At 66.2% G+C, this 40,659-nt stretch carries 32 protein-coding genes, 3 pseudogenes and 1 CRISPR repeat array; of the genes and pseudogenes, 20 read left to right on the top strand and 15 right to left on the bottom strand.

What is annotated here, in order from left to right; genetic code table 11:
* Nucleotides 1–29 precede the first annotated feature (29 nt).
* Entirely contained in the window at nt 30–758 is a 729-nt protein-coding gene (locus tag ACIN94_RS31385; RefSeq protein ID WP_400714146.1) for a CRISPR-associated endoribonuclease Cas6, read from the bottom strand.
* A 304-nt stretch (nt 759–1,062) separates the two neighbouring features.
* Nucleotides 1,063–1,290: a CRISPR direct-repeat array (repeat unit 30 nt; unit sequence GTCCTCATCGCCCCTACGAGGGGTCGCAAC).
* 341 nt (nt 1,291–1,631) lie between these two features.
* Here ACIN94_RS31385 and ACIN94_RS31380 point away from each other — a divergent pair.
* From ACIN94_RS31380 to ACIN94_RS31370, 3 genes are all read left to right on the top strand, one after another.
* Nucleotides 1,632–2,087 (top strand): hypothetical protein, encoded by a 456-nt coding sequence (locus ACIN94_RS31380; RefSeq protein WP_400714143.1) that lies wholly within the window; start codon nt 1,632–1,634, stop codon nt 2,085–2,087.
* Nucleotides 2,088–2,247: 160 nt separating this feature from the next.
* Entirely contained in the window at nt 2,248–2,580 is a 333-nt protein-coding gene (locus ACIN94_RS31375) for a hypothetical protein (protein WP_400714140.1), read from the top strand.
* On the top strand, nt 2,502–2,810 hold the full coding sequence (locus ACIN94_RS31370) for a transposase family protein (RefSeq protein WP_400714137.1): 309 nt from the start codon (nt 2,502–2,504) through the stop codon (nt 2,808–2,810). The genes ACIN94_RS31375 and ACIN94_RS31370 overlap by 79 nt, the downstream gene beginning before the upstream one ends.
* Nucleotides 2,811–2,909: 99 nt before the next feature.
* On the opposite strand, the gene ACIN94_RS31365 is transcribed toward ACIN94_RS31370, so the two are convergent.
* The 8 genes and pseudogenes from ACIN94_RS31365 to ACIN94_RS31330 form a co-directional block, all read right to left on the bottom strand.
* Entirely contained in the window at nt 2,910–3,695 is a 786-nt protein-coding gene (locus tag ACIN94_RS31365; protein WP_400714134.1) for a 1,6-dihydroxycyclohexa-2,4-diene-1-carboxylate dehydrogenase, read from the bottom strand.
* Between the two features lie 25 nt (nt 3,696–3,720).
* On the bottom strand, nt 3,721–5,226 hold the full coding sequence (benC, locus tag ACIN94_RS31360; protein ID WP_400714131.1) for a benzoate 1,2-dioxygenase electron transfer component BenC: 1,506 nt from the start codon (nt 5,224–5,226) through the stop codon (nt 3,721–3,723).
* Nucleotides 5,227–5,263: 37 nt separating this feature from the next.
* A complete protein-coding gene (gene benB, locus ACIN94_RS31355) occupies nt 5,264–5,755 on the bottom strand; it encodes a benzoate 1,2-dioxygenase small subunit (RefSeq protein WP_400714128.1) in 492 nt (163 codons plus the stop codon).
* 23 nt (nt 5,756–5,778) lie between these two features.
* A complete protein-coding gene (locus ACIN94_RS31350; RefSeq protein ID WP_400714125.1) occupies nt 5,779–7,131 on the bottom strand; it encodes a Rieske 2Fe-2S domain-containing protein in 1,353 nt (450 codons plus the stop codon).
* Nucleotides 7,132–7,617: 486 nt separating this feature from the next.
* Nucleotides 7,618–8,544, bottom strand: a complete 927-nt coding sequence (locus tag ACIN94_RS31345; protein WP_400714122.1) for a transposase — start codon at nt 8,542–8,544, stop codon at nt 7,618–7,620.
* 77 nt (nt 8,545–8,621) lie between these two features.
* Nucleotides 8,622–9,425 carry a transposase gene (locus ACIN94_RS31340; protein WP_400714149.1) on the bottom strand — a complete coding sequence of 268 codons (804 nt, stop codon included), beginning with the start codon at nt 9,423–9,425 and terminating at the stop codon, nt 8,622–8,624.
* A gap of 30 nt (nt 9,426–9,455) precedes the next feature.
* Nucleotides 9,456–9,593 (bottom strand): annotated as a pseudogene (locus ACIN94_RS31335) (transposase); the annotation flags it as partial.
* A gap of 224 nt (nt 9,594–9,817) precedes the next feature.
* Nucleotides 9,818–10,576 (bottom strand): IclR family transcriptional regulator, encoded by a 759-nt coding sequence (locus tag ACIN94_RS31330; protein WP_400714119.1) that lies wholly within the window; start codon nt 10,574–10,576, stop codon nt 9,818–9,820.
* A gap of 591 nt (nt 10,577–11,167) precedes the next feature.
* Between ACIN94_RS31330 and ACIN94_RS31325 the strand changes: the two genes are divergently transcribed.
* The 4 genes and pseudogenes from ACIN94_RS31325 (at nt 11,168) to ACIN94_RS31310 (ending at nt 13,018) form a co-directional block, all read left to right on the top strand.
* Nucleotides 11,168–11,392, top strand: coding sequence for a hypothetical protein (locus tag ACIN94_RS31325; protein WP_400714116.1), 225 nt, complete (start codon nt 11,168–11,170; stop codon nt 11,390–11,392).
* 15 nt (nt 11,393–11,407) lie between these two features.
* A pseudogene (locus ACIN94_RS31320) lies at nt 11,408–11,596 on the top strand (Scr1 family TA system antitoxin-like transcriptional regulator); the annotation flags it as partial.
* Between the two features lie 31 nt (nt 11,597–11,627).
* Nucleotides 11,628–11,732, top strand: a complete 105-nt coding sequence (locus ACIN94_RS31315; RefSeq protein WP_400714113.1) for a DUF397 domain-containing protein — start codon at nt 11,628–11,630, stop codon at nt 11,730–11,732.
* A gap of 386 nt (nt 11,733–12,118) precedes the next feature.
* Nucleotides 12,119–13,018, top strand: a complete 900-nt coding sequence (locus tag ACIN94_RS31310) for a hypothetical protein (RefSeq protein WP_400714110.1) — start codon at nt 12,119–12,121, stop codon at nt 13,016–13,018.
* A gap of 309 nt (nt 13,019–13,327) precedes the next feature.
* Here ACIN94_RS31310 and ACIN94_RS31305 read toward each other — a convergent pair whose 3' ends face one another.
* Both ACIN94_RS31305 and ACIN94_RS31300 read right to left on the bottom strand, forming a co-directional pair.
* Nucleotides 13,328–14,530, bottom strand: a complete 1,203-nt coding sequence (locus tag ACIN94_RS31305) for a multicopper oxidase domain-containing protein (RefSeq protein ID WP_400714107.1) — start codon at nt 14,528–14,530, stop codon at nt 13,328–13,330.
* Nucleotides 14,531–14,587: 57 nt separating this feature from the next.
* Complete coding sequence (locus ACIN94_RS31300; protein ID WP_400714104.1) at nt 14,588–15,856, bottom strand: multicopper oxidase domain-containing protein; 1,269 nt, start codon at nt 15,854–15,856, stop codon at nt 14,588–14,590.
* Nucleotides 15,857–16,353: 497 nt separating this feature from the next.
* Between ACIN94_RS31300 and ACIN94_RS31295 the strand changes: the two genes are divergently transcribed.
* From ACIN94_RS31295 to ACIN94_RS31275, 5 genes are all read left to right on the top strand, one after another.
* On the top strand, nt 16,354–20,415 hold the full coding sequence (locus ACIN94_RS31295) for a ThuA domain-containing protein (RefSeq protein WP_400714101.1): 4,062 nt from the start codon (nt 16,354–16,356) through the stop codon (nt 20,413–20,415).
* A gap of 256 nt (nt 20,416–20,671) precedes the next feature.
* Nucleotides 20,672–22,525 (top strand): OmpL47-type beta-barrel domain-containing protein, encoded by a 1,854-nt coding sequence (locus ACIN94_RS31290; RefSeq protein WP_400714098.1) that lies wholly within the window; start codon nt 20,672–20,674, stop codon nt 22,523–22,525.
* Nucleotides 22,526–22,661: 136 nt separating this feature from the next.
* On the top strand, nt 22,662–23,291 hold the full coding sequence (locus ACIN94_RS31285) for a hypothetical protein (protein ID WP_400714095.1): 630 nt from the start codon (nt 22,662–22,664) through the stop codon (nt 23,289–23,291).
* A 95-nt stretch (nt 23,292–23,386) separates the two neighbouring features.
* Nucleotides 23,387–24,415: a hypothetical protein gene (locus ACIN94_RS31280; protein ID WP_400714092.1), complete on the top strand. Its 1,029-nt coding sequence runs from the start codon at nt 23,387–23,389 to the stop codon at nt 24,413–24,415.
* A 346-nt stretch (nt 24,416–24,761) separates the two neighbouring features.
* A complete protein-coding gene (locus tag ACIN94_RS31275) occupies nt 24,762–25,334 on the top strand; it encodes a hypothetical protein (protein WP_400714090.1) in 573 nt (190 codons plus the stop codon).
* 112 nt (nt 25,335–25,446) lie between these two features.
* Here ACIN94_RS31275 and ACIN94_RS31270 read toward each other — a convergent pair whose 3' ends face one another.
* Nucleotides 25,447–25,641, bottom strand: a complete 195-nt coding sequence (locus ACIN94_RS31270) for a hypothetical protein (RefSeq protein ID WP_400714088.1) — start codon at nt 25,639–25,641, stop codon at nt 25,447–25,449.
* 280 nt (nt 25,642–25,921) lie between these two features.
* Here ACIN94_RS31270 and ACIN94_RS31265 point away from each other — a divergent pair, with 280 nt between their 5' ends.
* Nucleotides 25,922–29,875, top strand: a complete 3,954-nt coding sequence (locus ACIN94_RS31265) for a ThuA domain-containing protein (protein ID WP_400714085.1) — start codon at nt 25,922–25,924, stop codon at nt 29,873–29,875.
* Between the two features lie 142 nt (nt 29,876–30,017).
* Nucleotides 30,018–30,647, top strand: coding sequence for a hypothetical protein (locus tag ACIN94_RS31260; protein WP_400714082.1), 630 nt, complete (start codon nt 30,018–30,020; stop codon nt 30,645–30,647).
* Nucleotides 30,648–31,006: 359 nt separating this feature from the next.
* Here ACIN94_RS31260 and ACIN94_RS31255 read toward each other — a convergent pair whose 3' ends face one another.
* Nucleotides 31,007–32,182, bottom strand: a complete 1,176-nt coding sequence (locus ACIN94_RS31255; protein ID WP_400714079.1) for an ROK family protein — start codon at nt 32,180–32,182, stop codon at nt 31,007–31,009.
* A gap of 304 nt (nt 32,183–32,486) precedes the next feature.
* On the opposite strand from ACIN94_RS31255, the gene ACIN94_RS31250 reads away from it, so the two are divergent.
* From ACIN94_RS31250 to ACIN94_RS31230, 5 genes are read left to right on the top strand one after another with little or no spacing between them, the layout of a single operon-like run.
* Nucleotides 32,487–33,932: a sugar ABC transporter ATP-binding protein gene (locus ACIN94_RS31250; protein ID WP_400714076.1), complete on the top strand. Its 1,446-nt coding sequence runs from the start codon at nt 32,487–32,489 to the stop codon at nt 33,930–33,932.
* Nucleotides 33,929–34,927, top strand: a complete 999-nt coding sequence (locus ACIN94_RS31245) for an ABC transporter permease (protein ID WP_400714073.1) — start codon at nt 33,929–33,931, stop codon at nt 34,925–34,927. The genes ACIN94_RS31250 and ACIN94_RS31245 overlap by 4 nt, the downstream gene beginning before the upstream one ends.
* Entirely contained in the window at nt 34,924–35,865 is a 942-nt protein-coding gene (locus ACIN94_RS31240) for an ABC transporter permease (RefSeq protein WP_400714070.1), read from the top strand. Before ACIN94_RS31245 ends, ACIN94_RS31240 begins: the two co-directional genes overlap by 4 nt.
* Nucleotides 35,852–37,069: a substrate-binding domain-containing protein gene (locus ACIN94_RS31235; protein WP_400714067.1), complete on the top strand. Its 1,218-nt coding sequence runs from the start codon at nt 35,852–35,854 to the stop codon at nt 37,067–37,069. Before ACIN94_RS31240 ends, ACIN94_RS31235 begins: the two co-directional genes overlap by 14 nt.
* Nucleotides 37,066–37,905: a sugar phosphate isomerase/epimerase family protein gene (locus ACIN94_RS31230; RefSeq protein WP_400714064.1), complete on the top strand. Its 840-nt coding sequence runs from the start codon at nt 37,066–37,068 to the stop codon at nt 37,903–37,905. Before ACIN94_RS31235 ends, ACIN94_RS31230 begins: the two co-directional genes overlap by 4 nt.
* 397 nt (nt 37,906–38,302) lie before the next feature.
* On the opposite strand, the pseudogene ACIN94_RS31225 reads toward ACIN94_RS31230, so the two are convergent.
* Nucleotides 38,303–38,586, bottom strand: a pseudogene (locus ACIN94_RS31225) (glycine betaine ABC transporter substrate-binding protein); the annotation flags it as partial.
* A 340-nt stretch (nt 38,587–38,926) separates the two neighbouring features.
* Here ACIN94_RS31225 and ACIN94_RS31220 point away from each other — a divergent pair.
* Nucleotides 38,927–39,772, top strand: coding sequence for a class I SAM-dependent methyltransferase (locus ACIN94_RS31220; RefSeq protein ID WP_400714061.1), 846 nt, complete (start codon nt 38,927–38,929; stop codon nt 39,770–39,772).
* 620 nt (nt 39,773–40,392) lie between these two features.
* On the opposite strand, the gene ACIN94_RS31215 is transcribed toward ACIN94_RS31220, so the two are convergent.
* Nucleotides 40,393–40,659, bottom strand: a 267-nt coding sequence (locus tag ACIN94_RS31215) for a hypothetical protein (RefSeq protein WP_400714058.1), incomplete at its 5' end; no start/stop codon positions are given.

Here is a 40,659-nt window from a genome sequence, read left to right as displayed (position 1 = left end):
CCGTGACTGCTCGTCGTCGCCGGTTTCGCTCACGCGGCCACCCAGCCGAAGCCGGCGGCGTTGGCCTGCCCCAGACCCCAGCTCCAGATCGCCTGGAGCGTCTCCGGCGCCCCGGTCAGCTCCACCTCGATCGGCGCTCCCGGCTTCGCTCCCTGCCCCACCGTGAAGGACCGCTTGGGCCCCACCCAAGAGATCTCCGTCAGCGACACCTCGGGATCCAGGCCGAGCGTCTCGGCCTTGCGCCGCAGGTTGCGCTGGAAGAACACCGGGAACTCCTGATCCGTCGGCAGCAGCCAGGCCTGCCGCGTCGTCCGCTGCCCCACCTCGTCCCGGCCAGTGCCCTTCATCACCACCGGCGTACTCGTCCGAAACCGCCCCCGCCCCGACTCAAACCCCGGAGGCTCCACCGCCGCAACCTTGAGAACGCGCAGTGCAACGCCTCCCCAGTCCAGCAACTCCCGCTGCTTGACCCCCTGAGCCAGCACGGTCACCACCTCGAAGAGCGGACTACCGAACTCCACCCATCCCGACCCCCCGACGGCATACGCTCCACGCCGCCGCCTCGCCTGCGGGAACACCGGCGCCCCATGCCCCAGCGGCACCATGCCGTACGGCCCTGCTCCCTGAGTGTGGAACTGCTTTCCGATCTCCGGCGCCTCCCGGGCAAGCAGGTCGTACGCCAGGGACCGCCCCGGCGCGAGTACCTTCCCCCACGCCAGCTCGGTGGCCGCCGTGGCAACCTCGATCCGCAACCTCACCGTTCCTCCTCCCGCCTGTTTTCCCTCTCACCTACTACAGATGGACGAGAGCTCAGAGGAGGAACCCTTCTGGAGGTCTGCGCAGGTCAGGGGCATACGGCGTTATGTGGAACCGTTGAATCGCGGCGCCGCGGGGAAGGTTGAGCTAATGTGCGTCCAACGCCGGAACATCATCGCGGGCAGGCCCTTTATGATCATGTTTTTGCAACAAACCTCCGGGGTTCTCTGCACTACCGGAGGTTCACTGCAAAACCGAGACTCCAGCCCTCGATATTGTGCTCGCTGACCTGCGCCTTTACCCTGGGTCCTCATCGCCCCTACGAGGGGTCGCAACTGGGCTACCTTCCGCTGACTGGTGGCGCTCTGTCCGTCCTCATCGCCCCTACGAGGGGTCGCAACGCGCTGCGCAGGTCGGGCATGCGGCGGATCCGGCCGAGTCCTCATCGCCCCTACGAGGGGTCGCAACTCAGCGGACACTGGCGGAATCAAGCGGTCGGCCCGGGTCCTCATCGCCCCTACGAGGGGGTGCGTCCTGTTACAGAGTCACGATCATCAACGGGGTCCGGGCTCCCGCGCGGCCTGCCCGGCGGAGCCCCGGACCTTCGGCAACGGGGTCGTCCTCCTCGGCTACCAGAGCCCTGGCGCAAGGGCAATTCAGCCAATGGGCTCGTTTCAACTTGAACCCGCAGGTCAGAGGTCTGGTGTGATCGCGGTTGGGTGTACTCGCACTGCTGGTGCCCGGTAATCATGGCGTGTGATCATCCGTCACGAGCGGGTCAGGTTTTCTGCTCGATACGCCACAGCTGACGGCATCCCGGCTCTATGATCCGTATCCGTGTGGTTATTCACAGTAATTGCCGGAGGTGGGACGAGGTGTCGTCGCTGCTGGAACGGATCACCGCCCGCCGTGCCGAACTGGCCGAGGCGGCACAGCACCTGACCAAGCAACTGACCGACGTCCAGCATGAATTGGAGCGGGTGAGCGTGGCCGAGCAGGTCGTCACCCAGATGCTCGCCGAAGCCGAACCCTGCGGTGGCGACCTCCCGGCACCCGGCACCTCCACCAGCGCGTCGACCAGCGCCGGATTCTTGATCATCCCCTACCGGCAGCAGGCCTCCGGCCGTGGCGAACTCCCCGCCGACTACCAACTCCTGCTTCAGACGGTGACGGCCGCGAGCGGCCCGCTGATCTGCAAGGACATCTGCGGGGCAGCCGGGCTGGGCACCGAGTCGGGGCAGGTGGAGGGCACCCGCGCCAAGCTGAACCGGCTGGCCGAACGGGGCTGGTTGCGCAAGACGGCAACCGGGAGCTTCACCTCGACATCCTGACCCTCGACGTCCTGACCCGGCCCCCGAGCACGGATACCCCGGTCACAGCGCCGTCTCAGGGATGCCTCGCCGACACCCCGACACCCCGATACCTCTGACCGGGGGCGATACCCTTGCCGGCCCCAGCCGAAGGGCGCCCTCGGCAGGGGCCTGGCGGCGTGTGACCACTACCAAGCAGCCCGCCGAGGGCACACCTGCTGTCTACCAGGTCGCGCTGCCTCTGTCGGCCAAGACCATCACTTTCGTCGCCGACCTGCTCCGCGGCCATCTGAAGGCGATCGGCTCACGCTGGCGCAAACTCCCCGCGGGGAAGATCGCGGTCATCGTGCTCGCGGTCCTGCGTCATGACCAGCGCCTGGCCGACATGGCCGGCGGCAACGACGTCTCGCCCGCCACCACAACCTCGTCCAGAAAATGTGCGACGCGGGTCTGGGCGCGCTGGCCGATCTCGGCTTCGTCGGCCTGGACGACGACGGCGACAACCCCGTCGTGATCACCGGACGCAAAGCCACGCGCGGCAAGCCCTTCACCGTCGCTCAAAAGCAGGTCAACCAACTGATCGCCAGCGAACGCGCCCCGGTCGAGCGCGGCTTCGCCGACCTGAAGAACTGGCGGATCCTCACCAAGCTCCGCCTGGATGCCGCCCGGGCCACCGCACTACTGCGCCCTGCTGGTGCTGACCACCAGCGAGATCACCCGGTGACGGATGATCACTCGTCATGATCTCCGACCTCTACCTGCCCGAGTAGCCCCAACCGAACTCACACAAGGCCGTCTACCTGCGGATTCAGGATGGAACGAACCCATTAGCCATTCGACCGTCTAACCGAGGTCCCCGCCGGCCACCGGCAGTGTCACACCAGTGATATAGGACGCCTCATCAGAGGCGAGAAACAGGATTGCGGCAGCCTGCTCCTCCAGGGTGCCGTACCTTTTAAGCAGGGAGGATTCAACGGTCTGGTCCACGATCTGCTGATACCAGATTTTTTCCTGCTCGGTCGGCTCCTCAGGATTACGCTGGACTTTCCGCGGTGGCGACTTCGTCCCCCCCGGGGCTGTTGCGAGCACCCTGATGCCGCGGCTGGCACACTCGAACGCGAGCGACGCGGTGATGGCATTAACGCCGCCCTTCGCAGCCGCGTAGGGCACCCGGTTGACGCTGCGCGTTGCCACCGACGAGACATTGACGATTACGCCGCTCCCCCTCGGGATCATGTACGGCAGCACCGCCCGGCAGCACCACAGCGTCGGAAAGAGTGAACGCCGGATCTCCGCCTCGATCTGCTTCTCCCCATACGCATCGTATGGCTTTGCCCAGATAGTACCGCCGACGTTATTGACAAGAATGTCGATGCGACCAAAATGGTCGTGAGCCCGGGCCATGACGCCTGAGCAATCCGGATACTGCTCCAGATCAGCGATATACGCTACGGCATCCCAGCCGCTGGCCGTCAGGTCGTCGCGCACCTCATTGACGAACTCAGAGCGATCGACGAGAGCAACCCTTCCCCGCTCTTTCGCCATGCTCCGGGCAACCGCCTCTCCGATGCCCTGGGCTGCCCCCGTTACCACCGCGACCTTGCCCTCGAACCGGCTTTCGTGGATCATGTCACCTCACCTGACTGCGCCGGTCTCAGGTACTGCCTGATTCCTTGGCCTTGGCCTTGGCCTCGGCGTGGGCGCGCATGGTCGCCTTGCTGCGGTCATTGTGGACGGCGAGAATACGGTGCACTGCCCCCAGATCGCCGGCTTCATAGGCAATGACCAGGTCGAGGTGATCTTGGGCAACATGGGGGATGACCTCGGTATCCGCCGTGAGCGCCTGGGCCATCAGATCCTGAATGCTCAGCATGCCATACGCGGAGCGGAGTGCATCAACGCCCGTGCACTCGATGAGTGCCGCGTGGAATGCCTGATTAGCCGCCCGGTATCCTTCCACGTTGCTGAAGTGATCGCCGTCGAAGAACGGAACCGTCGCCTCGGCGAGTTGCCGGAGCTCCGTGAGCCGCTCCTTGTCCAGGCGCCCCACCGTCAGATTCGCCGCACCGAGCTCGATCGCCAGCCGGGCCTCGAACGCATCCTCGGCGGCCTCGATGTCGAAGTGCTCCTCGCCGATCGCGCCCACGGCGCTGTGTCCGGAGAACCTCTCGTAATACAGGCTCTTTGCGACCAGACCCTGCGCAGCGATATGGTCGCGGACCGCGTCCACCATCGCCGGAGGGCCGCACACGTAAACGTTGACATCGCCGCCGTTGAGATGCGCTGGCTCGATATACCGCATCACATATCCCTTGTTGGGATAGGTGCTGGCCTCGTCAGACACACAGCACGCGTACGTGAATTGGGGCAACTGCCCGGCCAGTCTCTCGAGGGCATCCACCATTACGAGGTCCTTATCGTGGGTGACGCCGTATATCAGGTGGATAGGGTAATCGGTGCCGGTTTGGGCGATCTTCTCCAGCATGGAAAGGTAGGGCGCCAGCCCGGTCCCCCCGGCCAGGAAGAGGACGGGACGCTCGATGTCCCGCAAGTAGAAGCTTCCGTATGGCCCGGTGAACTCGATGTCGTCCCCACGCACAGCATGTTCCCGCAGGTACGATGGTAGCGAACCGTGCTCGGTGTCACGGACGAGGAAGCTGACACTGCTACTCAGAGGGGCCGAGCTGAATGAGAACGATCGGGTCTGGCTGGTGCCGGGAACGGTCACGTTGGCGTACTGGCCGGGCAGGAAGGCCAGGCCGGCTCCATCGCTGTCCAGCGCGATCGAGAAGCGCAGCGCGCTCTCGGAGAGCCGCTCGAGCTCGCTGAGCTTCCCGGCGTGCAGCGACATCACCACCTTGGCGATGTCCGAGGACGCAGGAATACGGATCACACAATCCGACTTAGGGAACATCTGGCAGGTCAGCACTTGTCGCTCGGCGGCCTCCTCCTCGGTCATCGCATCCTCGATATAGTCCCCCAGCTCATACTTGCCCGAATCGCAGAACGACTTGCAGGTTCCGCAGGCGCCCATCATGCAGTCGACGGGAATGTTGATCCGGGCGGCATAAGAGGCGTCGGCGACTGTTGTTTCCTCGTCACATTTGATGAACTGGGTGACGCCGTCCTCGAAATTCAGCGCTATCTGGTGAATACTCATGTTCGGCTCCGGCAGTCCTGAATTCACCCCCTGACGCCTATACGTGATAGATGTCGATGACGTGGTGAATATAATCGTTCTTGAGAACCACGGTCTTCTTCTTAATCAGCGGCTGTTCACCGGAGGTGTCCAGCGTGTAAAGCGAGTGGCCGAAATATATGTCAACGGTCTGATAGCGGTAGTAGAGCGTGAACCAGTTGAAGCGCACCTGGCAGGTATTCCCCTGCTGCTCCACGATTTCGACGTTGGTGATGTTGTGGCCGGTCCGCGGTTCCGGGATGCTGGTCGCACTGGACCGATCGGTGTTGATCCGGAATACTCGATCTTCCAGGCCGCCCCGGTTCGGGTAATATATCAGGGAGACGTCCTGATGCGGGTCGGTGACGAGAGTGTCGTCGACATCCCACGAGGGCATCCAGAACTCCACGTCCGGGGCATAACACTCCAACCACTTATCGAACTCGCGGTCATCGAGATAGCGCGCCTCCCGGTAAAGGAAATGTTCGACGTCCTGCTGCGAAATGGCCATTACCTGACTCCGTTCTGAGCAGGCTAGCTCTTGGAGATCTTGCCCTCAGCGACTGCGGCCTTCGTCATAATCTCCAGCCAGTGTCGCGTCATGATCGGGTAGAGCCCCTCATCCTCGGCGCGCACCCCACTTCTCATGGGGTTGATGCCCAGCGCCTTCGCGTTCTCGTCCGGGCCCGTGATCCAGTGGGTGGCACCCCTGCTCATGTCATTCCACCGAGCTGCCCGCCCAAGGTAGGATCGCTGGCACGCCCGGAATTCCTCCAGGTCGTCCGGCGTCGCCATCCCGGTGGCGTTGTAGAAGTCTTCGTACTGCCGCAGCCGGCTCTCCCGCATCTCAGCGGACTCGCCCTTGGGAGCAATGCAGTAGATCGTGACCTCGGTCTTGTCGACTGACACCGGGTGGAAATGCCGGATCTGCGAGCTGAGCGCATCCATCAGGTAGAGATTCGGGTAGATCAACAGGTTACGCAGGTAGCCGACCATCCAGTCAGCTCGGGCTTCTCCGTATTCCTTTATGAACTGGTCACGCCACGGGTAAATCGGCCGGTCCTCCGGGTCTGGCCACTTCAGCCAGAGCAGCGCGTGGCCGTTCTCGAACGAGTAGAAGCCGCCCTTCTGTTTCTGCCAGGTGCTGACGTCCATGGCCTGGGTCTCGGTGGCGGACTCGCCGCCAGCTCCCCGGCGCCCGGTAGTCGCGGCATAGTTCCAGTGCAGCGTACTCACGTGGTATCCGTCGGCGCCGTTTTCCGCTTGCACCTTCCAGTTGCCGTCGTAGGTATAGGTCGAGGCGCCCCTGAGCACCTCCAGGCCGTCCGGAGACTGGTCGACCAGCATGTCGATGATCTTGGCGGCCTCGCCGAGGTATTCCTTCAGGGGCCGCACGTCAGCATTGAGGCTGCCAAAGAGGAATCCCCGGTAGGACTCGAAACGGGGAACCCTGGTAAGGTCATGCGAACCATTGGTGTTGAACTGCTCGGGGTAGCCGGCCTCAGGACCCGGGTCCTTAACCTTCAGGAGCTTGCCCGAGTTGCTGAAGGTCCAGCCGTGGAACGGGCAGGTATAGGTGGACTTGTTATCGCGCTTGCGCCGGCAGAGCATAGCGCCGCGGTGAGCGCAGGCATTGATGAAGGCGTTAAGCTCGCCCTGCCTATTCCGCGAGATGAATACGGGCTGACGTCCCATATTCATTGTCAGATAGTCGTTCGTCTTGAACTGGCTCTCATGTGCGAGATAGACCCAGTTGCCTTCGAAGATGTATTTCATTTCGAGATCGAACAGCTCGGGATCGGTAAAGATCGACCTATTGACACGGTAGATACCACGCTCCGGGTCTTCTTGGAGCGCCGACCCCAGCTTCTCGGCAAGATCACTCATGACAGCAACATCGGCCATACCCGCAGCCATTACACTCGTCCCCCTTCTGGACTACTCCCTGCAACCCGCCGTGGGGGCGACGCGAGTTACCTCTAGTCAGCAACGCTTCTCACATCATAAATCCGCCCTGTTCTCGCGAAAACCCATCGTGCCACTGAGCGGTACGCGTTCTTGTCCGTGCAACTGTGCCACCGTTCTCATAAGACCCATCGTGCCACTGAGCGGTACGCGCTCTTCTCTGGCGTCTGGGCTGCACGCACACTCTGGAGCAAATAGCCGAACCGGCGAGCGCGAAGGGACTGTAGTTGACATCAAGATACTTAACCTCGATTCGTCAGGGGCTTGTTGACGTTCATCGAGTCCGCGGCCTTGCCCGTAATGTCCCCTGCGCGGTTGGGGTGGGCCGTCGCATGTCGCTGCGGGGGCGCCGGGTTCCACGGCCCGGGGTTGGGCTCCTTCCTGGTCGTTGAGGCGAGGGTCCGGCGCTCAGGTGAGGGCCGGTAGCCGGGTGAGGCGCTGCCAGGCCAGGACGAATGCCTGTGCCCAGGGCCAGGTGCGCTCGATCCGCAGGTGACGGCGGCGGGCGTGGGTGGCCAGGCGGGCGATGGCCTGCTCATCGGCCTCGGTGATGGTCCAGCCGACCAGATACCGCACCGTGCGGCGGGTGGTGTTCAGCCCTTCCAGATGGGTCAGCAGGTCGTGGGTGGCGCCCGCGCCGTCCACCCGGACGAGGATCTTGGCCTGGCAGGAGTTCGGGATCTGGGCCAGAGCATCGCTCAGCACCCGCACGTGGTCGGCGACGGTGTTGCTGCCCGCGTTCCCGGCCCGCAGCAGCATCGCCAGCGATTCCTGGGTGTTGGCGCACCAGCAGGCCAGCGGGTGAAAACCATAGGTCTTCTTGAACGTGACGGCTGCCCCGCTCTTGTCCGAGGCAGAGGTGATGATGGTGGCGTCGATGTCGATGACGATCCATCCCCGCAGCCGTTTGCCCGCGACCGTCAGCCAGGGAAAGCCACCCGGGCGTAGGTGCAGCAATCCCCACACCCGGCGCCGTACCCTCGCCCTGGCCTTGGCGATGCGCGCGAGCATCGCCTCGTCCAGGCCGGTCAACGCACGACGGGTGGTGGAGTCCGACGGCGCGACCCCGAACAGCGCCGCGTGATGGGCTTGCAGCCGCTCGGCCTCCAGCACGCTGCGCGCACCGCACATGATCGCCGTGGCCAGGCTGACGAACACGTGCGCGCGATCGCGCCAGGTTGCGCTCGGCCCGCCCGGCCATAGCCCGCCGAGCGCCTCGGTCAGCCCCACCCGGTCGGCGATCTTGTGCAGCAGCACCGCTCCCGCATGCCCGACCAGTCCTTTTCCATCGGCGGTGACAGACAGCCGCCGGTCCCACCCGGTACGCTCACTCACCAGAAAGGTGCACCTGCTTCTGCAGTGGATACGGCGTCGACACCCGAATCCTTGCAGTTCAGGGCAATGCCGGTGAGTTAAGGCATCTGCGCAGGTAGGGGCACTTTTCTCACTATCTTGATCTTGTAACTTGCCTTGCTCGCCGGTTGCGCAGCGTCACGTTTCTTGGTCGGGAAAGTGTTCTTGGGCGGCTTCTTGACACGCTCACACTGACGGTCGCGGCGGCGGGGAAGTAGGTCCTCGTGGATGGCGTTGCGGCGGGCCTGGGCGGTCTTGGAAGAGGTGGAGGCGTGGTCGCGAGCGACGCGGACCGTCACGATGAATGAGACGCGGTCCGGGTCGATTCCGGCGGTCAGGGCCGCCGCGCACTTCAGTGAGCACAGTGCCTGGTAGACGGTGAGCAGGGCAAACAGTTCCTGGCAGACGAGCTCGGGCAGCTTGGAACGCAGAATGAACGCCGCTCCGCGAAGCCTGGTCTTCAGCTCGCCGTAGCCGTTCTCGATTTCCCAGCGCTCGTGATACGTGGCGGCGATCTTGGCCGCCGGTGCTCGTTTGTGGTCGAGGAGCGTGGTGACCAGCCGGAACGGTTCAACTCGGCTGCGTCCGTCCGCGGTCTTGACCGTCACGGTGTACTCGACGATCCGCACGAGGTGGCCTTGTGGTGTGCGTCCGAGGCCGCGGCCGCGCGCTCGGGCGACACCGTGCCGCACGTTCTCGGCCGGGGTGGGCATGATGGACAGGAACGAGCCGTCCGAAAGGACCTCGAGCGGAGGGAACACCAGGTTCTTCTTGATCCGCCACACCATGTCAGCGCCGGTAGCGGTGACCAGGCCCCACAGTTCGTGGCCGGCGAAGTTGCGATCGGCCAGTTCTTCCCGCACCTGCAAGCGCAGCAGGTCGTGGATGGCCTTGTCGGTGCCGTCCTTACGCCAGGCGGTGTAGTAGTACATGACCGCGCTGCGCGGCGGCAGGTCATGGGGCAGCAAGCTCCGCTGGCAGCCGGTCCTGCTCTGGTACAGGATCGCGTTGACGATCTCCGCCCTGGTGGCCGCTGACCGAGCGGTGCGCGGCCTTCCACGCCGTGATCACCGGCTCGATCGAGGCCCACCGCTCATCGGATAAGTCGCTCGCGTACGGCTTGCGTTCACTCATCCGGCTATCTCAGCACAGCCGTGCCCCACCAGCTGGACATAACGCTACAGATTCACTCGATCACACTACGACATCAGGGATATAGACCCGCAGACCGCCCTCTGACGATGGGCGCCCACGCTCATGACGGCTGTCGGCGCATGCGGCGGGTGATGGCGAGCGCCGCCAGGCGCACCGCAGGAACTAGTCGCTCAAGGTGCAGCCTCTGTTGCGGCCCAGAGATGGATATCGCGCCGACCGCGCAGAGGTCTGCGTCCAGGACAGGCGCCGCGACGCCGGCGACCCCCGCATCGCATTCCCTGCGGTCGCATGCCACCCCCCGGTCCTTGATCCAGGTGATCTCGGCCCGCAGCCGCTGCGGGGAGGTGATCGCCGCCCCGGTCCTGGACGGCAGGCCACGACTGATCACGCGCTCGAGAACCTCCGGCGGCGAGAACGCGATCAGCACTTTACCCACAGCCGTGCAGTACGCGGGCATCCGCTCTCCGACCCGGCTCAGGTCGGTCGCCGGCCGGTGACCCGTGATCTCCTCGGCGTACAAGACATGCGTGTCCTCAAGTACAGCCAGGTGCACGGCCTCGTGCGTCACCTGATAGAGATCCTCCATAAATGGAAGCGATACCTCGCGCAGCCGGGTCCGGATAGTGGCCAGGTTGGCCACTTCGAACAGCCGCATGCCCACGACATACCGCCCAGCCTCGCGACGCAGCCAGCCAAGCTCGACCATGCGCTCGGTTGTCCGGTAGACGGTCGACTTCGGCAGGCCGGTATGGAGCACAAGCTCGGCAAGACTCATCGACCGTTCCCCGACGCCGAATATGGAAAGTATGAGATCGACACGATCAAGAAGGCTGTGGCTCAACTCTTCCTTGAGTGGCATCTCCTTGGGCGACATCGCGCCCCCGTCCCCCGACCGGATCACGCGCCATGTTCATCATGCACGCTGGCCAGACACATGCCCCACTTTTCAGATATATGCCCACTCATATTCCGCTCAGCCGCGATGTTCAGCGAGATCGGAGCGGGCCAGTGGCTGCGCTACCTCGTAGGGACCGCCGAACCGTCCGGGCCATCGACCTGCTCATCCCGCGGCCGACCGGCTTTGCCGCCGGCGTGACCATCATCAACGCCGTGGCTCTGCAAGCACCGCAGTCGTGATGACCGCGCCGCTGTGCGCGCCGCCCGCTCTCATCGGGTCTGCTGCACGCTCTGATGGTCCTGGTCAACACCGAGATCACTCGATGACAGACGATCGTCTGGACCGAAACCCCGCCACTGCCAGCACGAGTACACCCACACGACGCCACACCAGGCCCTTGACCTGCAACTTCAGGATGAAACGAACTCAATGGGCCTGGGCCCGGCAGACCACCTCCAGCAGTCGACAGTTGCATTACTGTGAGCATCTGAACGGTTACAGAATTTTGCCGAAGGCCTGCGAGATGCATGGTCGCGCAGTGAAGATATGGGCATGTTGACTGTTGATCTCGATGCCAGGGCGGAGAAGGCTCTGAACGAGCTGACCTCCGACGGCCGTTCAGCAACCGAAGCCGTCCGCGAAGCACTCGTTAGCGCTAAGCATCTCCACCGCATGGAGGTGGCCCGAGTCGCAGCCGAGCGGCTGGCCAACGATCCCGCCGACAGGGCCGAGGCAGAGGCCATCATGAAGGACGCGGAGCATCTGTGTGCGTGGTGACGTGTATCGGCGGCGGACGTGATGGCGCGCCAACTTGCCCACCTGCTGGAAATCAGTGAGCTGCCCAACGTCACCATAGGGGTGATGGCTTTCGGCGGCGGACTGCACCCTGGCGTCATGTCGGGACCATTCGTCATACTCCGCTTTCCGGTAAACAGCGAGGGGAAAGAAACGGAGCCGCCAACGGTTTATGTGGACGGTTGAAGTCGCCGTGCTTCCCCAAGGCCGAGTCGGTGTGCGGGACAGCAAGGATAAGGACGGCCCCGTCCTGATTTTCGCTCCGGACCAGTGGGCGACCTTCACCAGCGGCATCAAGGTCGGCATGTTCGACCCAGATTGAAGACGGATTCCAGGCGTTCGACCTGTCCACCGGTCGAACGTTGGACCAGGAAGTCTCTACATCACGGCCTGTTTGGCACCCTTCAAGCCGGCCTGAGCAGAAAAAGATGAAACGACGAGCATCATTCCGAAGCAGCAGATGTAACCAGCAACCGGAGCATGCCGTAACGGCCTGAAAGGGCTTGAGCGGCGATCCACCTGAACAACGAAAACGGCCCCGAGCCGGTGCGCCAACACCGGTCCAGGGCCTTGATCAATCAGCCTGACGAAACCAGGAGAAAGATCCATGCTCGACTCTACCGGCGCGCCCGCGCCCGTAACAATCACCCCCTGCCAGGCGACCGGCACCCGTCCGCGGTCCGCCGCTCCGGTTGCGGAGGGTGGACGATGAGCACCCGGCGCGCGCCACGCCCCTCGACCCGGTTCACCCAGATCTCCAACCAGTGGATCCGCGACACCCGGCTGTCCTGGAAGGCCCGCGGCATCCTCGCCTGGCTGATCTCCCACACCGTCGGGTTCCGGATGTCGGAGAAGACCATCATCTGCGCCGCCCCCGATGGCCGCGACGCCATCCGCGCCGCCCTCAGGGAGTTGGAGACCTACGGCTACCTCGTGCGTGAACGCGAGCGCGGCCACGACGGCAGACTCGGCGGCGTCGACTACATCCTCTGCGACCCCTGGCAACCCCAGCTCGAACCCGAAGCGACCACCCCCGCCACAGGCCCCCTCCCGCCCCGCCCCGCGCCGGAAAACCCGCCGCAGGCCACCACCAGCACAGACACCACAGAACCCCAGGTCGCGACCTACGACGGGAAAACCAACGTGGGAAAACCCACCCCCATAAGAAGAACAGACAAGCAAGAAGACCAGCACCCCGAGAAGAACAGAAAAGCCCTCCCCCTTCTCGCCGTAGGCGAGCGTGCGGACCGTACCCCGCCAGGCGCCGCCACAACGCCTACGGCGAACCCGCAAGAACCGACGCCGAAAGAGCGGACCCGGCTGGCCGGCGACCTGCTCGGCAGACTGCCCGGCCACTACCGCGCCGCCCCGGCCTGGCTCCGCACCCGGCTCCTGACGAGAATCTCCGACGCCCTGACCCGGCACACCCCGCAGGCCATCGCCACCTACTGCGCCACGTTCGCCGCCGACCCGACCTTCGGCGACTACGAACACCTACGCCGCTTCGACGACGTCCTGCGGAAACTGACCGCCGACATCACCGACGGCACCGCCTGCCCCGGCTGCGGACGCGACCCCCGCCACCCCTTCTGCACCGCCGGGGACTGATGCCGCCCTAGCACGAACGGTTCCCGGCGGAGGCCACGTTTGTACAGTCCCCGCCAGAGCGCATCAAAGACCCGGCTTTGTGGAAGACCGTGAGCCAGGCGGCGGCGCTGCTCGCGACAGAACAGCCGCGCGATGGCGACCGACCTAACCGGTAAGGACATGCGTGGGCCGTCGTGCGCGAACAGCTGGGCCAGTGACGAGCATCAATGGCCCAGCTGAGGGCCGTCGTGGCTGTTCCACGTCCAGGGGGATACCCGTTATGTTGGGTCGTTCTGTGGTGGTTCTGGGGGCGGAGAGACGACGTCAGTGCTACATGCCCGAGTGATCCATGCCGGAGTGGTCCATGCCGGAGTGGTCCATGCCGGAGTGGTCCATGTTCGAGTGGTCCATGCCCCCGCCCATCGAGTGGCTGCCCGGTCCGTGCGGGTGGCCCGGCACGTTCCCGTTCGCGTCGGTCACCCAGAAGGTCCCGGCCATCCCCATGTCGGAGTGGCTCTGGACGTGGCAGTGGTACATCCATGCTCCGGGGCCGACGCGCTCGCCGGCGATCACCTGGAAGCCGAACGACTCGGCCGGTCCCATGATCTTGGTGTCGATGATCCGGCTCGGGTCGTTCGGGCCTTCCAGCAGGCCGGTGCGGTTGTCGGCCCAGCGGTGCGCGTGCATGTGCCACGTGTGGAAGAACTCACCGTGGGTGATCACGACGAACTCCACCCGCTCGCCGAGCTTGGCGACGAAGTCGGGTGCCTTCTGGAGGTTGTTGGTCTTCATGTCGTTGAAGACGACGGTGAACGTCTTGTCCGGCAGCACGTCGTCCTTGCGGCGGACCACCAGCGGCCCATAGAGCCCCGCCCGGATGCCGCCGGTGCCGTGCTCGGTTCCCACGACGTGGTCGTGGTAGTGCCAGTAGCCGGCGCTGCCGGGCTGAATGGTGCCGTCCGGGCGGTTGCCCGGGGCGTGGGTGCGCCAGGTGTAGACGTGGCGGTTTCCCGGCTCCACCACGCTGGCGTTCATCCGCGTGCCGTCGCTGTTCCATTCGTAGTCGACCCCGTGCACGTGCAGGCTGACGGTCACGTCCATGTTGTTGACCAGCTCGATCTCGAGGGTCTCACCCTCGATCATCTCGATGAGCGGTCCGGGGATCGTGGCCTTGCCGGGCTCCAGGCCGTAGCCCATCTGACCGTTCGGCAGCCTCTCCGCGTAGAGGGTCATGCGGCGGACGCCGCCCTGCCCGTTGCCCGGGTTGCCCGCGGTCTTCTCCGGCGGTGCCGCGTTGACCTGGCTCGCCACGGCGAACGGCGCGATCGCGGCGACTGTCGCTGCGGTGGCGGTGAAGGCGCGCCGGGAGAAGAGGCGTCGCGCCACGTCACTGCTGTTCTCGGTCATGGTTCCCCAATCGGTGACGGTGCCCCACCCGCGTGAGGCGAGCTGCTGCGTCCGTGAGCCGACGGCGGGTCGGCTTGAACGGTGTGGTGTCGGGATCTCGATGCCGGCCTGCGCGATGTGGGTCATGCCGGGCTAGCGGAACGAGACGAAGTTGGCGATCTTTCAAGAGCTGTTCGGCAGCGGTCAGCCGCAGCTGATCGCGTTGTAGGTGGCGTCGTAGGACGAGGTGACCTTCTTGCCGTCGATCGTCGCGGTTCCCATGACAGTCACCTTGCCTGCGCCGATCTGCCCGGCCCTCGTGTTGAAGGACTGGTACGCCTGCTTGCCCGGGGCCACGTTGGCCACGGTCTTGGAACCGTAGGGGGTCGTCAACGTCACGTCCGCCGGCACGCTTCCGTCGTTGACGGCCGTGACCGCGACGTACGCCGACGTGCCCACGCAGCGGGACGAGGCGGTAACGGTCAGCGGAACCTCAGGCTCGACGGCGCCCGGGTGGCCCGGCACGTTCCCGTTCGCGTCGGTCACCCAGAAGGTCCCGGCCATCCCCATGTCGGAGTGGCTCTGGACGTGGCAGTGGTACATCCATGCTCCGGGACCGACGCGCTCACCGGCGATCACCTGGAAGCCGAACGACTCGGCCGGTCCCATGATCTTGGTGTCGATGATCCGGCTCGGGTCGTTCGCGCCTTGCAGCAGGCCGGTGCGGTTGTCGGCCCAGCGGTGCGCATGCATGTGGAACGTGTGGTAGAACTCACCGTGGGTGATCACGATGAACTCCACCCGCTCGCCGAGCTTGGCGACGAAGTCGGGTGCCTGCCGGAGGTTGTTGGTCTTCATGTCGTTGAAGACGACGGTGAACGTCTTGTCCGGCAGCACGTCGTCCTTGCGGCGGACAATCAGCGGCCCGTAGAGCCCCGCCCGGATGCCTCCGGTGCCGTGCTCGGTTCCCACGACGTGGTCGTGGTAGTGCCAGTAGCCGGCGCTGCCGGATTCGATGGTGCCGTCCGGGCGGTTGGTCTGGGTGTGGGTGCGCCAGGTGTAGACGTAGCGGCCTCCCGGCTCCACCACGCTGGCGTTCATCCGCGTGCCGTCGCTGTTCCATTCATAGTCGACCCCGTGCACGTGCAGGCTGACGGTCACGTCCATGTTGTTGACCAGCTCGATCTCGAGGGTCTCACCCTCGATCATCTCGATGAGCGGTCCGGGGATCGTGGCCTTGCCGGGCTCCAGGCCGTAGCCCATCTGACCGTTCGGCAGCCTCTCCGCGTAGAGGGTCATGCGGCGGACGCCGCCCTGCCCGTTGCCCGGGTTGCCCGCGGTCTTCTCCGGCGGTGCCGCGTTGACCTGGCTCGCTACGGCGAACGGCGCGATCACGGCGACTGTCGCCGCGGTGGCGGTGAAGGCGCGCCGGGAGAACAGGCGTCGCGCCACATCACTGCTTTTCTCGGTCATGGTTCCCCAATCGGTGACGGCGCCCGCCTGGGTGCGGCGAGCTGAGGCTGGTCCGTGATGCCGACGGCGAGTCGGCGGATACGACGTGGTGGTGGTGGTGGTGGGATCTCGAGGCGGCGGGCGGGAGGATGGGGCATGCCGGTCGGGAGGGATCTGTGCAGGTACAAGGGGTACTTTTGTTGATACTTAAGGGACTTTTGCTTGATTGCTCCTTATGAATAGTAAGGATGTACAGAACTTTGTCACGAATCTGGACGAAGTGGCGCCTGACTGTTACTTTTCAGCCAAAGCACCCAAGGTGCCTGCTATCGGCCCCGGAGGGATGTAGGACGTCACGGCACCACTGCCGGCACAGGGAGTGATCGATCAGTGAAGGAACAAGGAGATCAACAAGGCCGGCGTCACGTCCGACATCGGCAAGCCCGGTGACCCGCCGCGGCTGACCAGATAGCTCTTCCGAAGGTTGCCGTTGTGCACCCCCCACAAAGGAGCGAACGATGGGTCGAAGAGACCTCTTCGCAAAGCCCCGACTACCCGCCTGGCGCCACGCACTGATCATGGTGTCGAGTGCCGCCCTGACGCTGGGAATGGTGACGCTGCCCGCCGCGGCGGCACCGCCCAAACCCGGCGACCCGGTGTCAGCCAAATCCAGCGACCCAACGCACGCCCAACACAGCGATCCGGCGCACGCCCAACACAGCGACCCGGCGCAGGCCGCCGACACCTCGGTCAACGTGCTGGTGTTCCATGGTCCGGCGGCAAAGCAGGACGACCCGGTCGAGCGCGCTGCGGCGGCGGTCAAGGACCTGGGCAAGACGAGCGGCTTCGGCGTCGACGTGTCCCAGGACCCGGCGGTCTTCACCTCCGAGAACCTGGCGCGCTACCGCGGCGTGGTGTTCCTGTCCGCCAAGGGCGTGACCCTGAACGCCGCACAGGAGGCCGCGTTCCAGACCTTCATCAGGGACGGCGGCGGTTTCGTCGGCGTCCACGATGCGGTTCGCGCGCAGCCCGACTCGGACTGGTTCACCGAGCTGGTCGGCACCCGCCCCGCCGGCAGCATCCCCCCTGCCGAGAAGGTCGTCGAGATCAGGGTCAACGGCGAGAACCCGCCGAGCGAGACCAAGGCCCAGCTGATCGACGGCAACAACAACTCCAAGTGGCTGACCCGTACGACCACTGGGTGGGCCGAGGTGCGGCTGGAGAAGCCGGTCGTGGTCGGCCACTACGCGCTGACCTCGGCCAACGACTCCCCCGGCCGTGACCCGAAGAACTGGACGCTGAAGGGCTCGCAGGACGGGCAGAACTGGGTCGACCTGGACAAGCGGTCCAATGAGACCTTCCCGCAGCGGTTCCAGACCAAGGAATACAAGTTCGAGAACAGCACGGCGTACCCGTGGTACAAGCTGGACATCACCGCGAACAGCGGTGATACGCTGACCCAGCTGGCCGAGCTGCGGCTGTTCGGTCCCACCGCCGGTCCGCCTCCGGAGACCGAGGTGCAGGAGGCTCAGGTCGACTTCACCGACCGCCAGCACCCGGCCAACGAGGGGCTGCCGTTCACCGTCAAGCGGTCCGACCAGTGGATGAACTGGGCGCCCAACCCGCTCGGCAAGGTCCACACAGTCGCGCAGCTCGAGGAGCGGTTCTACAAGGCGGGTCTGAACGGCAACGGCCCGTTCCACCCGATCTCGTGGTGCCGTGACTACGACGGCGGCCGGTCGTTCTACACCGGCATGGGTGGCACCGAGGCGAGCTACACCAGCGACAAGCAGTTCCAGAGCCACCTCGGCGGCGCCATCAAGTGGGCGGCCGGCCTGGTCCGCGGTGACTGTCAGGCGACCATCGCGTCGAACTATGTGACCGAGCGGTTGACCACGACGAACAAGACGGGTCAGCTCGACCAGATCGGCGAGCCCCACGGCCTGACCGTCGCCCCCGACGGCAAGGTCTTCTACGTCGGCAGGGCGGCCTGCCCGACCGGCGTGATCGCCAGCTGGACCAACCCCAACGTCGGCCTCGGCTGTGGCACGATCCACCAGTGGGACCCGAAGACCAAGCAGGCCAAGCTGCTCACCACGCTCGCCGTGATGGGCAACCGCGGCAGCGGTGACGAGCTGACGAAGAACGAGGAAGGCCTCCTCGGCATCGTCCCCGACCCCAAGTTCCAGCAGAACGGCTGGATCTACGTCTACTGGATGCCGCACGAGTCGATCGACAGGGACCTGCGGATCGGCCAGCGGACGATCTCTCGGTTCACCTACGACTTCGCCAACGAGACGATCGACCAGGCGACCCGTAAGGACCTGCTGCACTGGGACACCCAGATCCACAGCTGCTGCCACGCGGGTGGAGGCATGACCTTCGACAACGAGGGCAACCTCTACGTCGGTTCCGGTGACAACAACTCCTCTGGCGGTGCCGGGGCGGGTTACGCCGGGAACAACTGGACCCTGGACTACAAGGGCCTCTCGTTCCAGGACGCCCGCCGTACCGCAGGTAACACCAACGACCTGGGCGGAAAGATCATCCGGATCCACCCGGAGCCGGACGGGACGTACACGATCCCCAAGGGCAACCTGTTCACGGGTGACGAAGAGGGCGGCGGCAAGACCCGCCCCGAGATCTACGTGATGGGCGTCCGTAACATCTCGCGGCTCCAGTGGGACCCCGTGAACAACTGGCTGAACGCCGCATGGGTCGGTCCGGACGCCGGTGTCCCGAGCGAGATCTGGGGTCCGGCGAAGTACGAGACCGCGACGATCATCACCTCCGCGGGCAACCAGGGCTGGCCGTACTGCATGGGCAACAAGCAGCCCTACCGTGACCGCAGCAACGTCGACGCCAAGGATCCCGCCGGCTGGTACGACTGCGACAACCTGAAGAACACCTCGCCGCGCAACACCGGCCTGGTCGACATCCCGCCGGCCCGCACCAACATGATCTGGTACTCGCCGCAGGGCGGTGGCCCGGTCTACCCGAAGCGGGACGACGGCAGCGGTCTGCCGACCTACAAGCTGGGCGACGAGACCTTCACCCAGCCCTTCCTCAGTGGCGGCGGCCAGGCGGTCATGTCCGGGCCGACCTACCACCGCTCCGAGGTCGACACCAACAGCGGTGTCGCGTGGCCGGCGTACTGGGACAACAAGTGGTTCATCGGTGACGAGTCCAACTCCCAGAACCGGGTCGCCGTCACCGTTGACCCGAAGACGGTCAAGGACATGGCTCCGCCGCCCTTCGCCGAGGACGTGCGCAGCATCATCCAGCCCGGCAGCGGCGGCACCCAGCTCCAGGCCTGGATGGACGCCAAGTTCGGCACGGACGGCGCGCTCTACCTGCTCGACTACGCCGGCGGCTTCTTCACGCTCCATTCGAACCAGAAGCTGATCCGCATCGCCTACAAGGGTGGTCCGGCGACGCCGAACCCGAGCCAGGCCGCGGTGCGGCCGGTCCGGGATGCCACGCCGAAGACGATGCAGTTCTCCAACACCAAGGCCGGCGGCGTGAAGTGGGAGTGGGACTTCGGCGACGGCAGCAAGTCGACGGAGGCCAACCCGACGCACGCCTACGCCAAGTTCGGTGACTACAAGGCGAAGCTGAAGGTCACCTACGCCGACGGTGAGGTGGCCACCGGTGAGATCGCCGTCGCCATCGGTTGCCCGGCGCCCGACGCCCGGTCGACGGTCATGCTGCTGGAGACCGACACCGGTGTGGCCAACCGTGCGGTCGATGGCGGCTGCACGATCAACGACCTGATCGACGACGAGCGCAACTGGTCGAACCAGGCTGAGTTCGTGAGCAGCCTCAACGATGTGGTGAACCAGCTCCGCAAGGACGGGATCATCGACGACAAGGAGTCTTCCGCGATCAGCAAGGCGGCCGCGCAGTCCGACATCGGCAAGACGAACGGCTACGAGACCATCTTCGACGGGACCGCGCAGTCCCTGCAGGGGTGGTCCCAGGCCCCGTCCGGACAGTTCAACCTGCAGCCGGACGGTTCGATGCGGACGTCCGGCGGTCTGGGCATGCTCTGGTACTCGAAGAAGGCATACGCCGACTTCTCCGTGAGGCTGAAGTTCCGTGACATCGCGCCGGGAACGGGCAGCGCCAACACCGGTGTCTTCGTTCGGTTCCCCGACCTGAGGACCCCGCTGGACGACCGTCCCACCGGAAGCTGCGGCACGGTCGGGTCGGCCCGTACGTCCCCCGCATGGGTCGCGATCTACTGTGGCCATGAGATCCAGATCTACGACGGTGCGACGGGCGAGGTCCAGAAGACCGGCTCGGTCTACAACTTCGCGCCGATCGGCCTGGACAAGGCCAGGGTGACGCCGAAGGGTCAGTGGAACGACTACGAGATCCGGGCGGTCGGGCAGCACTACACGATCATCCGTAACGGCGTGGTGATCAACGAGTTCGACAACGTTCCGGGCAAGAAGTCGTCCCGTAGCGGCGACCCGGACACGGACCTGCGCCAGTTCATCAGCGGGTTCATCGGGTTGCAGAACCACGGCAACAACGACCTGGCCGAGTTCCGCAACATCCGGGTGCGCGAGCTCTAGGGAGTGTTCGCCGAACACGATCTAGGTCGGTAACTCGGTCGGTGCCGAGCGAGGGGGAAACCCCCGAGCCCGGCACCCCCCTCCGAGTGACTCCGGCCCCGAGTGACTCCGGCTCAGAGCGACTCCGGCCGGAGCGCGACCTCCGTCGAGCTACGCCTCAGATCATGAGAGGTGCAGATAAATGCACATAGGATCTCTTCCCGCCCTCCTCAGTAGTTTGCGGAGGGCAATCAAAACCCGCGCCACGGTGCGACGCATGGCCGCGGTGATGTTGGCAGTGGCACTGCCGACGCTGTGGCTGTCGGCGGCCGGTGCCGCAGCCCAGAGCCAGAACCAGAAGGTCAACCAGGCGGCGGCGCAGGTGCTCACCTGGACCGCCAACGACGACTTCCTCAAGTACAAGTCCACGCCGACCACGGCGACGGCCGGCCCGGCGACGATCGTCTTCGAGAACAGCAGGGCGACCGGCAACCAGTTCGGTATGGTGCACACCCTGACCTTCGACACCTCCACCCCCGGCTACAACCACGACGTCGACCTCAACATCCTGGCCAGCCCCTTCGATGAGAACGGAGGCCGGTGGGAGGTTCAGGTGAACCTCACCCCCGGTAAGTACCGCTTCTTCTGCGCGGTCCCCGGCCACGGCAACATGTACGGCGAGCTTGTGGTCACCCCCGGCACGCCCACGGACACCACGCCGCCGCAGGTGTCGGCCGCGGTGTCGGGTGAGAAGGACACCGACGGCAACTACGTCGGTGCCGCCACGGTGACCATCACGGCCAGCGACACCGAGTCCGGTGTGGACAAGGTGGAGTACTCGCTGAACGGTGGGGCGTTCCAGGCCTACGCCGCTCCGGTGTCGGTGAACCAGCCGGGCAAGCACACCGTGCAGTACCGGGCCACCGACAAGGCCGGCAACACCTCCGAGGCGGCGTCGGTGACCTTCACGGTCGTGGCCCCGCAGGAGAAGGACACCACCCCGCCGACGGTGTCGGCGTCGGTGTCGGGCACCAAGGACGCTGACGGCAACTACGAGAGCTCCGCCACGGTGACCATCACGGCCACCGACACCGAGTCCGGGGTGGACACGGTGGAGTACTCGCTGAACGGCCAGCCGTTCGCGCTGTACACCAAGGCGCTCGAGGTGAACCAGCCGGGGGCGCACACCGTGAGCTACCGGGCCACCGACAAGGCCGGCAACACCTCCAACGTCGGGTCGGTGACCTTCACGGTCGTGAACTCGGGGCCGAAGGACACCACCCCGCCGACGGTGTCGGCGTCGGTGTCGGGCACCAAGGACGCTGACGGCAACTACGTGAGCTCCGCCACGGTGACGGTCTCGGCGAGCGACACCGAGTCCGGGGTGGACAAGGTGGAGTACTCGCTGAACGGCGCGGCGTTCCAGGCCTACACGGCTCCGGTGTCGGTGAACCAGGTCGGCAAGCACACGGTGCAGTACCGGGCCACTGACAAGGCCGGCAACACCTCAGAGGCGGGGTCGGTGACCTTCACCGTGGTGGCGCCGAAGCAGGACGACACCACCCCGCCGACGGTGTCGGCGCAGCTCACCGGCAGCATGGACTGGGCCTGGAACTACGTGGGCTCCGCCACGCTGAAGATCACGGCGACCGACGCCGGCTCCGGTGTTGACACGGTCGAGTACTCGATCGACGGGCAGCCGTTCGCGCTGTACACCGAGCCGCTCGTGATCGACCAGCCGGGGGCGCACACCGTGAGCTACCGGGCCACCGACAAGGCCGGCAACACCTCCAACGTCGCCGAGGCCAAGTTCACGGTCATCGTGGCGCCGCCGGCCGCCAAGACGCCGCTGAACGTGACCGCTTCGTCCCGCTGTGTGGGCACGTCGGCGTACGTCGCGGTCACGGCCGTCAACGACGGAAGCGTGCCGGCGGACGTGACGTTGACGACCCCGTACGGTTCCAAGACCGTGGCCGACGTGGCCCCGGGCAAGCAGGCGTACCAGTCCTTCAACGCGCGGGCCGGACAGATCGGCGCGGGCAAGGTGACTGTTACGGGGACCTCGTTTATCGGTGGCAAGAAGGTCACCTCGTCCTACGAGGCCGACTACACCGCGATCAGCTGCGGCTGACCGGGCCGGCGGTGGCCACGGTGTACGCGCCGAGGACGCCGCCGTAGTTAACAGGGGCCGGCCGGTCGATGGACCGGCCGGCCCCGCCCCCAATAGATCCGGCCCCGCCCCCGCCCCCCATAGATGGAGCAATCACATGAAAACCAAGAAAGCTGCCCAGATACTGGCCGTGTCGGTGCTCGGTCTTGCGCTGGCCGGCGTGGCCGGTCCCGCAGGGGCGGCCGGCGACCCCGGCGACGGCATCGACGTGTCGGTGACGATCGAGCCCACCACCATTCCCGGTCAGGTGTCGATGACCGTGGCGGACAACAGCGGAGTGTCCCTCCAGGAGAACGGCTCCGACGCCGCCGCCCGCCAGTTCACCGGCACCACGCCGACGGTCACGGTGAGCGACACCCGCAGTCCCGAGGAGATCCCCGACGGCGAGTTCTGGGCGGTCGTCGGCCAGGCCGGCCAGTTCACCGCGACCGGCGACCCCGCCAAGACCATCGGCCCGGAGTACCTGGGATGGACCCCGCGCCTGTTGACCGACTCCTCCACCGGGGCGGTGGAGGCCGGTGAGCCCGTCTCCAGTGTGATCTCCGACGGCACCGACGCCCCCGCCGTGGGTCTGCAGGGCCAGGAGATGCTCGTCTCGACCGCGAACTCCGCCGGCGAGATCGGCACCTGGGAGGTCAACGCCGACCTGGCCCTGCGGACCGCGGTCGACGTCGCCGCCGGGGAGTACCACTCGACCCTGACGCTTTCCCTGTTCAACCAGTCCTGAGCCGAAGGCAGGACGACACCGCCCGCAGGGTGTCCGGGACGTGTGCGAGTCTGGCACACGTCCCGGACAGCCACGATGAGACAGGAGACACCCTGTTGACCAGGAGCAGTTTGCGGGGCGCCCTCGCCCTCCTCGCCGCCCTCTGGGCTGTCGGCGCGACCGGCCTGGTCGCATTCGCCGTCCCGGCCGACGCCGGTGGGAGCGACACCACCTGGTCGGTCGTGCCGGCCGACGCCAACGGTCCCGACGGCCGCAGTGTGATCGATGTCGAACTGGCCGGTGGGCAGGAGGTGACCGAGCATGTCGCGGTCATCAATCGCTCCACCAAGCCGGTCGTCTTCGCGATCGACGCCAACGATGGCTACCTGACCGCCAAGGGATACTTCGACATGCGGCCCTCGGACGCCACGCCGGCCGACGGCGGGGCATGGATCGAGGCTCCCGACAAGGTGACCATTCCCGCCGGTGCCACCTCCGTCGTGCCAGTCAAGATCTCGGTACCGGGGAACGTGACGCCGGGGGATCACCCTGCGGGTGTCACCGCGTCCGTGGAGACGATCTCCGGCCAGGTGCGGGTGCAGAACCGGGTGGGCGTCCGGGTGAACATCCGGGTGACCGGCGCCTACGTGGCCAAAGTCGCCGTGACCGGGCTCCGGACCGAGTACACGTGGTCATGGAACCCCTTCGCCGCGGGATCCGTCGACGTGACCTACACCGTCGCCAACGTCGGCAATATCCGGTTGGCCCCGGACTCTCGGGTCCGGACGTCCGCATTCGTGGGTGAAAGCGGCTGGGACGACACGTCCGAAGCCAAGACCAGGGAGATCATGCCGGGCGGCAGCCGCGAGTTCACCGCACGGGTGACCGGCGTCTGGCCGATGGGGCCGATCACCACGAACGTCGTGGCGATCCCCTCACCCGCGGGTAAGTCGCTCCCGGGCATCACCGCCGAGCGGGTGGCGATCGACACCATGGTCTGGGCATTGCCGTGGCCGCAGCTCGCTCTCCTCGCCCTCCTCATCCTTGTCTTCCTCGCCATCCGGGTAACCCGTTCTCGGCGCCGCAGGCGCATCGAGAAGCTGGTCGAGCTCCGGGCGGAACAGATGCGCGTGATGCGTGCGTAGGGAGCCGTCGTCACAGGTCGCGAAGGTGTTCACCTGGACCGCGGCTCGCGGCTCGCGGGGCCACGGCTTCGGCGGGTGCCGGGCGATCGGAAGGAGACCCGGTACCTCGCTGATCCATTGAGGGTGCCCCACGACTCGAGTCGCGGGGGCGCCCTCCCAATTCCTCTCATATCAGTACATACATCAGAGGGTGGCAGCCATCAGCAGACGCAGGGAAGCGACGGCCGTCCGGTATCCGACCCGAGGTCGGGAGGCGACGCCCGTCCGGGATTCGGCACGAGGACGGGTACTCGCATTCGCACTCGCATTCGCGCTCGGCGCGCTCCTCGCCGGCGGTGCGGTGTTCATGGCGACCCGGCCGAGCTCCACCGAGTCGCTGGTCGAGCAGTTCCGCGCAGAGGCCGCCCTCCGGGACAAGGCGCAGATCAAGACTCTAACCGAGCTGGCCCGGACGACCCGCGACCGGCTCGTTCCCGTGCTCGAGGGCCTCGAGCACGCCCTTCCCTCCAACGAGGGTGCCACGCCCGCCGCGGCGACCTCGGCCGACGTCGAGAGCTGGCGGAAGGCGGCCGCCGCGGCCGTCGAGGGCTTCGCCGACCCGCCCTCCGGCGAGACCGCCACCAATGTGGCGAGGTCGAGCCTCGCCTCGGCCGTACGGCAGCTGGCCACCGCCGTCGACACCTACGCGGCCGCGCAGAAACTCACCGGTTCCACCCGCGAGGCCGTGGTCGACCTTGCTGTACGGCAACGCGCCGACGCGATCTTCACCTGGTCGGTCGGGGCCACCGGTCTCGACGCCGTGAACGTCGACGCGGGTTATGGGCACCAGCACGTGTTCCTGCCGACATCGGACGGCAGTGGGGCGCTCACCCCCGACCCCGAACCCGAAGGCGTTCACGACAACCACGACCATCCGTGAGCGCTGCTCCGGCTCCAGGGTCTCCTAATCGAAAGCGAAGCCCATTCGAAAACGACGTCGCCCTTCTGGCCGCCCGCCCGTCGGTTTGACCGTCGTTCTGGGCTCTGTTTTTTCAGCCGTAGTCGTCGATCCTCCGGGAGCCGCCCCTTGCGGCGATCTCGGGGTGTGGGCACTTCTCTAGCTCTTCACCTGACTGCGATGACCACACTTTCTCGATAAGACACCAAGCTTTGTCCTTTAAGGATACAAAGTCGTACCGTTTGGCTGAAAACATCTTCCTCTTAGAGGGAAAGTTGGTTACGTTCACGTCACCTGCACCCCCCTGGAGGTATGGCGTGGCGCAAACGGCCGCGCGACCGAAGTCCGCGCATCAGGCGCGGGTTGTGCTTCCACCTCGTCACAGGCCCGGGCAATAGCCCCCTTACCCCTGCCACCGATGCCGCCACAGCGGCTCCCGGTGAAAACCGCGCTGTCGCGATGAGGCGACGTACTGGCGCCGACATCTCCCTGTTCCACTCCACCCCCAGGGCAGCAGTCAGTGCAAAGAACAAAGAGCTCATGCTCAAACCACTCCCGGAGGAGCTGTTGTGATAGTTCACAAACATCGCACCTTAAAGTGGAGGGCCGCGACGGCGGCTCTCGCCCTGGGGGCGCTGCTCGCACCGGCGGCCCTGGCGTCGCCGGCGAGCGCGGACTCCGTCCCTGACGAGTTCAAGGTGCTCGTCTTCTCCAAGACGACCGGCTTCCGGCACGACTCGATCCCCAACGGCATCGCGGCGATCCAGAAGCTCGGCCAGGAGAATGGCTTCGGGGTCGACGCCACCGAGGACAGCACGAAGTTCACCGACGAGAACCTGGCGCAATACCAGGCCGTCATCTGGCTGTCCACCACGGGCGACCCGCTGAACACGCAGGACCAGCGGGACGCCTTCGAGCGCTACATCCAGCGGGGCGGCGGTTACGCCGGGATCCACGCGGCCGCCGACACCCACTACAGCTGGTCGTGGTACGGCAAGCTGGTCGGTGCGTACTTCAAGTCGCACCCGGCGATCCAGAACGCCACGGTCAAGGTCGAGGACCCCGCGCACCCGTCGACCAAGCACCTGCCGACGTCGTGGACACGTAACGACGAATGGTACGACTACCAGTCGAACCCTCGCAACACCGTGCACGTGCTGACGTCGATGGATGAGAAGTCCTACTCCGGCGCCACCATGGGCATCGACCACCCGAACTCGTGGTGCCAGGACTACGACGGCGGCCATTCGTGGTACACGGCGCTCGGCCACACCAAGGAGAGCTTCACCGAGGCCAACTTCCTGAAGATGATGCTCGGCGGCATCAAGACCGCCGCGGGCGTCGAGAAGGCCGACTGCTCGGCGTCGCAGAGCGGCAGCTTCGAGAAGGTCACCCTCGACAGCACCAAGTCGAGCCCGATGATGCTGGACGTCGCCAAGGACGGCCGGGTCTTCTACATCGACCTGCAGGGTGACGTCAAGATCGTCAAGCCCAACGGCAACAAGGTGACGGCCGGTCACCTGAACGTGACCACCGCCAACGAGAGTGGCCTGCTCGGACTGGCGCTGGACCGCAACTTCGACACCAACCACTGGCTGTACCTGTTCTACTCACCCGCGGGTAGTGAGAACGTGGACCGGCTGAGCCGGTTCACCGTCACCGGGGACACCCTCGACATGTCGAGTGAGAAGAAGGTCCTCGACGTGCCGGTGCAGCGGGCCGAGTGCTGCCACCACGGCGGCGGCATGGTAATGAACCCCAAGTCCGGTGACCTTTACCTGGCCACGGGTGACAACACCAACCCGTTCGCCTCGGACGCCTACACGCCGATCGACGAGCGGCCGGGCCGTGCGGCCTGGGACGCGCAGCGCAGCTCGGGCAACACCAACTCCCTGAGCGGCAAGCTGCTGCGGATCCACCCCGAGGCGGACGGCACGTACACCGTCCCCGAGGGCAACCTGTTCGCCCCGGGCACCGCGAAGACCAAGGCCGAGATCTACGCCATGGGCTTCCGCAACCCGTTCCGGATCGGCATCGACCCGAAGACCGGGCACCCGCTGGTCGCCGACTACGGACCTGACGCCGGGACCGCGAACCCCAACCGTGGCCCCGAGAACACCGTCGAGTGGAACCTGATCACCCAGCCGGGCAACTACGGCTGGCCGTACTGCACCGGCCCCAACAGGCCGTACATCCAGTACGACTTCGCGACCGGGAAGTCCGGCTCGGCGTTCAACTGCGCCGCGCCGGTCAACAACTCGCCCAACAACACCGGCCTGACCGACCTGTCGCCGGCGATCCCGGCGACGATCTGGTACCACTACTCGACCGACCCGAACCAGTTCCCCGAGCTCAACGGCGGCGCGCCGATGGCCGGCCCCGTCTACCGGTACGACGCGAACCTGAAGTCGGCTGTCAAGTGGCCGGCGTACTGGGACAACAAGGCGCTGTTCGGTGAGTGGAACAACAACAAGATGTTCTCGTTCCAGCTGAACGAGGACAGCACCAAGCTCGTCAAGATCAATCAGATCCTCAAGTCCATGAGCTTCAAGCGGCCCATGGACATCAAGTTCGGCCCCGACGGGGCGATGTACCTGATCGAGTGGGGATCGGGGTTCAACGGTAACAACGCCGACTCCGGCATCTACCGGATCGAGTACCGCAAGGGCGACCAGCAGCAGGGCGACCAGCGCCCGGTGGTGACCGCGTCGGCGAACCCGACGTCGGGCATCGCTCCGCTGAAGGTCGACTTCACCGCATCGGCCACCGACCCGGGTAACCTGTCGCTCACCTACAAGTGGGACTTCGGGGTGGCGGGAGCTCCGCAGCCGACGACCGCGAACGCGAGCTACACCTACACCGTGCCGGGTACGTACACGGCCGAGGTCACCGTGACCAACTCCGTGGGCGCGGCGACGACCAAGCAGATCTCGATCAAGGTGAATGCGCCGGACACGAACACGATCTGCCTGACCGGACGTTCCGACGACTTCAACGGGACGGAGCTCGACCGCAACCGCTGGTCGGTCATCCGGGAGAACCAGGGCCTCAAGGTCGAAGACGGCAACCTCGTGATCCCGACGTCGAACACCGACATCTACGGGGACAACACCGGCTCGCCGAACATCGTGGTGCAGCCGGCGCCGTCGGGTGCCTGGATGGCCACGACCAAGGTCACGCTCAACGCCCGTGACGCGTACCAGCAGGCGGGCCTGATTCTGTACGGCGACGACAACAACTACGCCAAGATGGTGCTGCAGGCCCGCGGCACCAACAGCAAGGCCAACCGGATCTTCCAGTTCATCCGCGAGGAGAACGGCGATCCGAAGGAAGTGACGGCGAGCAACACGGCGCAGCTCGGGGACGCCTTCCCCGACACCGCGTACGTGCGGTTCATCTCCGACGGCACCAACCTGACCGCGCACTACTCGGCGGACGGCGTCAGCTTCACCGCGATGCCGGAGACGAAGAAGCTCGCAGGGATCAACAACCCGAAGATCGGCCTGTTCTCCATCGCCGGCACCGGCAACCGTCCGGTGATCAACGCCTACTTCGACTGGTTCCACATCACCCCCGATGACACGGCGACCAAGCCGGCTCCCAACGACGAGTTCGACGGCACCGAGCTCAACACCTGCCGCTGGGACGCGAGCGTGCGCTACAACGCCTCGGCCGTGCGGGTGAAGGATGGCAACCTGGAGATCGACACCGAAAAGGGAGACATCTACGGGTCGGACAACAGCAATGCGAAGAACTTCATCCTGCAGACGGCGCCGGACGGCGACTGGACGCTGGAGACCAAGATCGACGGATCGGCGCTCAACGAGCAGTACCAGCAGGGCGGCCTGATCGTCTACGCCGGTGACGACGACTACGTGAAGTTCGACTACGTCATCGACAACCAGCCCGGGGCGGCCGTGGTGCGCAGGATCGAACTGCGCAGCGAGGTCGGCGGCGTGGTCCAGGACCCGCAGCCGCAGGTCAGCAACCTCACCAGCGGCGTGTGGTGGCTGCGGATGAAGAAGGAAGGCGACACCTTCCACGGCTACTACTCCTCCAACGGCACCGACTGGACCGAGATCGGTGTGAACGGCACGCCGACCGCGGTCAAGAACAGCAAGGTCGCAGGCGGTGCGAAGGTCGGTCTGTTCGCCTTCGGCGCCAACCAGACGGCGTCGAAGACGGCCAAGTTCGACTACTTCCACCTCAGCAAGGACGGCGATGACTCTCCTGCCGTTCCGCTGAACGTGACCGCCTCGTCCCGCTGCGTGGGCACGTCGGCGTACGTCGCGGTCACGGCCGTCAACGACGGAAGCGTGCCGGCGGACGTGACGCTGACGACCCCGTACGGCTCCAAGACCGTGGCCAACGTGGCCCCGGGCAAGCAGGCGTACCAGTCCTTCAACGCGCGGGCCGGACAGATCGGCGCGGGCAAGGTCACCGTGACCGGGACCGCGACGATCGGTGGCAAGAAGGTCACCTCGTCCTACGACGCCACCTACACCGCGATCAGCTGCGGCTGACCGGGCCGACGGTGGCCACGGTGTACGCCAGGGTGTACGCCACGGCGTACGCGCCGGGGACGCCGCCGTAGTGAACAGGGGCCGGCCGGCCGATCGGCCGGCCGGCCCCGCCCCCTATGCCTCCCATAAATGGAGCAAGCACATGAAAACCAAGAGAACTGCCCAGATACTGGCCGTGTCGGTGCTCGGTCTTGCGCTGGCCGGCGTGGCCGGTCCCGCAGGGGCGGCCGGCGATCCCGGCGACGGCATCGACGTGTCGGTGACGATCGAGCCCACCACCATTCCCGGTCAGGTGTCGATGACCGTGGCGGACAACAGCGGAGTGTCCCTCCAGGAGAACGGCTCCGACGCCGCCGCCCGCCAGTTCACCGGCACCACGCCGACGGTCACGGTGAGCGACACCCGCAGTCCCGAGGAGATCCCCGACGGCGAGTTCTGGGCGGTCGTCGGCCAGGCCGGCCAGTTCACCGCGACCGGCGACCCCGCCAAGACCATCGGCCCGGAGTACCTGGGATGGACCCCGCGCCTGTTGACCGACTCCTCCACCGGGGCGGTGGAGGCCGGTGAGCCCGTCTCCAGTGTCATCTCCGACGGCACCGACGCCCCCGCCGTGGGTCTGCAGGGCCAGGAGATGCTCGTCTCGACCGCGAACTCCGCCGGCGAGATCGGCACCTGGGAGGTCAACGCCGACCTGGCCCTGCGGACCGCGGTCGACGTCGCCGCCGGGGAGTACCACTCGACCCTGACGCTTTCCCTGTTCAACCAGTCCTGACCCCGCGGGCGGGACGCCACTCGACTCGATCTGCCGCATCCTCCAGAACCGACCAGAAAGGAAACGGGCCGCCCCTTCACCGAAGGGGTGGCCCACCCCGTTGCCGTGGACGGGCCTGTGGACCGCAATTGGCAGAAAGGGGTGCCCTGAACTCGGCACATACCACATGGGCCGAGTTCTGGCCAGGGCGCCCGCATCCACTGGGGAGCTTTTTGGAAGTCCGAATCTACAGATCTGATATGTGCAATATTTTCGAGGCACGCGTCTGGTTTGTAGGGGCCGAGGAAGACGAACCTGCTGGAGGCTAGGAGCGGGCTTTGCCGACGATCGGCGAGAGATATGCCGTGGTTCAGCAGAAGTTACGTGGCAACTGCCTGGTCTACGGCCTCGGGAGCCAGGATCCGCTCGATGACCATTACGGCGGCGCCGGTAACGCCCGCCCGGTCACCGAGCTTGCTGGCACGGATGCTGAGACTCTGGGTGGCCAGTGGTAGCGAGCGGCCGTAGATCATTTCACGGACGCCTGCCAGAAGGTGATCGCCCGCTTCGACCAGGTCGCCGCCGATCACGACCAGGGTGGGGTTGAAGAAGTTGACGATCGAGGCGAGCGCGCTGCCGACCTCTCTGCCGCCCTGCCGGACGAGGCGGATGGCATGGGGATTGCTTTCCTTGGTCAGACGGACGACGTCCCGGCCATCGGTGACATCAAGCCCCACGTCGCGAAGGCGAGCGACCAGAGCCGCGCCGCCGGCCACGGCTTCCAGACAGCCGACGTAGCCGCAGCGGCACTGCACCTGGTTGAGGGTGAATGTGCGGATGTGGCCGATATCCCCTGCCGCGCCCCGGGCACCGCGATGCAGTCGGCGTCCGGCAATGACGCCACAGCCGATACCGGTTCCCACCTTGACGAAGATCAGATGCTCGACCTCGGGGTAGACGGCCCAGTGCTCACCCAGCGCCATGATGTTCACGTCGTTGTCAACGAGTACCGGAACGCCGAGCCGCTCGCCGAGCCAGCCGGGCACGGGGAAGCCGTCCCAGCCCGGCATGATCGGAGGGTTGACCGCCTTCCCGCTTTCGTGGTCTACAGGGCCAGGCAGGCCGACGCCAACGCCGCACACGTCCGACACGGTGTGACCGCACTCGTCGAGCAACTCGCAAAAAGTGTCGAGAATCCAGCCCAGCGTCGGCTCAGGACCGCGGTCGATGGGCAGGTCGGCAGCACGTTCTGCCAGGACCGCGCCACCGAGGTCGCTCACGGCGATCCTGGCGTGGGTGACGCCGAGGTCGGCGGCGAGCACCATGCCGGCCCCCCGGTTGAAGGAGAAGGCGGTGGCGGGCCTGCCGCCCGATGGAGTCGTCTCCTCGGCGGGCAGGATCAAGCGCTGGTGCAGCAGCGCGTCAATCCGTTGGGACACCGCGCTCCTTGACAGGCCAGTGAGCTGGACCAGCTCAGCGCGGGTACGCGCCCGCCCGTCGCGCAGGATCGAGAGCAGCATTCCTGCTCCGGGTCCGCTGAGCATGCCCTGGGTCACCGGCACTCCTTGTGCTCGAATTTTGCTTATGCCGTATTCTACGCGCCTTTTGCTTGACCGAAGTCATAACTCCTGTATACGCTCACGGCGATATGCGCGGCACACCTGAAGTTCTGACAAGCAGACTGGGTGCCGTTGGGAGCGAGTTTATGACGTGCGTTAACGGCGTGCCCGAGTCGAGAATCCAGAAAGTTCAGCAGTACGGCATTGGGCGGGCGCTTACCCCCTTCACCCCTGCGGGTGACCGCGCCACGCGAATCCGCGCGGCCTTTCCCTCCTCCGTTCCCGTGGCGGAGTAGACCCGATGCTGACCATGACGGGCATCGGCAAGAGCTTCTTCGGCGTACGGGTGTTATCCGGCGTCGACCTTGCGGTCGCGGCGGGCGAGGTCCACGCGATCGTGGGGGAGAACGGAGCGGGCAAGTCCACGCTCATGAAGATCCTCGCCGGAGTGCACGCACCGGACGAGGGAACGATCAAGATCGACGGTCGGCGCGTGTCGTTCGGCCATCCGCTGGACGCCCAGCGCGCCGGCGTGGCGATCATCTACCAGGAGTTCAATCTGCTGCCCGAGCGGACCGTGTCCGAGAACGTCTTCCTCGGCCGGGAACCGATACGGCACGGCTTGGTCGACCGGGCCGCGATGGACACCGCGACCGCCCGGCTGCTCGCCGAGCTGGGTGAGGACTCCTTCGGCCCCCGACGGCCGGTCAAGCGCCTGTCGGTCGCTCAGCAGCAGGTTGTAGAGATCGTCAAGGCGCTGTCGTTCGATGCCCGGATCGTCGTGATGGACGAGCCCACTGCTGCGCTCGCCGAGCACGAGGTCGAACTGCTCTACCGGCTGGTGCGGCGATTGCAGGAACGAGGCATCGCCGTGCTCTACATCTCCCACCGGCTGCGTGAGGTGTTCGACCTCAGCGATCACGTGACGGTCATCAAGGACGGCAGGCTGGTCACCACGGTCGCCACCGAGGACGTCACCTCCGAGGATCTGGTCCGCTTCATGGTCGGGCGCGATCTGAACGGTTACTTCCCGCCACGCTCCACCTCGGTTGGGGAGACACGGCTCCAGGTCACCGGCGGCGGCAACGACCGGCTGCACGACATCGACCTGAAGCTGAACGTGGGAGAGATCGTCGGCATCGCCGGGCTCCAGGGATCCGGCCGATCGGAGCTGGCCAAGGCCCTGTTCGGTGCCGAGCCGTTCACCCGGGGCGAGATGACGCCGGTGCGCCCGCACTCGGTCCGCGAGGGAATCCGCGCCGGAATCGGCCTGGTGACCGAGGACCGCAAGAGCGAGGGCCTGGCGCCGCGCCAGTCGGTGCGCGACAACGCCCTTCTCGTGACCCGTGCGATGGGCCGTGGTGGTCGCCGCGGCGGGGTGCGAGAACTGCTGGAACGGGTACGGCTCAGGCCGCCCCGCGAGGATCAGGAGGTTCGCTACCTGTCCGGCGGCAACCAGCAGAAGGTCGTGCTCGCCAAGTGGATGACCGTCGCCCCGAAGGTGCTCCTGTTCGACGAGCCCACCCGTGGCGTCGACGTGGGCGCCAAGGCGGCCATCCATGACCTGATGCGCGAGCTGGCCCAAGACGGTGTCGCGATCATGATGATCTCCTCCGAGCTGCCCGAGCTGATCGGCATGAGCGACCGCATCGTCGTGCTCCGGGAGGGCCGCATCGTGGGCACCCTTCCCGCCGGCTCCTCAGAGGAGGCCATCATGAGCCTGGCCGCGGGCGAGGTGTCCCCATGACCCAAAACGTGCTTTCTGACCGCAGGGCCGGGTTCGCGGCGCTGGTCAACCCCACGAGTGTCGTCTTCCTGGCACTGGGCGGCGTGATCCTCGTGGGCTGGGTGCTGGTCGCCGTGGACGGCGGTCAGTTCCTCACCATGGAGACCGTCGTCGGGGTGCAGCAGCGCTCAGCGGCGCTCGGGATCGTCGCGGTAGGCCAGACGCTGGCCATCCTGGCGGGATCCCTCGACCTGTCGGTCGCCTACCTGATCAGCCTCACCTCGCTGGTCGCGGCGGTGACCATGGCGGGCCAGGACTCCAACATCGTGCTCGGGGTCGGCGCCGTCGTGGGAGTGAGCGCGCTGGTCGGGCTGGTCAATGGTCTGGTGATCACCAAGCTGCAAGTGCACGCGTTCATCGCCACGCTCGGCGTCGCACTGATCATCAAGGGAATCCTGAGCCACCTCTACACCGGCCCGGCCGGCCGGGTGCCGGAGTCCTTCCAGAGCCTCGGCTATGACCGGTTGGGCCCGGTGCCCGTCTCGGCGTTGCTCTGGGCCGCGGTCGCACTCGTCGCCTGGTTCCTGCTCAGCCGGACCAAATACGGCTACCGCGTCTACGCCGTCGGCGGTGACGTCGAGGTCGCCAGGTTGTCCGGCATCCGCACCGATCGGGTGATCATCATCGCGCACGTGCTGTGCTCGCTCTGTGCCGGGATCGCTGGACTGCTGCTGGCCAGCAGGCTCGGCGCCGGAGCCCCGACCGTGGGCACCGACGGTGGATACGACCTCGAGTCCATCGCCGCCGTCGTCCTCGGCGGCGCCGCGCTGGCCGGGGGCAGAGGCGGAGTCGCGGGCACCGTGGGTGGCGTGCTGTTGCTCGCCGTCCTGGACAGCGTGTTCAACCAGTTGGAAGTGAACTCCTTCTTCAAGGACGTTGTGCGGGGCGTGGTGATCATCGTCGCCGTCGCCGTCTACGCCCGGCGTACGGGCCTGGTCGGAAGGAGCAGGACGTGAAGCGTGCGCTGCCGATCCTCGCGGTGCTGGCGGTGCTGCTGGCCGCCATCGCGATCGTCAACCCTTTCTTCCTAGAGCCCGCCGGGTTCCTCTCCTTCGTCAGGCGCGCCGCGCCCCTGGTCATCCTCGCCGCCGGGCAGTACCTGGTGATCGTCTCCGGCGAGTTCGACCTGTCGGTCGGATCGCTGGTCACCGTCGAGGTGGTCGTCGCCGCCCGCTTGATCGACGGGGACGAGGCGGCGACCTGGCCGGTGCTGGCCCTACTGATCGTTCTCGGCCTGTTCGTCGGTCTGGTCAACGGTGCGGTGACGACCCTCCTCCGCGTGCCGTCGTTCATCACCACGCTCGGCATGATGCTCGTGCTGTCCGGCGCGGTCTTCCTGTGGACGGGCGGCGCACCGCGCGGCGCGCTCTCCCCAGCCTTCCGCGTATTCGGCAGGGAGACCGGATGGGCCATGCTCATCGTCGTGGTCGTCGCCGTGGCGGCCGTGCTGCTGATGCGGGCGAACTTCGGTAGGACACTCATCGCCACCGGCGACAACGAGCGCGCGGCCGCCCTGTCCGGCGTACGGGTCACCAGGGTGAAGATCATCGCGTTCACCCTCTCCGGCCTGTCCGCCGCAGTGGCCGGAATCCTGCTCGGTGGGTTCGCCGGAGTGTCCGCCCAGGTCGGCCAGGGACTGGAGTTCCAGGCAATCACCGCGGTCGTCCTGGGCGGCGTCGTCCTCGGCGGCGGCCGCGGCACGGTTATCGCCGCGATGGCCGGGGCGTTCACCCTGGGGGCCTTGTTCACCCTGCTCAACCTGTACGGCATCTCTGGGGCGCTGGAGTACACCGTGCAGGGCGTCGTCATCGTCGCCGCCGTAGCGGCCGGAGCCATCCGTCTTCCCTTCCTCAACCCCCCGAAAATAAAAGGAGACGCCCATGTCGCGTCATAGACCGCTCATCCTCGCCGTTGCGGCTCTGACGGTGCTCGCCGCCGGCGGCTGCACCAGCGACAAGCCCAGCACCACCACGGCCGCCGACGCAGCGCCGACCGCGGCCGCGTCGACGGCGCCGGCCTCGGGGACTGGTGAGCAGTCCGAGTTCTTCGTCCAGGCTGACTACGACGCTCAGCTCGCGATGCGCTCGCAGACCGCGGAGGGACCGGCGGACAAGCCCTGGGAGCAGGCCATCGCGCCGCAGATGGTGTCCACCGCCGAGTACAAGAAGGATGGACCGTACCACCTCTGCTTCTCAAACGCGGCGATCGACAACCCCTGGCGGCAGGTCGGCTGGAAGACCATGCAGGCCGAGGCGGCGTTGCACAAGGAGATCTCCAAGCTCACCGCCCTCGACGCCGAGGGCAAGGACGACAAACAGATCTCTGACATCGCCGAGCTGCAGGCCAAGGGATGCGACGCGTTGATCGTCTCGCCGAACACGACAGCGACGCTTACCCCGGCCGTCAAGGGCGCCTGTGCAAAGGTCCCGGTCATCGTCTTCGACCGCGGTGTGGAGACCGACTGCCCGGTGACCTTCATCAAGCCGATCGGCGGCTACGCGTTCGGAGCCGACGCCGCGGAGTTCCTGATCGAGAAGGTCCCTGCCGGTGGAAAGGTGCTCGCGCTGCGCATCCTGCCCGGTGTGGATGTCCTGGAGACCCGCTGGTCGGCGGCGAAGGCCGCCTTCGACCAGAGCCAGGTCGACGTGGTCGGCGTCGAGTTCACCGACGGCGACGCGGCCAAGACCAAGGGCATCGTCAGCGACTACATCCAGCGCCACGGCAAGATCGATGGCGTCTGGATGGACGCCGGCGCGACCGCGGTTGCCGCGGTCGAGGCCTTCGAGGACGCCGGAGTGCCGGTTCCGCCGATCAACGGTGAGGACCAGCAGGACTTCCTGCAGAAGTGGAAGGAGGGCGGTCTCACCGCCGTCGCCCCCACCTATCCCACCTACCAGTGGCGCACACCGATCATCGCCGCTTTGAAGATCCTCAAGGGTGAGGAGGTGCCGAAGGTGTGGAACCTCCCGCAGCCCAAGATCACATCGGAGAACCTCGACCGGTACCTGCAGCCGAACATGCCGCCGCTGCACTACGCGCTGTGCGGTTGCGAGGACATGCCGGGATTCCCCGAGAAGTGGGGCGGTAAGAAGGGGTGAGCGCGTTCCCTGTCGGAGTGAACACCTGGGTGTGGGTGTCGCCGCTGACGGACGGCGACCTCGCGTCCCTGGTGCCCCGTGTCGCGGCCTGGGGGTTCGACGTCATCGAGCTGCCGGTAGAGCGGCCCGGCGACTGGGATCCCGGGAAGGCCGCGGCGCTGCTGGCCGAGCACGGGCTGAAGGCCTCGGTGGTGCTGGTCATGCCGCCGGGGCGGGAGCTCGTGGCGACCACGCCTGGAGTCGTCGAAGAGACGCAGGACTACCTGCGGCACTGCGTCGACGTGGCGGTGGCCGTGGGCTCGCCCGTGATCGGCGGGCCCGCCTACGCCTCCGTCGGCAGGACCTGGCGGATGTCGTACGGCGAGCGCCGGGCGATCTACACGGAGCTCCGGAAGAACCTGGAACCCGTGGTCGACTACGCGGGCGAGCGCGGCGTGGCGGTCGCGGTCGAGCCGCTCAACCGTTACGAGACCAGCCTCCTCAACACCGTCGAGCAGGCCCTCGAGGCCTTGCCCGACGGATGCGGCCTGGCGCTCGACGTCTATCACATGAACATCGAAGAGAAAGATCCGGCGCAAGCCGTACGCGCCGCTGCGGGCCGGATCGCGCACGTGCAGGTCTGCGGAACGGATCGGGGCACACCGGGCGCCGACCGCTTTGACTGGCCCGCGTTCACCCAGGCTCTGCGTGAAGCGGGCTATGCAGGCCCCCTCGTCATCGAATCCTTCACCGCCCACAACCAGACGATCGCCACCGCAGCCTCCATCTGGCGGCCGCTCGCACCGAGCCAGGACTCCCTCGCCGTAGACGGTCTGGCCTTCCTCAGGTCGCTGTAGCCAGTGTCCCGAGGTTCCCCATCATGGCGGGGAGCCTCGGGAGCCGTCCCGATTCCTCCACCCATTTCGCCCCGGAGGTTCGGACATGCGTCGATTCCTTGCTGCCTTCATCCTGTCGGTGCTGCTGTTACCCATGGGAGTGGGTACGGCACACGCCGCCGCTCTGATCGCCGAGTACGGCGGCACGCAGAAGGACTGACCATCGGCCACGGCCTCGAAGGGCGCCGGGCGACCGGAAGGAGCCCCGGCACCCCGCTGATCCACCAACGGGTGCCCCACGACGAGAGTCGCGGGGCACCCGCCCCATTCCGTTCTCATCAGTGCAGGGGCCTATCAGACCGGCGCCGGGCTCGATGCCCACGATCTTCCCGTCCAGGTCACCGGCCTTGGACTTGAGGTCCTCGATGGTCCTGACGTCCGTCATGTAGTCGGGCACCGCCAGCGTGAGCTTGGCGTTGTCGTACCAGACCTGCAGGTCCCCTCCAGCTTGTCGCCGTACTGCTTCCAGTAGTCGGCGTGCGTGATGGGCTGCCAGGAGTCGAGGAGCAGGTCGATGTCGCCCTTGGCCATGCCGGCGTAAAGCGGGGCCACATCGGGGTTGATCAGCTTGACCTCGTAGCCCTTGGTCTCGAGGATCTTCTTCCAGAGGTGGGTGACGACGATGTCCTCGCCCCGCGCCACCCGCCCTGACCGAGGTAGAGGTCTCGGGGGTCGGTTATGGCGCGGTGCTCGCGGTCACCTGGGTGGGACCGTGCCGCTGGCCAGCAGTTGCGGAATCCCAACGGAGCCGTTCGGGTATACGGCGGGGCGACTGGCGCCGCCTGGGCTGTCGAAGTCGATGTCGCAACGCTGCAGCCTTCCATGGATCTTCGCCGCCGATGTCCCGGTGCCCTGCAGGCTTCGCGGCGGGAGGCGAAATCTGCGCGTTTCATTCGACTCGAGAGGCTCAGGATGACCTTGATGAACGCCGGCGGGCCTGGATCTGCCGGAGACTTCACCCAACTCGTGGAATGAGACTGATATGCCTGATGGATGGCAGTGGGACAGCACGCTATTCCGGGGAAGCGCAGCCTACTACGAGCGCGGCCGGCTGTCGTACGCTCCAGGCTTTGACGAAACACTGGCCAAAGCCCTCGACCTGGACAGCCGGGGCCGACTCCTCGACGTCGGTTGCGGGCCGGGCACCGTGACGCTCGCCCTGGCTCGGTTCTTCAGCGAGGCGGTCGGCATCGACCCGGACGAAGACATGCTGGCCGAGGCCGAGCGACAGGCCGAGCGCCGCGGAGTGACCAATGCGCATTGGAGGGCTGCCCGCGCTGAGGACCTGCCGGCCGGTCTGGGTGAGTTCCGGGTCGTACTGTTCGCCCAGTCGTTCCACTGGACGGACCGGGACCGTGTCGCGGCGACCGTGCTGGAGATGCTGGAACCGGGAGGCGCGTTCGTCCATATGAGCGACCTCAAGAACCCGCCCGCCGAGCCGGCGCCGCTGCCGCATCCCGCTCCACCGAACGCGCAGATCCGCGAGCTGGTGCAACGGTACCTGGGCCCGGCACGCCGTGCTGGGCTGGGAACGCTTGTAAATGGCACGCCGAACCGGGAGGACCTCGTTCTGGCGCGGGCCGGGTTCGAGAACTTCGAACGACATGTCGTTCCGGCCGGGCAGGTGGTCAACCGCACCGCGGACGACATCGTGGCGTGGGTGTTCTCCCGATCCGACTCCGCCCCTCATCTGTTTGGTGACCGGCTGGGGGACTTCGAACGAGACCTGCGGGCGGTGCTGCGGCAAGCCTCACCGGGCGGCCTCTTCGCCGAGCATCTTCCACCGACCGAGATCATGACCTGGCGCAAACCGTATGGTGAGCGGTGACGGCAACGTTGAGGCGGCCCGCCGCCCGAGACGAGCATGATGGGGTCCGCACCCGGCTGTTCTGGTCACGGGCCGAGGGCCAACACCCGGTCCCGACCCGATTGGCGCGGCGGTTCTGAGCAGGGTACCGACGGCGTTGGCCCCGGCGTCGCCCCTGCATGATGTGTGCGCACCCGGTCGCGATTACATGCCGTGCAGCACCGTGGCATTGCAAATCTTGGTCGTGGCGATTCTCCAGATCAGGCATACGCCCACCGTGTGCCGTCTCACCAAGTGAGAACGACGGAGCCCTGCCTCGGGTCGGGAACGGCTCACGGACGGGCTCCCACGTTCGCTGCCGACCGATCGAGAGGTGAGGTGCCCGGCTATCCCTCTGCGGCCTCGCCACGGCTACGTCTCACGCAGGAGCGCGGCCTGCTACTCGATGCGCCTGCGGCGCCGAGAACGGGTTACCCGGATGGCGAGGAAGACAAGGATGAGGAGGGCGAGGAGGGCGAGGGCGCCCCGCGAACTGCTCCTGGCCAACAGAGGTGTCTCCTTCTCATCGTGGCTGTCCGGGACGTGTGCCAGACTCGCACACGTCCCGGCCACCCCGCGGGCGGTGTCGTCCTGCCTTCGGCTCAGGACTGGTTGAACAGTGAAAGCGTCAGGGTCGAGTGGTACTCCCCGGCGGCGACGTCGACCGCAGTCCGCAGGGCCAGGTCGGCGTTGACCTCCCAGGTGCCGATCTCGTCAGCGGAGTTCGCGGTCGAGACGAGCATCTCCTGGCCCTGCAGACCCACGGCGGGCGCTTCGGTGCCGTCGGAGATCACACTGGAGACGGGCTCACCGGCCTCCACCGCCCCGGTGGAGGAGTCGGTCAACAGGCGCGGGGTCCATCCCAGGTA

The sequence above is a fragment of the Streptosporangium sp. NPDC087985 genome (assembly GCF_044741965.1).
Lineage (GTDB): Bacteria > Actinomycetota > Actinomycetes > Streptosporangiales > Streptosporangiaceae > Streptosporangium.
The sequence above is the reverse complement of the archived record's forward strand: the minus strand, read 5'-3'. Positions and strand labels throughout refer to the sequence as shown.

Bases quoted from the DNA above. Each gene is read 5' to 3' on its own strand.
- ACIN94_RS31290 (WP_400714098.1), top strand. From the start codon at position 20,672: ATGGCCGCGGTGATGTTGGCAGTGGCACTGCCGACGCTGTGGCTGTCG.
- ACIN94_RS31220 (WP_400714061.1), top strand. From the start codon at position 38,927: ATGCCTGATGGATGGCAGTGGGACAGCACGCTATTCCGGGGAAGCGCA.
- ACIN94_RS31285 (WP_400714095.1), top strand. From the start codon at position 22,662: ATGAAAACCAAGAAAGCTGCCCAGATACTGGCCGTGTCGGTGCTCGGT.
- ACIN94_RS31295 (WP_400714101.1), top strand. From the start codon at position 16,354: ATGGGTCGAAGAGACCTCTTCGCAAAGCCCCGACTACCCGCCTGGCGC.
- ACIN94_RS31350 (WP_400714125.1), bottom strand. From the start codon at position 7,131: ATGAGTGATCTTGCCGAGAAGCTGGGGTCGGCGCTCCAAGAAGACCCG.
- ACIN94_RS31330 (WP_400714119.1), bottom strand. From the start codon at position 10,576: ATGCCACTCAAGGAAGAGTTGAGCCACAGCCTTCTTGATCGTGTCGAT.
- ACIN94_RS31260 (WP_400714082.1), top strand. From the start codon at position 30,018: ATGAAAACCAAGAGAACTGCCCAGATACTGGCCGTGTCGGTGCTCGGT.
- ACIN94_RS31300 (WP_400714104.1), bottom strand. From the start codon at position 15,856: ATGACCGAGAAAAGCAGTGATGTGGCGCGACGCCTGTTCTCCCGGCGC.
- ACIN94_RS31250 (WP_400714076.1), top strand. From the start codon at position 32,487: ATGCTGACCATGACGGGCATCGGCAAGAGCTTCTTCGGCGTACGGGTG.
- benB (WP_400714128.1), bottom strand. From the start codon at position 5,755: ATGGCCATTTCGCAGCAGGACGTCGAACATTTCCTTTACCGGGAGGCG.
- ACIN94_RS31365 (WP_400714134.1), bottom strand. From the start codon at position 3,695: ATGATCCACGAAAGCCGGTTCGAGGGCAAGGTCGCGGTGGTAACGGGG.
- ACIN94_RS31275 (WP_400714090.1), top strand. From the start codon at position 24,762: ATGGCGACCCGGCCGAGCTCCACCGAGTCGCTGGTCGAGCAGTTCCGC.
- ACIN94_RS31235 (WP_400714067.1), top strand. From the start codon at position 35,852: ATGTCGCGTCATAGACCGCTCATCCTCGCCGTTGCGGCTCTGACGGTG.
- ACIN94_RS31305 (WP_400714107.1), bottom strand. From the start codon at position 14,530: ATGACCCACATCGCGCAGGCCGGCATCGAGATCCCGACACCACACCGT.
- ACIN94_RS31325 (WP_400714116.1), top strand. From the start codon at position 11,168: ATGTTGACTGTTGATCTCGATGCCAGGGCGGAGAAGGCTCTGAACGAG.
- ACIN94_RS31245 (WP_400714073.1), top strand. From the start codon at position 33,929: ATGACCCAAAACGTGCTTTCTGACCGCAGGGCCGGGTTCGCGGCGCTG.
- ACIN94_RS31370 (WP_400714137.1), top strand. From the start codon at position 2,502: ATGTGCGACGCGGGTCTGGGCGCGCTGGCCGATCTCGGCTTCGTCGGC.
- ACIN94_RS31310 (WP_400714110.1), top strand. From the start codon at position 12,119: ATGAGCACCCGGCGCGCGCCACGCCCCTCGACCCGGTTCACCCAGATC.
- benC (WP_400714131.1), bottom strand. From the start codon at position 5,226: ATGAGTATTCACCAGATAGCGCTGAATTTCGAGGACGGCGTCACCCAG.